Source organism: Porphyromonas sp. CAG:1061, from assembly GCF_000435035.1.
GTDB classification, from domain to species: domain Bacteria; phylum Bacteroidota; class Bacteroidia; order Bacteroidales; family Porphyromonadaceae; genus Porphyromonas_A; species Porphyromonas_A somerae.
On the sequence record NZ_HF988918.1, the window covers coordinates 43404 to 97074 of the forward strand.

At 42.2% G+C, this 53671-nt stretch carries 48 protein-coding genes and 1 tRNA gene; 22 read left to right on the forward strand and 27 right to left on the reverse strand.

Features of this window, described 5'->3' with window-relative positions:
* The 9 genes from QVO39_RS05405 to QVO39_RS05445 all read left to right on the forward strand — a co-directional run.
* The coding region (locus tag QVO39_RS05405) for an S-adenosylmethionine:tRNA ribosyltransferase-isomerase (protein ID WP_288171809.1) at positions 1 to 662 on the forward strand (662 nt) is incomplete at its 5' end.
* Positions 655 to 2358 carry an MATE family efflux transporter gene (locus tag QVO39_RS05410; protein WP_021903335.1) on the forward strand — a complete coding sequence of 568 codons (1704 nt, stop codon included), beginning with the start codon at positions 655 to 657 and terminating at the stop codon, positions 2356 to 2358. The genes QVO39_RS05405 and QVO39_RS05410, both read left to right, overlap by 8 nt.
* Positions 2339 to 2605, forward strand: coding sequence for a hypothetical protein (locus QVO39_RS05415; protein WP_021903336.1), 267 nt, complete (start codon positions 2339 to 2341; stop codon positions 2603 to 2605). The genes QVO39_RS05410 and QVO39_RS05415 overlap by 20 nt, the downstream gene beginning before the upstream one ends.
* A 43-nt stretch (positions 2606 to 2648) precedes the next feature.
* Entirely contained in the window at positions 2649 to 4010 is a 1362-nt protein-coding gene (mtaB, locus tag QVO39_RS05420) for a tRNA (N(6)-L-threonylcarbamoyladenosine(37)-C(2))-methylthiotransferase MtaB (protein ID WP_021903337.1), read from the forward strand.
* Entirely contained in the window at positions 3994 to 4926 is a 933-nt protein-coding gene (locus QVO39_RS05425) for a lysophospholipid acyltransferase family protein (RefSeq protein WP_021903338.1), read from the forward strand. The genes mtaB and QVO39_RS05425 overlap by 17 nt, the downstream gene beginning before the upstream one ends.
* Positions 4923 to 5927: a glycosyltransferase family 2 protein gene (locus QVO39_RS05430; RefSeq protein WP_021903339.1), complete on the forward strand. Its 1005-nt coding sequence runs from the start codon at positions 4923 to 4925 to the stop codon at positions 5925 to 5927. Before QVO39_RS05425 ends, QVO39_RS05430 begins: the two co-directional genes overlap by 4 nt.
* Positions 5924 to 6790, forward strand: a complete 867-nt coding sequence (locus QVO39_RS05435; RefSeq protein ID WP_021903340.1) for a hypothetical protein — start codon at positions 5924 to 5926, stop codon at positions 6788 to 6790. Before QVO39_RS05430 ends, QVO39_RS05435 begins: the two co-directional genes overlap by 4 nt.
* Before the next feature lie 35 nt (positions 6791 to 6825).
* Positions 6826 to 9456, forward strand: a complete 2631-nt coding sequence (locus QVO39_RS05440; protein ID WP_021903341.1) for a valine--tRNA ligase — start codon at positions 6826 to 6828, stop codon at positions 9454 to 9456.
* Between the two features lie 79 nt (positions 9457 to 9535).
* Positions 9536 to 10876 (forward strand): MATE family efflux transporter, encoded by a 1341-nt coding sequence (locus QVO39_RS05445; RefSeq protein ID WP_021903342.1) that lies wholly within the window; start codon positions 9536 to 9538, stop codon positions 10874 to 10876.
* A 732-nt stretch (positions 10877 to 11608) separates the two neighbouring features.
* On the opposite strand, the gene QVO39_RS05450 is transcribed toward QVO39_RS05445, so the two are convergent.
* A complete protein-coding gene (locus QVO39_RS05450; protein ID WP_018028043.1) occupies positions 11609 to 12127 on the reverse strand; it encodes a helix-turn-helix domain-containing protein in 519 nt (172 codons plus the stop codon).
* 622 nt (positions 12128 to 12749) lie between these two features.
* Here QVO39_RS05450 and pepE point away from each other — a divergent pair.
* Genes pepE through tpiA form a run of 4 tightly spaced genes read left to right on the forward strand, consistent with a single transcriptional unit; the run spans position 12750 to position 16029 of the window.
* Positions 12750 to 13460 carry a dipeptidase PepE gene (gene pepE / locus QVO39_RS05455; RefSeq protein ID WP_018028042.1) on the forward strand — a complete coding sequence of 237 codons (711 nt, stop codon included), beginning with the start codon at positions 12750 to 12752 and terminating at the stop codon, positions 13458 to 13460.
* A 1-nt stretch (position 13461) separates the two neighbouring features.
* A complete protein-coding gene (locus QVO39_RS05460) occupies positions 13462 to 14025 on the forward strand; it encodes a DUF1599 domain-containing protein (RefSeq protein WP_018028041.1) in 564 nt (187 codons plus the stop codon).
* Positions 14012 to 15271, forward strand: a complete 1260-nt coding sequence (locus tag QVO39_RS05465) for a BT_3928 family protein (protein ID WP_021903343.1) — start codon at positions 14012 to 14014, stop codon at positions 15269 to 15271. The genes QVO39_RS05460 and QVO39_RS05465 overlap by 14 nt, the downstream gene beginning before the upstream one ends.
* 2 nt (positions 15272 to 15273) lie before the next feature.
* Positions 15274 to 16029 (forward strand): triose-phosphate isomerase, encoded by a 756-nt coding sequence (gene tpiA, locus QVO39_RS05470; protein WP_021903344.1) that lies wholly within the window; start codon positions 15274 to 15276, stop codon positions 16027 to 16029.
* Positions 16030 to 16100: 71 nt separating this feature from the next.
* Here tpiA and purB read toward each other — a convergent pair whose 3' ends face one another.
* The 3 genes from purB to QVO39_RS05485 all read right to left on the reverse strand — a co-directional run bounded on the left by purB (position 16101) and on the right by QVO39_RS05485 (position 19201).
* Positions 16101 to 17447 carry an adenylosuccinate lyase gene (gene purB / locus QVO39_RS05475; protein WP_021903345.1) on the reverse strand — a complete coding sequence of 449 codons (1347 nt, stop codon included), beginning with the start codon at positions 17445 to 17447 and terminating at the stop codon, positions 16101 to 16103.
* Between the two features lie 15 nt (positions 17448 to 17462).
* Positions 17463 to 18647 carry a MalY/PatB family protein gene (locus QVO39_RS05480; RefSeq protein WP_021903346.1) on the reverse strand — a complete coding sequence of 395 codons (1185 nt, stop codon included), beginning with the start codon at positions 18645 to 18647 and terminating at the stop codon, positions 17463 to 17465.
* A gap of 341 nt (positions 18648 to 18988) precedes the next feature.
* Positions 18989 to 19201: a hypothetical protein gene (locus QVO39_RS05485; RefSeq protein WP_288171812.1), complete on the reverse strand. Its 213-nt coding sequence runs from the start codon at positions 19199 to 19201 to the stop codon at positions 18989 to 18991.
* A gap of 299 nt (positions 19202 to 19500) precedes the next feature.
* Between QVO39_RS05485 and QVO39_RS05490 the strand changes: the two genes are divergently transcribed.
* From QVO39_RS05490 to QVO39_RS05510, 5 genes are read left to right on the forward strand one after another with little or no spacing between them, the layout of a single operon-like run.
* Positions 19501 to 20502: a glycosyltransferase family 2 protein gene (locus QVO39_RS05490; RefSeq protein ID WP_021903348.1), complete on the forward strand. Its 1002-nt coding sequence runs from the start codon at positions 19501 to 19503 to the stop codon at positions 20500 to 20502.
* 14 nt (positions 20503 to 20516) lie between these two features.
* A complete protein-coding gene (locus tag QVO39_RS05495; RefSeq protein WP_021903349.1) occupies positions 20517 to 21791 on the forward strand; it encodes a hypothetical protein in 1275 nt (424 codons plus the stop codon).
* Between the two features lie 6 nt (positions 21792 to 21797).
* Positions 21798 to 22946: a glycosyltransferase family 4 protein gene (locus QVO39_RS05500; RefSeq protein ID WP_021903350.1), complete on the forward strand. Its 1149-nt coding sequence runs from the start codon at positions 21798 to 21800 to the stop codon at positions 22944 to 22946.
* Positions 22939 to 24048, forward strand: coding sequence for a glycosyltransferase family 4 protein (locus tag QVO39_RS05505; protein WP_021903351.1), 1110 nt, complete (start codon positions 22939 to 22941; stop codon positions 24046 to 24048). The genes QVO39_RS05500 and QVO39_RS05505 overlap by 8 nt, the downstream gene beginning before the upstream one ends.
* Entirely contained in the window at positions 24042 to 25004 is a 963-nt protein-coding gene (locus tag QVO39_RS05510; RefSeq protein WP_021903352.1) for a glycosyltransferase family 8 protein, read from the forward strand. Before QVO39_RS05505 ends, QVO39_RS05510 begins: the two co-directional genes overlap by 7 nt.
* Before the next feature lie 30 nt (positions 25005 to 25034).
* On the opposite strand, the gene QVO39_RS05515 is transcribed toward QVO39_RS05510, so the two are convergent.
* From QVO39_RS05515 to QVO39_RS05575, 13 genes are all read right to left on the reverse strand, one after another.
* Positions 25035 to 26054 carry a glycosyltransferase family 2 protein gene (locus tag QVO39_RS05515; protein ID WP_021903353.1) on the reverse strand — a complete coding sequence of 340 codons (1020 nt, stop codon included), beginning with the start codon at positions 26052 to 26054 and terminating at the stop codon, positions 25035 to 25037.
* Positions 26041 to 27708, reverse strand: a complete 1668-nt coding sequence (locus QVO39_RS05520) for an ABC transporter ATP-binding protein (protein ID WP_021903354.1) — start codon at positions 27706 to 27708, stop codon at positions 26041 to 26043. Before QVO39_RS05520 ends, QVO39_RS05515 begins: the two co-directional genes overlap by 14 nt.
* Positions 27705 to 28829, reverse strand: coding sequence for a nucleotidyltransferase family protein (locus QVO39_RS05525; RefSeq protein ID WP_021903355.1), 1125 nt, complete (start codon positions 28827 to 28829; stop codon positions 27705 to 27707). Before QVO39_RS05525 ends, QVO39_RS05520 begins: the two co-directional genes overlap by 4 nt.
* Positions 28830 to 28832: 3 nt before the next feature.
* Positions 28833 to 29261 carry a S24/S26 family peptidase gene (locus QVO39_RS05530; RefSeq protein ID WP_288171813.1) on the reverse strand — a complete coding sequence of 143 codons (429 nt, stop codon included), beginning with the start codon at positions 29259 to 29261 and terminating at the stop codon, positions 28833 to 28835.
* Positions 29262 to 29283: 22 nt separating this feature from the next.
* Positions 29284 to 29562 carry a PqqD family protein gene (locus tag QVO39_RS05535; protein WP_021903357.1) on the reverse strand — a complete coding sequence of 93 codons (279 nt, stop codon included), beginning with the start codon at positions 29560 to 29562 and terminating at the stop codon, positions 29284 to 29286.
* 7 nt (positions 29563 to 29569) lie between these two features.
* Entirely contained in the window at positions 29570 to 30457 is an 888-nt protein-coding gene (locus QVO39_RS05540; protein ID WP_021903358.1) for a hypothetical protein, read from the reverse strand.
* Between the two features lie 43 nt (positions 30458 to 30500).
* On the reverse strand, positions 30501 to 31451 hold the full coding sequence (locus QVO39_RS05545) for a glycosyltransferase family 2 protein (protein WP_021903359.1): 951 nt from the start codon (positions 31449 to 31451) through the stop codon (positions 30501 to 30503).
* A 4-nt stretch (positions 31452 to 31455) separates the two neighbouring features.
* Positions 31456 to 33117, reverse strand: coding sequence for a glycosyltransferase (locus tag QVO39_RS05550; protein ID WP_021903360.1), 1662 nt, complete (start codon positions 33115 to 33117; stop codon positions 31456 to 31458).
* Positions 33118 to 33199: 82 nt separating this feature from the next.
* A tRNA-Gln gene (locus QVO39_RS05555) sits at positions 33200 to 33270 on the reverse strand.
* A 192-nt stretch (positions 33271 to 33462) separates the two neighbouring features.
* Entirely contained in the window at positions 33463 to 35019 is a 1557-nt protein-coding gene (locus QVO39_RS05560; protein WP_021903361.1) for an L-lactate permease, read from the reverse strand.
* Between the two features lie 34 nt (positions 35020 to 35053).
* Positions 35054 to 35638 carry a LutC/YkgG family protein gene (locus QVO39_RS05565; RefSeq protein WP_021903362.1) on the reverse strand — a complete coding sequence of 195 codons (585 nt, stop codon included), beginning with the start codon at positions 35636 to 35638 and terminating at the stop codon, positions 35054 to 35056.
* A gap of 9 nt (positions 35639 to 35647) precedes the next feature.
* Positions 35648 to 37015, reverse strand: coding sequence for a lactate utilization protein B (locus tag QVO39_RS05570; RefSeq protein ID WP_021903363.1), 1368 nt, complete (start codon positions 37013 to 37015; stop codon positions 35648 to 35650).
* 14 nt (positions 37016 to 37029) lie between these two features.
* Positions 37030 to 37791: a (Fe-S)-binding protein gene (locus tag QVO39_RS05575; protein ID WP_018028570.1), complete on the reverse strand. Its 762-nt coding sequence runs from the start codon at positions 37789 to 37791 to the stop codon at positions 37030 to 37032.
* 740 nt (positions 37792 to 38531) lie between these two features.
* Here QVO39_RS05575 and QVO39_RS05580 point away from each other — a divergent pair.
* The 4 genes from QVO39_RS05580 (at position 38532) to QVO39_RS05595 (ending at position 42988) form a co-directional block, all read left to right on the forward strand.
* Complete coding sequence (locus QVO39_RS05580) at positions 38532 to 38888, forward strand: hypothetical protein (RefSeq protein ID WP_288171815.1); 357 nt, start codon at positions 38532 to 38534, stop codon at positions 38886 to 38888.
* Between the two features lie 109 nt (positions 38889 to 38997).
* Positions 38998 to 41334, forward strand: coding sequence for a TonB-dependent receptor (locus QVO39_RS05585; protein ID WP_021903364.1), 2337 nt, complete (start codon positions 38998 to 39000; stop codon positions 41332 to 41334).
* Positions 41335 to 41347: 13 nt separating this feature from the next.
* On the forward strand, positions 41348 to 42022 hold the full coding sequence (locus QVO39_RS05590) for a hypothetical protein (RefSeq protein WP_021903365.1): 675 nt from the start codon (positions 41348 to 41350) through the stop codon (positions 42020 to 42022).
* A gap of 9 nt (positions 42023 to 42031) precedes the next feature.
* Positions 42032 to 42988, forward strand: coding sequence for a hypothetical protein (locus QVO39_RS05595; protein ID WP_021903366.1), 957 nt, complete (start codon positions 42032 to 42034; stop codon positions 42986 to 42988).
* Between the two features lie 129 nt (positions 42989 to 43117).
* Here QVO39_RS05595 and QVO39_RS05600 read toward each other — a convergent pair whose 3' ends face one another.
* The 10 genes from QVO39_RS05600 to serB all read right to left on the reverse strand — a co-directional run bounded on the left by QVO39_RS05600 (position 43118) and on the right by serB (position 53450).
* Positions 43118 to 43966: an FKBP-type peptidyl-prolyl cis-trans isomerase gene (locus QVO39_RS05600; protein ID WP_021903367.1), complete on the reverse strand. Its 849-nt coding sequence runs from the start codon at positions 43964 to 43966 to the stop codon at positions 43118 to 43120.
* Positions 43967 to 43995: 29 nt separating this feature from the next.
* On the reverse strand, positions 43996 to 44586 hold the full coding sequence (bamJ, locus tag QVO39_RS05605) for a BamJ family beta-barrel-assembly machinery protein (RefSeq protein WP_021903368.1): 591 nt from the start codon (positions 44584 to 44586) through the stop codon (positions 43996 to 43998).
* A gap of 128 nt (positions 44587 to 44714) precedes the next feature.
* Positions 44715 to 46193: an NADPH-dependent glutamate synthase gene (gene gltA / locus QVO39_RS05610; protein WP_021903369.1), complete on the reverse strand. Its 1479-nt coding sequence runs from the start codon at positions 46191 to 46193 to the stop codon at positions 44715 to 44717.
* Between the two features lie 6 nt (positions 46194 to 46199).
* A complete protein-coding gene (locus QVO39_RS05615; protein WP_018028561.1) occupies positions 46200 to 47003 on the reverse strand; it encodes a sulfide/dihydroorotate dehydrogenase-like FAD/NAD-binding protein in 804 nt (267 codons plus the stop codon).
* Between the two features lie 54 nt (positions 47004 to 47057).
* Positions 47058 to 48788, reverse strand: a complete 1731-nt coding sequence (locus tag QVO39_RS05620) for a membrane dipeptidase (RefSeq protein ID WP_021903370.1) — start codon at positions 48786 to 48788, stop codon at positions 47058 to 47060.
* Positions 48789 to 48880: 92 nt separating this feature from the next.
* Positions 48881 to 50857 carry a DNA topoisomerase (ATP-hydrolyzing) subunit B gene (gene gyrB, locus QVO39_RS05625; RefSeq protein ID WP_021903371.1) on the reverse strand — a complete coding sequence of 659 codons (1977 nt, stop codon included), beginning with the start codon at positions 50855 to 50857 and terminating at the stop codon, positions 48881 to 48883.
* A 181-nt stretch (positions 50858 to 51038) separates the two neighbouring features.
* Positions 51039 to 51428, reverse strand: coding sequence for a YraN family protein (locus QVO39_RS05630; protein ID WP_021903372.1), 390 nt, complete (start codon positions 51426 to 51428; stop codon positions 51039 to 51041).
* Positions 51403 to 51876, reverse strand: a complete 474-nt coding sequence (locus QVO39_RS09150; RefSeq protein ID WP_162138138.1) for a methylated-DNA--[protein]-cysteine S-methyltransferase — start codon at positions 51874 to 51876, stop codon at positions 51403 to 51405. The genes QVO39_RS05630 and QVO39_RS09150 overlap by 26 nt, the downstream gene beginning before the upstream one ends.
* Entirely contained in the window at positions 51876 to 52178 is a 303-nt protein-coding gene (locus tag QVO39_RS05635) for a Dabb family protein (protein ID WP_018028557.1), read from the reverse strand. The genes QVO39_RS09150 and QVO39_RS05635 overlap by 1 nt, the downstream gene beginning before the upstream one ends.
* Positions 52179 to 52199: 21 nt before the next feature.
* Positions 52200 to 53450 carry a phosphoserine phosphatase SerB gene (gene serB / locus QVO39_RS05640; protein ID WP_018028556.1) on the reverse strand — a complete coding sequence of 417 codons (1251 nt, stop codon included), beginning with the start codon at positions 53448 to 53450 and terminating at the stop codon, positions 52200 to 52202.
* Between the last annotated feature and the right edge of the window lie 221 nt (positions 53451 to 53671).

The following is a 53671-nucleotide window of genomic DNA, read 5'->3' on the forward strand; positions in this document are numbered from 1 at the left end:
CTCGTGAAGAGGGTAGTGTGGCAGCACCTACGGCTGGCCTTCATTTTTCAGAAGACCTGCTTTCAAGACTCAAGGAGAAGGGGGTAGACCAGATCCCAATAACTCTGCACGTAGGTGCAGGTACTTTTTTGCCCGTGAAGAGTGCTACAATGGGAGGGCACGAGATGCATACTGAGGTGATTGAAGTACGGCTCTCATCTCTCCAGTCTATTTATAATGCACTCCTCGAAAAAAGGCCTATAGTGTCGGTAGGCACGACCAGCACCCGCACTTTAGAGAGTTTGTACTATATGGGTATTCAGGTTATAGAGTCGGCAAATGACCCCCTCAGTGTACCTCAATGGATACCCTACGAAACAACAACCTCTACTACAACTGAGGAGGCGATAAAAGCCTTGATAGACTACCTGGAGGCCAACGGTGTTGATCGATTGTTTGGGCAGACCCAATTAATCATTGTTCCTGGATACGCCTATAAGCTGGTTGATTATTTGATTACCAATTTTCACCAGCCCAATAGCACTCTGCTATTATTGGTAGCTGCATTCATAGGGAGCGATTGGCACAAGATATATGACTTTGCTTTGCGTAATGATTATCGCTTTCTAAGCTATGGAGATGGCTCATTGCTCAAGAAAAGACAGGTAAGCTCAAATGTCTGAAACCAGTGCGATAAATAGGCGAATACTTAAACTCGCTCTGCCTAATATACTGAGCAATCTCACAGTACCTCTTCTAGGGATTGTAGACCTCACGCTCTCAGGACACTTGGAAGATGCCTATGCCATAGGTGCCATAGCCATAGCTACCACTATGTTCAATCTCATTTATTGGAATTTTTCGTTCCTTAGAATGGGTACTACAGGCTTGACTGCACAGTCTCATGGAGCTGGCAATCACCTCGCTATGGGTAGGAACCTCACCCAATCGCTGTTGATTGCTTTGATGGGTGGGGTATTTATCTTACTATTGCAGCAGCCGATATTAAATCTCACTTTATTGATTCTTAAGCCAGAGGGTGGGCTTATTTCATACGCCACGATCTATTATGATATAGTTGTATGGGGAGCACCAGCCGTATTATGCACATTAGCCCTCAATGGTTGGCTTATTGGCATGCAGAACACCTGGTATCCGATGGCGGTTAGTATTATGACCAATGTCACTAATATCGCCATTAGTGCCTGCTTGGTGATATTGGGGGGAAAAGGCATCACCGGCATTGCTACTGGTACCCTTGTGGCACAATGGCTTGGTGCTACATCACTGCTGATCGGAGCCTATCTGCTCTATTTTAAGAAAAATCGTGTCTCGCTACCGAGAAAGCTAGAAGAGCTAAAGGTGGGGCTACGCAGATACTTTGGCACCAATCTCCACATATTTCTGCGTACTATACTCATCTCATTGATTTCGGCCTTTTTCACCTATGCGGGGTCTACCCAAGGGGCTTTGATACTGGCTGCAAATGCGCTTCTATACCAGGCCTTTACCTTCTTCAATAACTTTGTTGATGGCTTTGCATTTGCAGGTGAAGCAATTGTAGGACACTATTATGGGATGAAAAATAGGCACTTGCTTACAAAGTCGGTTAAATTGCTGATAGTATGGGGCGCTGCATTTGCATTAATAACTAGCTTGCTGTATTTCATTATTTCGGAGCCTTTTCTTGCCTTTTTAACTGATAAGGAAGAGGTGATCAATATTGCTCACAACTATTTGATTTGGGTCTACCTATTGCCTGTTATGGGTTTCCTCGCCTTCTTATACGATGGTGTATTTGTAGGGATTACTGCGACTCGCGAAATGCTCCTAAGTATGTTGTTTGCTGTTGCGGTATTTTTTGCTCTCTATTTTACGCTACCATTAACAGATGTCAATCATAATCTTTGGGCAGCCTTTGTTATGTACTTATTGGCGAGAGGTGGGTGCCAAATCCTTATGTCTCGGAAGATGGTTGGGCTAGGCAAGCCCTTTGAGTATGTCTACACGCTCTCGGTAGGGACCACCTATTTGGATTCGGAAGAAAAGATAAAGAATTATCTCGCAACTGAATTTCCAAGCAGTCAGTTCTCTAGATTTTACATCACCGATGATATATCAGAGTACTCGTCAAGAAAGTACCTAAATAGCGTGCTACGAGTGGAAAGCTCCCTTACACTAGATGAGATGATTGCAAAGACAAAGCAAATTGAATCTCAATTTGGGAGGAAGAAAGAGCCCTCTGGTGATGTAGCTCTGGATATTGATGTGGTGCTTATGGATAGCCAAATACTTCGAAACAAAGACTTTAATAGAGATTACTTTCAGATCGGATATAACGAGATAAAAACAATACAATATGGACAAGAAAACTACTAGGCGAGTTTATGGCTACACCTGTAGCTACTTGCTTTTAACACTTTCGCTACACATTGCCAATCATTTCTTCTTTGAGAGTCATTTCGTACAGTACCTTGCACTATATATACCTCTTATGATGCCTCAACACATGATGTTGTTAAGGCAGAAAAGCAAAATGGTTTTTGATGACACTACCTATCTACTGATGTTTATATTTATGATGGTTGTCTCCATGGTCCTTTACACTCTTTTCTTCTTCCTCTGAACGTCCTATTCTATAGCCAAAAAGTGTTATCTTTGCATTACGTATGATGATAGATAATGTAGGAGATAAAGGAAACCTCATAGGCAAGCGTTTTGTATTTGAAACGTTGGGGTGTAAACTTAACTTTTCTGAGTCGAGTCACTTGTCTCGTGCTTTGATTGAAAAAGGCATGAAGGTTGCTGACTCAGGAGAGGTGGCAGATATATGCTTGGTAAATACTTGCAGTGTTACAGAGGTTGCCGAAAAGAAAGGGCGTCAACTAGTTAGGCGCCTTCATAGAGAGCATCCAGATGCACGCATAGTAGTTACTGGTTGCTACGCTCAGCTTAACCCAGAGGCATTTTTAAGTCTGGAGGGAGTCGATTTGATTATAGGTGCTCGAGATAAAGGGCGTTTACTAGAATATATTGAAGGGCTTGAGAGTAGGGGAGTAGATGGTCACTTAGTACATACCCCTATTGAGGAGGTCGATTCATTTGAGGCCTCTATATCAAGTGAAGGCCGCACCCGTCACTTCTTAAAGGTACAGGATGGTTGCGACTATAGATGTAGCTATTGTACTATTCCTAAAGCTCGTGGGAAAAGTCGGAATGGGACGATAGAGGAACTAGTAGAATTGGCTCGAGGAGTAGCACGCAGTGGAGGCCGTGAAATAGTTCTTGTAGGTGTAAATGTCGGGGACTTTGGACGTAGCACTGGGGAGCAGTTTATTGACCTTTTACGCGCTTTAGACGAAGTAGAAGGGATTGATCGCTATAGAATATCCAGCATTGAACCTAACCTTATTACGGATGAAATCATTCGCTTTGTGGCACACTCTAAGAGGTTTGCTCCTCACTTTCACATTCCGCTCCAAAGTGGTAGCGATGAGGTGTTGAAGCTCATGCGTCGCCGGTACAATAGATCGCTTTTCAAGCACAAGGTGATGCTTATTAAGGAGATAATGCCTGATGCTTTCATAGGGGTAGATGTGATTGTAGGAATGCGTGGCGAGTTGGATGAGTATTTTGAGGATGGACTCAATTTTATCAGTGAATTACCAGTCAGCAAGTTACATGTCTTTTCGTATAGTGAGCGCCCTGATACTGATGCGTTAAAGATCCAGCCGATAGTTCCTCCCGAAGTCAAGCACCAAAGAAGCCAAAGATTGTTGGAGCTGAGCGATAAAAAACATGTTGCCTTCGTTCAATCACAACTTGGTACTCAGGGAAGGGTATTGGTGGAGCATCACGCATCTGGTGCTGATGGTCAGTGGCTCTATGGATATACTGGTAACTATGTTCGCGTGCGTCTTCCTTTCCGATCAAATATAGAAGGGCGCCTTGTGGAGGTGAAGTTACACGATATAATTGAGGGCGACTGTGTAGTTAGTGGCTCATTTATAGACGATGAAAGAACTGAGTAAAGGGGAAATTTGGCGAGGGAAGCTATTGTATTCCCTATTACGACTAATCGGATATTTACCTAGTTGGTGGCACTATGGTATGAGTTGGTGCATCTCATATCTACTTCAATATGTGATTGGCTATCGGAGGAAAGTTGTACAAGCGAATTTAGCAAATTCCTTCCCCGAAAAAAGCAAGGCTGAGCTCCGAAAACTTGAGCGGGCTTTCTATCATCACCTATGCAATGTGGGAGTAGAGACGGTGATGCTAGCTGCATTTGGAGAGCGTCGGTTTAGGCGTCACGTGTGTATTGAGAATCCTGAGCTGATTGAGGAACTGCACAAAGAGAATAAGCGCATCTTTTTCTTACTCGGCCATTACGGTAATTGGGAGTGGTATACTGGATGCCAGTTGCTGCTACCTGTGACTGAATTCAACGTTGCTTTTGTGCGACAGAAAGGTGCTTGGCACTATGTTCTATCAAAGCTTAGAAGCAAATTTGGCGCTCAATTGATGGATAAGTGGGATGCAGCAAAGATTATTCTGCACCAACGAAACGATAATAGCAATAAGACCTATATAATGGTGGCTGATCAAGCTCCAGGCATTGAAGGAGCAGAGCTTTTCGTTGACTTTCTAAACCAATACACAGCAGTAGTCACTGGTATGGATCGTCTTGCGAAGATGCTAGGAGCAGCGGTAGTGTATGTAGATGTGGAGCGTCCGAAACTTGGAAAATACCGACTTAAGCTTGTAGAAATGACAAGAGATGCTAGTCAGCTCCCCAAACACCAACTATCAAAAGACTTTATGCAGCTACTGGAAAAGACCATCAGAAGAAAGCCTGAGTTATGGCTTTGGTCTCACAAACGGTGGAAGGTGACTCCAGAGCTAGTTAAAGAGCGCTTTCCACATAAAGATATAGAAATGGCATGAAAGAGATAGCCATAGTAGTACTTTCATGGAATGCACAACCATTATTGGAGCGGTATTTGCCTGATTTAGTACAGCATACCCCTCTAGATCTTGCTGATATTATACTAGCAGATAATGGTAGTAGCGACGCCTCTGTAGCTTATGCTAAAAGTCTTGGCGTAAAGGTAATTGAGCTAGGAGAAAACTATGGTTTTGCTAGAGGTTACAACGAAGCAATAGCTCGCTTGGAGCATAATTATGTACTACTACTCAATAATGATGTGCGAGTATCTCCAGGCTGGCTCGAACCCCTCTACCACTTCATGGAAACCCACAGGGATGTGGTGTCAGTACAGCCAAAGATAAGATGGGATAGAGCTCCTCAAAGCTATGAATATGCTGGGGCTGAAGGTGGATATTTGGACTACCTCGGATATCCTTTTTGTAGAGGACGTATTTTTGAGACACTTGAGAAGGATCACGGGCAATACGGCTTAGAGCCTAAAGAGGTCTTTTGGACGAGTGGGGCAGCAATGTTAGTTCGCAGGAGTGCCTATATTGATGCCGGAGGTTTTGATGCTTCGTTTTTTGCTCATCAAGAAGAAATAGACTTATGCTGGCGATGGCGTATTGCGGGGCATCGACTATATGTAGTACCTGAAAGTACTGTGTATCATTATGGTGGTGCTTCGCTAAGTAGCACAGATCCTCGTAAAACATTTCTCAACTTTCGCAATAACCGAAAGATGCTCTATAAGAACCTACCAGATAGTAAACGCTTTTGGATACTATCAGTGAGGTGGTTGTTGGATCTAGTTGCCATGGCCACTTTTATGGTACAAGGTAAATGGGGGGATGCTAAAGCAGTTGTGAAAGCACTTCGAGCCTATCGTAGTATGGAGAAAACCGTCTCTAGAGATAGTGAGGGCCGAGACGTAGCCTTTCAAAAGCTCTATAAAAGATCACTGCTAATACGATATCACATACATCGCGAGAAAACTTTTGACCAACTGAAAGTATGAAAAGAATATCAATACTCATCTGTAGCACACTACTTTCCTCAATCCTCATAGTGGGCTGCCAAAGTAAGGCTAAAAAGGGAGCTGAGCAGATGATTGCGACAGCGGATAGTTTGATAAATATTGATGCACTAGACAATGCTTTGGAATGGCTGGATAGTGTGAAAGTGGTATACCCGAATGAGGTTGAGAGCCGACGTAAAGCCCTAGAAAAGTCCAGGAATATTAGACTCGAACTGAGTCGCAGAGACTCTCTAGCTTCTGTAGAACGTCTTAGTCTTCTTGAAGCCTTTACCGATAGTCTATATCAACAGTTTAGACTCATTCCGGCTAAAGATATGCCTGATGAAAACATACTTCGCTTTAGAGGATACGACCCAGCCTCCAAGGCACCAGAGTCGCCTTTTATCGACGCTTATATAGCCAGTAATGGTACTCTTGAGCTAATTGCATCAGCTTCAAGTACTACCCAGTTAAATATAGTCTTCATTCGCATCTCTGACCGTGCCAATGACACTTATATACTTAGCGACACGCTGCAGTACGATGGGGGGCTGAATTATAGGTATAGCAATCTCGGTCGCCATTACGAACGACTTACTTTTGCGGGGAAAAGGGGAATGCCTTTAGGACAATTTGTAGCCCTAGCTCCAAGTAACTCTAAACTAGGTGTAGAGTTTTGCAATGAAAAAGGAAAAGCAGTGGTACGCTTTGGTCTAAATCAAGAGGCTAGGGTGGCCATTACCAATAGCTACAAGTATGTAGCTGCATTAGAAGAGATGAAAGATATATATATATCACTGAACAAGCATGAAAAACGGCTTCAAAATAGTCTGAATCTAAATAGTGAGGAAAAAATAAGGTAACTTTGTCCAACTGAACATCAAATAGCTATAAACATATGAATAAGGAATTAAGCGCAAAATATGACCCATCAGAGGTAGAATCGAAGTGGTACGACTATTGGATGAGATACAAGCTGTTCTCCTCTAAGCCAGATAACCGACCACCCTACACAATCGTAATGCCACCACCAAATGTCACAGGTGTGTTGCACATGGGTCATATGCTTAATAATACGATTCAAGATATATTGATTCGCCGAGCAAGAATGACTGGCTACAATGCTTGCTGGGTACCTGGTACGGACCACGCTTCTATTGCAACGGAAGCAAAAGTTGTGGAGCGACTAGCTAGCAAAGGGATCAAAAAGAGTGACCTCTCTCGTGAGGAGTTCTTAAAGCATGTATGGGAGTGGACCCATGAGCATGGCGGAATTATCATTGAGCAACTCAAAAAAGTCGGTACCTCATGCGATTGGGATCGTTTGGCCTTTACCATGGATGAGACACGTAGCAAAGCGGTAATAAACGTTTTCTGCGACCTTTATCGCAAGGGACTTATCTACCGTGGTGTCCGAATGATTAATTGGGATCCAAAGGCTAAAACAGCTATTTCAGATGAGGAGATTATTTATCACGAGACGGAGAGCAAGCTATACTATGTTCGCTACTTTGTTGAGGGTGAGGCAGATAGGTATATTGTAGTAGCCACGACACGTCCTGAGACTATTTTCGGAGATACTGCCGTTTGTGTTCACCCTGATGACGAGCGTTATAAGTGGCTTGAAGGCAAAAAGGTAATAGTGCCAGGGGTAGGGCGTGCCATCCCCATTATTCACGATGAATATGTAGATAGAGAGTTCGGTACAGGATGTCTTAAAGTGACTCCTAGTCACGATGTCAATGACTATATGCTAGGTCAGAAGTACAACCTTCCTGAGCTAGATATATTTAATGACGATGGTACTCTCAACCACTTAGGTGGCAAGTACGAAGGCGAAGATCGCATGGACGTGCGCAATAGCTTCATAGAGGAGTTGCAGGGCCTTGGATTAGTAGAAAAAATAGAGAACTACACCAATAAGGTGGGACTTTCTGAGCGTACTCATGTGCCTATAGAGCCAAAGCTCTCTATGCAATGGTTCCTCAAGATGAAGGAATTGGCTGCACCTGCATATCGAGCTGTAATGGAGGACGATGTGCAGTTGGTACCAGACCGCTTCAAGGGAGTGTATGCCTCTTGGATGGAAAATGTAAGGGACTGGAACATCTCTCGTCAGCTTTATTGGGGGCATAGGATCCCCGCTTACTTCCTTCCTGACGGCACTATAGTGGTAGGAGAAACTCCCGAAATAGCTTTGGAAGAAGCAAGAAAACAGACTGGAGATCGAAGCCTTGAAATGAAGGATTTGACTCAAGACCCCGATACACTAGATACTTGGTTCTCATCTTGGCTGTGGCCTATTTCCCTCTTTGGTGACCCTCTGGAGAAGCATAATGCAGAGTTGGATTATTACTACCCAACTTCTGACCTCGTAACAGGTCCTGATATCCTATTCTTCTGGGTAGCTAGGATGATTATTGCTGGCTATGAGTATAGGGGAGAAAAGCCATTTAAGAATGTCTTCCTTACTGGGATAGTGCGGGATAACTTGAGGCGTAAAATGAGTAAGTCTCTTGGTAATAGTCCTGACCCACTAGAGCTAATTGATAAGTATGGGGCCGATGGAGTACGTATGGGACTTATGACGGCGGCTTCGGCTGGTAACGATATTTTATTTGATGAGGGATTGGTGGAGCAAGGACGTAACTTCAGTAATAAGCTATGGAACTCCTTCCGTCTAATCCAAGGCTGGGAAATAAGTGATACTATCACTCAAGAGGAGGCTCAGAAAGCTGCGATTGATTGGTTCGAACAACTTCTTAGGAAAGAAGAGACTATTCTTGCCGATCACTTTAAGAAGTATCGTATCAATGATGCTGCATTATTGATGTACAAGCTAATTCGTGACGACTTCTCCGGGACTTATCTTGAGCTGATTAAGCCCCCTTATGGTGCTCCAATAGATAGAGCTACCATCATGGCAACGAATCGTTTTTTCGAAGAACTTCTGAAGCTGCTACATCCATTCATGCCATTTATCACTGAGGAGCTATGGCAAGCGATAGCAGAGCGACAGGAGGGAGAGAGCATTATGGTAAGCCAGGTAAGAGAGCTACAGTCCTTCGATGAGAAGGTTATAGCACAGATGGAGAGAGATCGCTCTATAATTACACAAATACGTAACTTGAGAGCTAAGAAAAATCTATCTCCAAAGGAAGAGTTAGAGCTACATACAGAGGCTAATCTTTCCGACGTTTCAAAGGCAGTTATTACCAAACTTGCTAACATTACTAGCTACCAACACCAACAGCCACGTGAAGATGCAGAAATGGTTACATTCCAGATTGAAACATCTCTCTTTGGGATACCTGTAGCAGGACTTGTCGATGTGGTAGCAGAAATCGAAAAGCTGAAGGCAGACCAGGAGCACCTGCAAAAGTTCCTCAAAGGTGTACAGAGCAAGCTTAATAACCCTAAGTTTGTCGATAAGGCTCCAGAGGCTGTTGTTGCCATGGAACGTAAAAAAGAGCAAGATGCAATTACAAAGCTTCAGACTATTCAAACGAGACTTGATAGCTTGGAATAAGTTTGTAGCTTTATAAATGAGAAGAGTAGGGCAGAATACCATATAATTGGTATTTAGCCCCTCTTTTTGCTAAAGTAATATGATAGAAGGGAAAATAGACCTATCAACGAAGGAGATTCTTAGGCTATCTTGGCCAGTCTTTATTTCACTAATTGCCCAAAATCTGATTGGAGTGATTGACACTGCATTCGTATCTAGGGTTGGTGAAGTAGAGCTTGGTGGAACTGCTATGGGAAGCCTTGTTTACTTTAGCATATATACTGTAGGGTGGGGGCTAGCAAGCGGCACTCAGATAATGATTAGCCACCGATACGGTGCCAAGAAGTTTAACCAGATAGGAAGGGTTTTAGGGCAGAGTATCAGACTATTGTTACTTGCCGCATTACTTGTCATGGCACTAGGCTTCTCACTCGGCCCAAAGCTCTTCAACTCTCTGCTAAGTAGCGAGAATGTGGCTAATAGTGCTGTAGACTATTGGACTTATCGTAGCTTCGGCTTTCCATTTGCCTTTCTTGCCTCTACCTTTCGTTCTTTTTTCGTTGGCATATCACGTACTAAGGTATTGACCCTTAATTCAGTGGTAATGTCCATAGTCAATATTACCCTTGATTACGGACTTATTTTTGGCAATTTTGGCCTCCCAGAAATGGGGGTTAAAGGTGCTGCTCTAGCAAGTGTGATAGCGGAATTTTCTTCGCTTGTCTTCTATTTCTTGTATACATTGTGGAGACTAGATGGAAACTTCTTTGGCCTTAATAAGGCAAATCTGATGGTATGGGACAAAGGCCTCTCAAAGCAACTATTTGGGCTTAGCTATTACCTTATGCTACAGGCCTTTGTGAGCCAAGCCGCATGGGCAATATTCTTCTTTATGATTGAAAGTTTGGGAGAGCGTCAGCTGGCAGTGGCATCTATCACAAGACAGCTGTACGTGCTTTTCTTTATACCACTCAATTCGTATGGTACAGCAGTTCGCACTACAGTCGGTCATATTGTTGGTGCTGGTATGATAGATGAGCTATGGAGCTATTTATTGAGAGCTATAAAGCTTTCATTCGGCACCATGCTGATCTTCTTTACATTCGTACAGCTTTTCCCTGAGATACCATTGCGTATTTTTACAGACAATACGGACTTAATCCAATCCTCTGTACCAACCCTTAGGGTGCTTGCCACAGCTGCATTAATAGCATCAGCTGGTAATATGTTTTTCAATGCGGTTAGCTCAAGTGGTAATACGCGTAGGGTATTCCAGATAGAGATGCTCAATGCATCTTTCTATCTGATTTATGGTGCTACAGTTGTCTACTTACTTAATGGCACAGTGGCAATGTGTTTTACTATCGAGATCATCTACTTCCTTTCAATCGCACTAATGAGCTATAAGTCTATGAAGCGACTTATAGAGAAAAACTCATAACAACACACATCTAAGAGCATTCCTTTTATTTCTCTTGGGTTACTCACTAAGAATGTGTGGTCGTTCATCTCCTTTTTATTGCCTGGAATTGTAGGCTCCACAAATAATTGACACTATGCTACTTAACATAACACCTATTATAATAATAGTAGGAAGGAGATGGAATGTTCCATATAATTGCCCTATTTAAGCACTATCTATATTTTTATTAGCAAGAATAACAGAGGCATAATATCTCATTTAGTGCAGAAGACCTATTTCTGTAATAGACTTTTATTTCTCAGTAGAGAATGCTCAATGGAACGTTAATATGTCTGGTGTTACTTATAAGAGATACAACCATGGAGGCTCCTATTTTCTGGAGCGATACCAGCGCCAAATCTATTTTCCCAAACAAAGAACACTGTAACTTTCCTGAACTTTTCCAACTGAAAATAAGTGAAAAAAGTAGCTAAAAGAGGGCTTCTGAAACTCTCTTCCTAACCTACTGTAACCCAATACTTTATATAAGCGTCAATTGAGATGCAACTAAGTAATCGGCGAGTTGCATAGCTAAAAGAGGGCTTCTGAAACTCTCTTCCTAACCTACTGTAACCCAATACTTTATATAAGCGTCAATTGAGATGCAACTTTTACCCTACTTGCATAAGTAATTATATACCCCCAATTAATTTCAATTCTTAATTGCATATTAATATAGGAAGAAGAAATATGATTAGTAGGATATATAGCTTACTCAGTGGAATGAGTAAAGGTTTCGAATGTATTATCATCGTAATAAACGATTATTTTGGTGATACTTCTTTTCACCTCAGACATTACTGTCTGTTTATCAATAGTAGTAGAAGTTGAATTATCCTGATTAGGCTCCGCAGTATTATTTCTTAATGGCTCAGAATTAGCACTAAATAGAGTTCGCTGAGAATTCGACCCGACGAAAGAGGGCTGGGAAAGGTTATCATGCGAAAGAGCTTCTCCTGAAGCAACATTAGTATTACTCGTTGAATTAATATCTTTAGTTCGTTCTCCTTGACCACTACGAATCCACTCCTCATTATAAATGGGAAATGCAGAGAGAATTTGATACATCACCATTGGACTAATATTATTTCGCCCCTTAATGACGTGATTTAACGTAGAAGTTTTTATCCCAGTTAATTCTGAAAATTCAGCTTGAGTAAGTCCTTCATCATTGATAATGGACTCTACTCTTCTCCCCTGCTCTACTAATTTTTCCTCTCTCTCATCCATAGAGTATTGTGAATTGAGATTTACAATATAAATATACTTGAAATGTATACAATGTGAATGTGAATTCACTGCAAAGTTAAACTAAATATATCAAATAAACAACCCAGATAAATATGAAATCGACCACTTCAGCTTAATGCAACTGCTAAAGCCTATAATGAATATATGTTATATTTATAATAGATTAGCAATTAAGTGCTTGTGGGATTTAGGCGGCCCCGTCATTGATGCGTTCGCATTACATTGGTTTTTGTATTCATATACGTCTTAGAATAGTTGTATATAATATTGAAAATAGATTGGAAATCATATAGTTATACATTTGTTCTTAATCGGTTAGAAGTGAAATAACGCGTGTTTTCGCATTGGCTTAAATTGCTTAATTTCTAGCTCGGGTAAAGAAATGGTTATCTATACGATAAATTAACAATGGGACTTTCATTCATAATTATATACTCAATAGATTTCAAATGTGAATGAAAAATGGATTTATTCACACATATATTTATTTACAATGTGAATTTATCTTGTTTATTTGCGGCAAGTGACTTAGGCATTTGAAGAGGGCAAAGAAATTGTTATCTTTGTAGAAGAATGTTTAATCCATAAATATGCTTTAATTATGAGACTCTTATTAATCAGCAATTCTGCTTCCCCTGGTGAACAGTATCTAGAGAAGCCAGCACAAGATATCGCAACATTTCTTGGCAATCAGAAGAAGAATGTGGTTTTCATCCCTTTCGCAGGAGTGACCTTTAGCTTTGATGCCTATGTTGATAAGGTCAATAAAGCTTTGTCGGGCGTAGGTGTTGAGGTCAAAGGCGTTCATACCTTTGATGACCCTATTAAAGCTGTAGAAGAAGCTGGTGCCATAATGGTAGGCGGAGGTAATACTTTTCAGCTTGCAAAGATGATGCAAGAGCAAGGTCTTATAGAAGCGATTAGAAAAAAGGTAATAGATGGTGGTGCTCCCTATGTAGGTTGGAGTGCTGGTAGCAATGTCGCGTGCCCTACTATCTGTACTACGAATGATATGCCGATTGTAGAGCCATTGAGCTTTAATGTCCTCAATTTAGTTCCATTCCAGATTAATCCTCACTACCTTGATACCCACCCTTCTGATCACGGAGGTGAGACACGAGAGGTCCGTATTCTTGAATATATTGAAGCCAATCCCACAATGTATGTAGCAGGGTTGAGGGAAGGCTGTCGTTTTTTAGTGGAAAATGGCAAGATAAAGCTTATTGGCGTTAGGACACTTCGTGTATTCAAAAAGGGCAAACAGATTACTGAGTATAGCACAGCGGATGACATTCAATTTTTAATGGAATAAAATGGCAGATTACAAAAAGACGGAGGAACAATTTGAAGGGGTGCTTTCAAATTGCAAGACGCTTTTTATCCACAAATTCAAGGATTATGGTGCTTCTTGGCGTGTAATGCGCCCTACTGCTATCACAGATCAAATCTATATTAAAGCTCAAAGGATAAGATCTGTGCAGGAAAAGAGGGAAAACAAGGTCGGAGAGGCTCTTAAATATGAGTTTATAGGGATCGTTAACTATGCGATTATGGGATTGGTTCAGCTAGAAAAGGGATATACTGACCAACCTACTGAAGATAAGGATCTACTCCTTCAGTGGTATGGTGAGTATGCTGCTAAGGCTAAAGAACTGATGTTTTCCAAAAACCATGACTATGGTGAGGCGTGGCGTAGTATGCGTATCTCCAGCATTACCGATATCATCCTTCAAAAGATATTTAGGACTAAGCAGATAGAAAATAATCAAGGAGCTACAAAAGTGAGCGAAGGTATTGATGCCAACTACCTTGACATGATCAATTACGCCATTTTCGCTCTAATAAAAATTAGTGAAGGATGTGATGCAATGGATTAAGTCAAAAAAAATATTGACTACCACTCTTCAGATTATAGTGGGCTTGGTCTTTGTCTTTTCTGGACTTATGAAAGGTATAGACCCAGTGGGTACCGCAATAAAAATTGGAGAGTACTTTAGCAGCTTCGGCATCCATTCCAATCCTAGTGTAGACCTTGTCTTTTCTGTAGCGCTTAATCTTTTTGAGAGTACGCTTGGCATAGCTCTTCTCTTAGGATTTAGACCATCAAAGACGAGAGTCGTGACACTTGCATTGATGGGGGCAATGACTCTGCTGACTCTCTATATCTATATTTTCAATCCTGTCACAGACTGTGGTTGTTTTGGTGATGCCATCACCATTAGTAACAAAGCTACGTTCTGGAAAAATGTTGTACTCCTTTCATTCGTTATCTACCTATATTTTAATGGAGACCATTGGTATCATTGGTTAAATGTGAAAGGCAATAATTATGCTCTACTTGCAGGAGTGATCGTTTTTCTAGGCTTTAACCTTGCGAATATCAAACATCTTCCTATTATAGACTTCCGTCCATATAAGGTTGGAAGCGACCTTATGGAACTGACCACTACTGGTGGATCGGAAGGAGAATACATCTACAACTTTGTCTACCAAAAAGATGGCGTTGAAAAGGTATTCGGAATTGATGAGCTCAATGACTTAGACTCCACTTGGATATTTGTGAGGGACGAGATTGAAGTTATCAAAGAGGCAACTAGGCCTCTAGGTGCTGACTTTGTACTCACTAGAGAAGATGGCAGTAATGCGATGGAGGACTTGGCTTATCAAGAGAGTGAAGCTATTTTAGTTATTTCCCCTGATATAACAGCGGTTCAACCCAAAATGCTTGAAGAGATGGTTGAAAAGTCTCCATACCCCCTACTCCTTGCTATGGGCAATACAGCTGATATCTGGAGCGATCCAAGGTATACAAAGCTTGAGAAGAGGTTTGCTGAAATCTTTTTTCTGGATAAAACTACAGCAATAACTATCGTACGTAGCAATCCAGGGGTTTTGCTGATTAAAGCAGGAAAAATTGTGGACAAACTATCAGGTAGTGACTTTGACTCTGCGTTAAATAGAGGAGTTATTAAAAGTAATTCACCTAGCTTAGGCCATCCGATATATAGCAGATTTGATAAGTTTGGTTTTATTGGGATACTATCAGCTTTATATATACTTATCACCCTCTGTGGTGGCATTATTAGAAGGATAAATATTGTAAAACGTAAGAAAGAGAAATGATTATGAGAAAAAACATTGTTGCCGGCAACTGGAAAATGAACACCTCACTCCCTGAGGGCATTCAGCTAGCCAAAGATGTACGTAGCTCTATTGAAGGTAAAAACCTTAACTGCGAGGTGATTCTAGGCGTACCATTTACCCACCTTAGCGAGGTAGCAAAGGCTGTAGCTGGTAGCCCTATCAAGGTAGCTGCTGAGAACTGTGCTAACGAGTCAAAAGGCGCATTTACTGGTGAGGTATCTGCTGAAATGGTTGCCTCTACTGGTGCCACTTATGTAATCCTTGGGCATAGCGAGCGCAGGCAATACTACCATGAGACTTCTGCTATTCTTAAGAAGAAGGTAGAGCTTGCTCTAGCTAATCAGCTAAAGCCAATATTTTGTATTGGAGAGGTACTCGAAGAGCGTGAGGCGGGTAAACACTTTGAGGTGGTAGAGCGTCAGGTAAAAGAGGCTTTATTTGATCTATCTGAAAGTGATTTCAAGAATATTGTATTGGCATACGAACCTGTTTGGGCCATTGGCACTGGCAAAACTGCCACGAGTGATCAAGCCCAAGAGATCCATGCACACATTCGCAAGGTAATAGCAGATAAGTATGGCAAGTCTATTGCTGATAATACTACCATTCTGTATGGCGGAAGTGCCAATGGTGGCAATGCTAAGGAGTTATTTAGTAAACCTGATGTAGATGGTGGACTTATTGGTGGAGCCTCACTCTCATCAGAGAAGTTCCTACCAGTAATTGAAGGGTTTTAATCACCCCATCTTATAACTAACAAAAAGAGGGTTTGGAGAGACATCTCCAAACCCTCTTTTAATATGATTAATTAGCAATATACTCCAGTATAACTTCGTGGCGTAATTTGCTTCATTTCCTTCTTGAGCTCTTCAGAGATATCAAGATTATCTATGAAACGATCCAGCTTTTCACGTGTCAGCACCTCATTATTCCTTGTAAGCCCCTTAAGAGCTTCGTAAGGATTAGGATACCCCTCTCTACGCAAAATGGTCTGAAGCGCTTCTGCCACTACAGGGAGTGCATTATCTAGATCCTCAAGTATAGTCTCCTCGTGTAATAATAGCTTATTTATTCCTTTCTTAAGGCTATTAAAAGCGATCAAACTGTGAGCAATAGGCATTCCGATATTTCGCATCACGGTGCTATCTGTGAGGTCTCTCTGAAGGCGTGATATTGGTAGCTTATGAGCCAAATGCTCACAATAGGCAATGGCTATTCCTAGATTACCCTCAGCATTCTCAAAGTCTATAGGGTTCACCTTGTGAGGCATTGCAGAAGAGCCTACTTCACCCTCTTTTATCTTTTGCTTGAAATACTCCTCAGAGATATAGGTCCACATATCCCTTGCAAAATCAATAAGTATCACACAAATCCTCTTGATGCTATCCAGCAATGCTGCGAGATTGTCGTAATTTGAGATTTGTGTGGTATACTCCTCTAGCTCCATGCCCAGGTACTCTTCTGCAAAGGTATGGGCAAACTGCCGCCAATCAATCTCAGGATAAGCAATGTGATGGGCATTCATATTTCCTGTAGCTCCACCAAACTTGACACTTTGTGGTACAGACTGAAGTAGTTTTAATTGCTCAGAAAGACGATAAACATATACGTAAATCTCTTTGCCAAGTGTTGTGGGAGAAGCAGGTTGCCCATGAGTACGAGCCAGCATTGGTATCTCTCTCCATTCATTTGCCTTCTCAGTAAGTTCGGCAATAATCTCCTCCAACATTGGACACCAAACATCTTCAAGAGCATCTCGAAGCATCATTGGCTGTGAAGTATTATTGATATCTTGTGAGGTAAGACCAAAGTGTACAAACTCTAGTACTGGAGCATACTTTTCATCACTAAGTCGTTCCTTAATGAAATACTCAATTGCTTTTACGTCGTGGTTTGTGACAGACTCAATTTCCTTTACACGCTGCCCATCCTCAGTAGAAAAGCCTTCGTATAGCTTTCGCAATTCATCTCTAATCTCATCTTGTTGTAGTAAAGATAGTCTTTCAGGTAGCTCATTTGATAAAGCTATTAAGTACTCCACCTCTACCTTAACACGATACTTCATTAAGGCATACTCTGAGAAGTAATTCTCTAGCTCATTAACCTGCTTTCTATATCGTCCATCAATTGGCGATATTGCTTTTAGTGAATTCATAATTCCCTTATATTATTATACATTTAATTTCTCCACAGCACTTTTAAGTCGTTCCATCACTTGCGTAAGCAATTGGCGAGGACAACCAATATTCAATCTCATAAAATAGTCTCCTCCTGTACCAAACATAGCTCCATCATTTAGGAAAAGCCCAGCCCGCTGAATAAAAAACTCATTGAGTTCTTCAGTGCTAGATAATCCTAATCCCCTACAGTCCAAGAAAATAAGGAAAGAGGCCTCAGGTACTATCATTTTAATCTTCGGTATATGCCTGGCTAAGTAGTCTTGTACATATGCTACGTTACCTTGAATATACTCAGTACATTCATCAAGCCACTCAGCTCCTTGCTTATAAGCCGCAGCTATTGCATCATAAGTAAAGCAATCACCAATACCAAGTCCATTATTATCAATATATGAGTAGACTGCATCTCTTAAGGATTTATCCTTAATGTATAGATGAGACCCGACAACTCCAGGCATATTAAAAGCCTTAGAAGGAGCCATAAGTGAAATACCTATTTTGCTTGCCACTTCAGAGACAGATGGAAAAGGGATATGCACAAATTCTTTATACGTAAGATCGGCATGAATCTCATCACTTAGGACTATCGTATTGTATTTAATAGCCAAATCTGCAATCCGTTCCAGCTCTTCGCGACGCCAAACCCTACCACCAGGATTATGGGGATGACAGAGTAGGAATACTTTTGCCTCTTGCATGCCCCACTCCAGCTTATCCCAATCCAATTCATATCTCTCATTGTGTAACTGCAAAGGTGCCTCTACCACTTTCCGTCCACTATTGATGATTACCTGTGCAAAAGGATAGTAAACTGGTGGGGTGATGAGTATTTGATCACCTTTATCCGTTAAGCATTCAAGCAACTTATAAATCCCAGAGACAATGCCTGGGATATACTTAATCTCATTATCGGCGGGTTTGAATCCATATTTTAGTTGAAACCAATTGCATATAGATTCATAATAGTAATTGGGAATAGTACCATAGCCAAGAATCGGATGCTCCAGACGCTTCCTGATCGCCTCGGCAACAAAAGGTGGTGTTGCAAAATCCATATCAGCGATCCATAGCGGAATGACTGAATCATAGTCGCTTTGAAAGGTACCAAAGCCGTCATACTTCACGCTATTGGTGCCCTTTCGCTCAATCGGTTGATCAAAACTAAACTGTGGCATCTCTAATATCTATAAGTCATAACTAGTTGCTTCAAAATTACCAATAATTATTGACCCACAATAGATTTAAGGTTGCATAAGCTGTTAGACGACCAATTATTTTCAGATAACACCTATTCACCCACCTTTTTTGGTTCAAATCTCTATTTTTCTCACACATCAGCTCGACAGTCTCTTTATCTCTAAATTCTACCTGTACATCTCCTACATTCATTATCACTACCTTTGCTTTCAGAAGAACTGATTTGTGGAGCATTCCCTTTAATGGCATTACTACCCTTTGATTGTGTGTCAGACTCAGCAGTGTCGGTAGTTACACTGTTGCCAGTGGCGGGTTCGGTTCAAATCAGTTCTTTGTTTTTTGCGTATTCTGGTCTAAATACATCAGCACTGTTAACCTCATAATATCCACTATTGTCAGATAACTCAACAAACAAGGTCTTGCTTTTACCATCTGACATCTCTAAAAGATATGTAGGCTTGCCATTTGCTCTAATCTTGCCCCTTCTTATAGCAGTAAACCCTTTTGCTACTGCTTCAAAATAATCAATCACACTTTTAAATCAGCAAGATGCAATGTGTTTTAGACTACAGCCCCAATTGTTGAATAATCGTCATTCTTTCTTTCTCTTAATCTAATAGAACCAACTTTAAGCCCCATATCACTGCAAATCTCCCCAAGCTCACATCTCCACGACTGTTCGATTACACATTAATACTCGACTTCACCTCACCAATATCCACACCATCCGATCTTTCAACTATCCATTAGTGATTGTGCCTAAGATGACTTTCACCACCCACCTCAAAATTATTCCTTATCTTTGCAAGTAGAAGATAAAATCTGCGTCTTATGCAAAATTGTGACAATATACAAAAAGTACGTTCTTTCCCATTAATTTCTGTGCTGATGCCAGTTTATAATGGTGAAAATACGATTCAAAGAAGTTTGGACTCGCTCCTAGATCAGGGGGCAATTCCTTTTGAACTCGTAGTAGTTAACGACTGCTCTACTGATAACACCCTGGAGGTTCTTGAGCAATTTTCGATTAATGCCCCTAAACATATTAGCGTAAAGATTATACAGCATGAAGAGAATGGAGGTGTTGCTAAGGCTAGAAACACAGCCCTATCTCATGCAATTGGAGAGTATATTTTATGGCTAGATGCAGATGATTATTATGCTCCGAATTCCTTTGAACAGCTACTTTCTATCCCGCAAACCGATGTTGTCGGATATAGCTATTATCTGCAGAATGAGACAAAATCAAGGCTTATTGACTGTCCCAAACCTAATACACCCGAAGCAGCTCTGAAATTGATCTGTGAAGGGAAAATGAAATGGAACTTATGGGCCTTTATGATAAGGCGGGAGCTGATCGTGAGAGAGGATATACACTTCCTTTCAGGGTATAATATGGGTGAAGACCTCTACTTTATGGGGCAGGTATTGCTCTATGCTAAAGACTTTCAAATGCTAAACGCCCCCCTTTATCACTATATGACATCTAACGAAGCCTCTCTCACTAAAAACTATAATAATAAGCACTACGATGATATCGCCACAAATATTAAAGCTCTAGAGGAAATAATGGCAAAAGTCAGTAGTCACGATTACACTGATGATATAAACTTTTTGAAGCTCACCCTTAAGCTTCCTTTTCTATATTCTAGAGATGCTAACCAATATAAAAAATGGCAGGAATTGTTTCCAGAGGCTAATCTCTTTATAGATGAATACCCGTCAGATCATAAATATAATCAATGGCTTCAGAAGTGGGCTATGAAGGGACAATTTTGGTTGGTAGATCTATTTAATTATGTTTATAAGATAGCTTATAGATTGAGATATTAAGAGAGATAGAGATCATGAATAACATCCTTTCGCTTAATAACATTGCCAAAGCTATAGGCACTATTATATGTGCTCTAGCAGTTGATTTTTACCTTTTCCCAATTAACTCTCTAGGTGTATACGGTGGACCTAATACTAAAGTGGTGCTAGCAATAGTTGGTACAGTCTTATTCCTGATTGGCATTTTTAATGAAAAGAAAAATACCATTCCACTGCAACTCATATTCGCAACCCTTATAGCTTTTTTATTTTCGACTATTAATTATCTCTCTACTGAGATTAATGCCACTTCAGACTATGGCTATAGCAATTATTTTGTCTCATTTTTTACTTGGACTTTTTCGGCCTATACTGTAGCTGAATTAATTCGTGTAGTGCATAGAGAGGTAAATCTTAGGCTAATTACTAGCTATTTTCTTGCAGTCTGTCTCTTTCAGTGTGTGATTGCCTTGTTAATTGATAATATTCCAATGGTGGCATATATCGTTGATAACTATCTTACCACTGGCAACCAATTTGTGAAGGAAGGGGGGAGGCTATATGGGATAGGTGCATCACTAGACCCGGCTGGAGTTCGTTTTGCAATAACACTTACGATGGCCGCATTTGTAATGACACAGGATGAGCTAGTATATGGCTCTTCTAGTAGTATGAGGTGGTTTATCTGCTCCTTCTTAATCATATCAATCATTGGTAATATGATTTCACGTACTACACTTATAGGAGTAGTGATCGGTCTGATTGTTATAATCGGTTCTTATTTCGCGAATTATAGAAATGGCAAGATATCTCTCCAGCCTATGATTAATAGCTTCCTTGCTATTTTAGCCATTTCAATTTTGGCAAGTATACTGATCTATAATGTGAGTGCAGAGGCTAGAAGCCTATTCCGCTTTGGGTTTGAGGGATTTTTCAGTTTCTTTGAAACTGGAGTGTGGCAAACAGGAAGTACAGATGTGCTCCAAACGATGTGGATATGGCCTACAGATTTACAGGGGTGGATCATTGGTTATGGGATATTTGAAGATTGGTATTTTGGTACAGATATCGGATATTGCCGATTTGTATTGTATTCTGGATTATGTGGTCTGACTATCTTTGCGATATTCTTTATCTATCAGCTTCTCTCTTTTTGCAAAGCCATTCCAAACTATAGGTTGCTTTTTATTTTACTATTAATCATTGTCTTTGTAGTTTGGATAAAAGTATCGACCGACATTTATTATGTTGTTGCCCTATTCTACTGGCTAGATGAATTTCAGTCTAAATATAAAATTGCAGCTGTTTAACAAAGTATGGAAAAACGTAATATCAAGCTTGTCTACTGCATAGGAGGGACCTATAACTCTGGAGGTATGGAACGCGTGCTTTCGAACAAGGCAAACTGGCTGTCGTCTCACGGATATGAAATTACGATTATCACCACAGAGCAGAGAGGACGCAATGCTTTTTTCCCTCTCAATCCAAATATTCAGCAAATTGACTTGGGCATTAATTACGAAGAAAGCAAGGGGATAGCAGCTAAGCTTTTTTCATACCCATTTAAACTCTTAAAGCATAAAAGCATTCTCTCCAAACATCTGCGATCAATTAGGCCCGACATAGTTGTCTCACTCTTTGACAATGGGTCATCTATCATTCCAAAAATTAATGATGGAAGCAAGAAAATCCTTGAAGTCCATTTTTCAAGATTCAAAAGGAAGCAATATGAAAGAAAAGGATTATTGGGCATCATTGATCGCATATTAAGCAAACAAGATCTTAAAACAGCTAAGTCATACGACCATTTTGTAGTTCTTACAAACGAGGACAAAGGCTACTGGGGTATGGATAAAAATATAAGCGTTATACCTAATGCTCTAAACAATACATTCAGAAATATTGATTTAAAGGAAACAGAGAGAACCAATAAGATTATAGCTGTTGGACGACTGGCACACCAAAAACACTTTTCTGAATTAATACATATTTTCAGTGCTATACACGATAAGGCACCTGATTGGGGCCTTGAAATCATAGGTAATGGTCCAGATAAAGATAGGCTCCAGAAATTAATTGATGGTCTTGGTCTCAAGAGTAAAGTGACGCTATCACCTGTTACTTCCACTATTCAGGAGAAGTACCTCACAGCGGGTATATACGCAATGACTTCTCGTTACGAAGGACTTCCGATGGTGCTTTTAGAAGCCCAAGCTTGTGGGTTGCCAATAATCTCTTACGATTGTAAGTGTGGTCCAAAAGACATTATCAATGACGGAATTGATGGCTATATCATTCCAATGGGCGACCGGCAGTTATTTGCTGATAAACTACTTGAGCTTATTAAAGATCAAGAGTTAAGACTACGCATGGGAAATGCAGCAGTAGTTTCTTCAAAGAGATTTGATGAAGAAAGAATAATGAGGCTGTGGACATCACTTTTTAATAAGATTCTATATGAATAAGCAGTTAATCGTAATTTCAGCTGTAAATATTAATACAGGGGGTACGCTTGAGATATTAAATAATTGTCTCGAGTACCTATCCACTCAGGTTGATCACCTCAGAGTCATCGCTATTGTACACGATAAAAAACTAGCCCTATATGAAGGTATTGAATACATTGAAATTCCATGGGCTAAAAAGACTTGGATGCACCGTCTTTGGTGTGAACATATTACCCTAAAAAAACTCTCTAAAAGGCTCTCTTCAATCGATCTTTGGCTTTCTCTACATGATACAACACCAAATGTTGTTGCTAATAAAAGGGCCGTATATTGCCATAATCCATTCCCCTTCTATAAGGGAAGTATTAGAGACCTTTGCCTTAATTACAAGATATTCTTCTTTGCATGGCTATCAAAGAATTTTATCTATCGACCCAATATAAAGAAGAACGACTTTGTGGTTGTACAAACTCAGTGGTTTAAGGATGCATTTGAGAAGTTATTCGGTTTGTCATCTGAGAGAATTATCGTATTCCCTCCAATGATGCCAATAAGAAATGACAAAATTAGGCCAGCAAACAATTCCAGGACTACTACATTCTTCTACCCTGCGGCTCCAAATGTACACAAGAATTTTGAACTACTCTGTCAAGCTTCAAAACTGCTAGAAGAGCAGATCGGCAAAGGAAGGTTTCAAACCATTTTGACCCTCAAAGGAGATGAAAACAGGTATGCAAAGTATCTATACAGCCGATGGGGCGAAGTCAGCTCTATCTCTTTTGCTGGCTATCAAAATCAGACTCAGATGAGGGAGTTATATGACAAGGCTGATGCACTTGTCTTTCCCTCTAAAGTGGAGACCTGGGGACTTCCTATTACAGAATTTGGAAGATATGGTCGCCCAATTTTACTAGCAGATTTACCCTATGCTCACGAAACTGCTGGTGGACTTTTACAGACAGCCTATTTTTCTCCTCATGATGCTAATGAGCTAGCTAACTTAATGAAGAAGGTTATTGAAGAAGCATATGGAAGTTTTATGCCCACACCTATAACCAACCCTACCCCACCCATTGCAAATACCTGGGATCAATTATTTAATCAATTGCTTCAATGCTGAATACGACTATGCCACTTCCTATTGTTGTTTGCTACACGACCAATTTTGTAGTCCCTGCAGCTACTACCCTACTATCAATCATTGAGAGTGCAGACCCTAATACAACGTACCATATCATCTCACTTGTTGAAGCTCCGCTATCCCCTTCTATTGAGCAGGGCATAAAAGGATTAGACAGGAGAGGTATCGTGTCTGAGTGGACCTTTATATATATGTCAGGTCGCGTGCCAAGTGCCTATTTTGGATCGTTCTCCATCGGGTCACTATATAGGATTTTGATTCCTGAGCTTCTTCCAGAGTATGATACTGCTCTTTACCTAGACTGTGATATTATTGTGCAAAACGACCTCTCCAAGCTCTTCTCTATAGACCTGGGTGAAAACTTATTAGGAGGAGTACGGGAGACATTAATAGGGGCTAATATAGATCACTTTAAGTCTCTTGAACTTAATGACCCCACATGGTACATCAATAGCGGGTTCCTTTTGATGAACCTCAAGGAGATGAGGAGAGTGAATTTCAGCAAGCAGATGATGGATCTGCTACAGACGGAGAGGGCAAAGAGCTTTGTTTTTCCAGATCAAGATGCCTACAACATCTTAGGACACGGCAAAATCATATCCCTACCCCCCTACTACAATAGTATACGGACATTCTATCCAAGTATATACAAAGATGCTTTTTTGAAGCTATATACAAATGATGACTGGAAAGCAGTACACCGTCATGGCAATGTGCATTACACCTCTGCTAAACCTTGGAAAGGATATGCCATCCAATTTGATAAGTGGTGGGACTACTACATCCACCTTCCAGAGTCGCTAAAACAACAAATGGAGGTGTCAAAAAAAGCACATAAGTTGTACAACATTTGGAAAACTCCAATAGTTGGGCAAATATTCCAAGGACTACTCAAAGCTAAAGACACTCTGACCACACTACTGAAAAAGAAGTAATAGCTGTTTAGATTATGATTTAATCATGTCCTAAAATCTAGTGTGGTTTATTAAGGCTCTAAAGGATTGGAATGTGCGTTGGAGTCTTGTTGTGAGAGCTAGAGAGTAGCGAAAAGGAGACATAATATCCACCTTTGAAAGCCCTTTTTTCGGTTTCAGATATTCAAATTGATACTCCTTGGCATACTCGCGATATAACTGATCCTTATTTGGCAAATCGCAGGTCTCAAAAATAGGAATCAGAGCGGTGAGAAACAGACTATTATGTGTAGTGGCTAATAACGATTTGTAGGCACCTTCTTGTGCTTGAGTATAAGTATTACGCATTGATTTTAAGACAATAAATAGACTTAAAATGTGTTTTCGCAAGGATGGCTCAGATCGATTATTCATTGTAGAACCTTCACGAGTATATCTGTAGTAATACAGTCCTTCACTACTTTTATAATGCCCGATACGAGTTGCTTCCATGATAAGCCGGGTATTAAACTCTATATCCTCATGATATATTCCCGATAAAAAACAGATGTTATTTGAGCTACTAAGCACGCGTAAAAACAAATAGTTGCAAGGAGAATAGGTCATCTTTCCCATTTCAGCAAACTCATCTAAAGAGTATGCAATTTCATTAAAATGAGCGAAATCATCCTTTATGTTTTTCCTTTCTCCATCTACCTTGGCCACAGGGAACAAGCAGATATCTAGCTGGAGTTTTCTTACATAATCAAGCAATGAATTGATACAATTTTCTCTTATCCAGTCGTCTGAGTCAACAAACCATATATATTCACCTGTCGCATAGCTAAGGCCAACATTTCTAGCAACGCCTTGCCCCGCATTCTCTTGATAGTGATACGAGATATTAGGGTATTCATTACAATATTGCTTTACAACTAGTGCTGTGTCATCTTTCGACCCATCATCCACCACTATAATTTCATAATGCTCGTGTGGAATGTCTTGGTTTAAGCAACTATCTAAGCACTTGCCTATATATGGAGCTACATTGTAGGCTGGAATAATGATTGATAGGAGTTTAGTTGTATTCATACGATTCGTTGATTTTACCATGTGCTAAGTTGAGGGTGCGGTTACAATGATCTGCCACCTTCGGATTGTGAGTAATAAATAGTGTCGTTAGACCTCTTTCAATAGTCAATCGTTGGAGATTAGCTAGCAATTGAGACTCCGTCTCAGGATCCAAGGCAGAAGTTGCTTCATCAAGTAGCAATATGGGTCTATTTGATAATAAGGCTCGTGCAATAGAAATACGCTGTGCCTGCCCTTCCGATAGCCCTACACCACCCTCTGTAAGAACTGTATCCAAGCCCTCACTAAGTTCTAATACATAATCTGCAACAGCCAAGTGCAGTGCATCTATCATTTGCTCCTCAGAAGACTCAGGAGCACCGAGTAATAAATTATCTCTGATCGTCCCAGAGAAAAGTGCTGTCTCTTGTGGCACATAAGCAAATGCATCACGAGTTTGTTCGTCTATCTCCACCTTTTTTCCTTCCAAGAGAGCTAAATGCAGTGAGCCATTCATAGGAGTCTCTAGTCCCATCAAGAGCTTGAAAATCGTAGTTTTTCCCGTACCAGTAACTCCAGTTAATGCCACCAATTCACCACGATTGATTTCAAAGTCAACCTGATTCAATACCTCTTCTCTTCCTTTATAGCTAAAGCTTAGCTTCTTTGCCTGGATACTATCAATGGAATTGAAGGCTACATTTTTAGATGCTCTTGATTCCGAAGGGAGCAAAAGCAATTCCTCTAATCTGTCAATGGCTGTTAGTGAAGATGCAATACCTGGCAATAGCTTTACGGTATTGTAGGTAGGTGATTGAATGTAAGAGACCAATTGCAAAAAAGCTACTACCGATCCAAAAGTAATCAACCCTAAGTGCAGGCGGTAGATGGCCCATACCATAGCTATTCCATACCCCCCAGTGAATACTATTTTCAAAGCTAAACCACTATATACACTGAAGCGTAGTTGCTCTTTAATCATGTCCACCAAATGTTTCTCCCCCTTACCCAGCTGAGAGAGTGTCTTAGATTGTTGACCAAAAATCCGTATGATTAGTTGATGCTGAACTACCTCATTAAAGTAGGAAAAAAGATCGCTTTCCCGTCCTTTCACTCTGTGAGTGATCACTCGCATCTTCCTAAAGTATATTCGACTAAAGAAAAAGACGAAGGGGATAAAAAAGACGACACACCACGTCACTCGAGGATCAATGAAGGACATGAATACTAATGCTCCAATCAACTGAATCACCCCAATTGCCAAGGAAGGTAACTGCCAAACCAGTAATCCAGTTACCTCCTTTGCATCCTGAAGTAACCTTGAAGTAAGATCCCCACTTCTAAGGTGTGATAGCTCATTCCACTTAGTATACAGTAGCTCGTCATAGAGCCTAGCACGAAGCGTTTTAGTGATTTTTGCCGACGTGGTAGTTGAAAACCATCTATTCCAAGTGGTCAGTAGTATTCGTCCAAAGATAAGTGATAAATACCATATCACTACAAACCAAAAGTCATACTTCAATGAATCCCCTGTAGCCACATCAATTAATAGCTTACTAAGCCATACAAAGAGGAAGCTAAGACCCACTGATACCAGCCCTAGAAGAAAGATTAAGAGCAATCTAACCCAATAATCTTTTAATAAAAAGGAAATAATCCTTGTCTTCTTTTTCATCTTCTTTTCACAGTTTCTTGGGCTCTAAAAAGAAGCATATCCATCGGAGCTTTATAGGCATAATGACCTATTATATGCCTATAGTGGAAATTATGATCCACTACACTCCACCACTTCCAAAAGCGTTGTTGCCAGACACTTCCTTGAGAGGATCTACTCTTTAACTGCTCCATCCTATTTTCAAAATAGCAATGCTCTAGTGATTTTAAATCGCGATGGAAATTAGGTGTTTTCTCTGGCCTTTTCCATGGAATTGACTCTTCTGGAAGCTCAAACCACCTATGCAAGAGCTCTCCAAAGAGACCTACTTGATACTCTAGCTTCATTTCTTTAAGCAAGCGTGACAATCTGTCTTGATCAATAGTATGACCATACTTACTCACCACAAAGTACCAATCCAATAATCGCTTAAAGTTAGCACCACCGTATAAAAAGTCTCCAAAAAAGTGGAGAAAGGTGTGAATTAACTGTAGCTCAGCGGGTAATACTTGTACAGGAACATTATCAATTAAGATAGCCTTTTTCTCAGTGTGATTGAGTAATTGACTGTAGTACTCTTCAAATACCTTATTCTTAGCAGTCATAGGTAAGTAGAGCAATTGACCGTGGCACTCTAGTAAGAAGGTATCCATTTGCACCGCCTTATGGAGTAACTTATTATTTTTAGTCTCACTATGAATTTTGTATCCCCTCCTACTCATCATCTCTATAACCTTTTCAAAATCAGACTTATCTTGAAAGTATAGGTCAATATCTCCAATGGTTCTCAGTAATGGATTGGGATATAGAGCAGCATTAGCATGGCCTTTTACGAGGATGGAATGAAAATTAAGTGCCTCCAACTCATTATAGAGCTTTGCTAAGACAGCCGACATATCATTAGATAGCCTCTCCAAGCCCTGCAGATAGCTCATCAGTTGAACTGAAATATTCATAGGCAAGTCGGGGAGTGTCAGCAATTGATCGGCAATCATTCCCTCCACCTGATGCTGCTTAGCAAGTCGCCATAAATGTGGTGCCTGCTGAATTGTGGACTCCGAATCGGAGCCATTATTTTCAAATGGAATGCCCCTAATAGAAGCTCTCAATAGTTCAATAAAAAGTAGCGATGCTCTATCCATAATCTAAATCAAATCTAGTCGTCGTAAGACCCCCAAAGACTTTTTCCTAAGCCAGCTACCTTTTGGCCAAAGATACTGAAAGCCTCGCCATAGTAACGACCCTTTATGAATCACTCTACCATTACTCCATACTATCGCTATTGCTTCTCCTAATATTGAGTCAATCTTAATATGCTCTATGCCAGCAGGATTGCCATCACCGCGTAATAATACGCTGTCAGAGTATATTTTCACAATTCGATGTAAAATGAAGTCGCCATCATTAATAGCCAACACTATCTCTCCCACCTTAAGACGGGCACAAATAGGTGCTAGAACTATTTTATCAGTCTTATCATGAATCAAAGGATACATACTATTACCTCTGGCTCTTACTATCACTCGGTATCCTTGTGATAAATCTTTCGCTGCCAAACCGAGCAGATCTTCCATTTCCCTCCCTACTAGAAAAAAATTAATGATTTTCTAAGCTTATCAAGCCTGAACTTTCTATAAGCTTCACAAGAGCAACTGCATCTTCGTGGGCTTTCTCAGTATCAACATCATAATTATTCAGCAAAAAAGTGGCTACTAAATCTGCACTAAATTCAAGTCCAGTAAAAGTCTTGACAACCTCAGCAGCACTCTCATTAAGCGTTACTACAGAACTATATCCTACGCCCTGTGGGCTTGGTACAACTGTAATGTACTCGCTGCCTACTTTACGAATTACGATGTCGTCTCTAAGTTTCATAAGATTACTATTTATCATTAGACAATAATGGGTACGTTAGCTCCACAGCCCCTCTATCAGGTCTACACTCCAACGTATAAAATGGGATCTGCTGGGCAATATCTGTCAATAGCTCAAACGACTGATTGCGATGGTCATTGTCTGTTCTAAGCACACTTGTAGACATCACCAATGCACTTAAAGCTTCACTAAACTTCCCTCTATAGATCTTGTTTTCAGGAGCTTGCTTCAAAAGCACCATTCCTGCCACCTTTGCCGATTCATTAATATAGCAAGGAGTCTTTCCACTCCACGGAGCTCCATACACCCTTACTTCTCCATTTGGAAGAAGACGAATGATAGGTTCATCATCATTCAGTAAGCGTGCACCAGGTACATACCTCCTCCATAACATTGAATGAGTACTCTTTCCTGTGCCACTAGTTCCCATAAAGAGCAAAGCTTTTCCATCAACCATCGTTACAGAAGCATGCATCTTTAAGCCCTTCAACTTGATGAGTTGCATCCCATAAGCTGGTATCAAAAAAGAGTTTAATACATAGATAGCATCCTTCTGCAATAGATCCACATCGCATTCGACATTAGACCAATCCTTTGTAGCACGCATATAGTAGAGATGGTCAAAGAGCTCCATCTCTGTATAGTAGTAGTGGTCATCACAATATATTTTGGACCAACCTCCCTCAAACTCTCCAGTATCGATTGGAGTTAAATCACTAGGAATGGAAATCCCTACCCCTGCCGTAAAGCAGACCTTTGCCTCAACACCTTTACTACATTTCAAAAGGAAAGGAGCATAGGGGATCAATAGCTGCGACACACGATCGGCATTCGGTGTCTCCAGAACTACTGGCATTCCAGCAATCTCATAATATAGATGTCCAATATCACTCATACTCTACAAAGATACTATTTTGTCTCCATCTAAAAATAGGAGGCTAATTTGTCTTGGGAAATAGCCACTCTTCAAGGAACCCTAACCCATAGGCAAAGTGCTGCACATAGACAGCAGCTACCGCGTAGCCTGCGAGCTCTAAACTTCCCCCTTTGGTGTATACATCTACCACAATTGCAAGTGGGTAAAGGAGCAAAATGGAATAAAGCACAGGCGAGAGGGTCAGTAATACAGCCACATTGAATATCACAAATAGACTAGGCAATGTATGAGCCAACTTGAGCGTACCAGGGTGATAGCGATTAAGTACTATTCTAGCCTTTCCACTCTGACGAATCTGTCGGAAAAAAGCTTTGAAATCAACCCTGCGCTTATGGTATACCCAGGCCTCTTCAAATAAAGCAGAAACCCCACCATTCTCCAAAGCTCGCATACTTAGGTCTAAGTCCTCTCCGTACCGCATACCATCTCTAAAGCCGCCCAACTGATTAAATAACTCCCGACGTATCCCCATATTAAAGGTACGTGGATAGAAATGGTCAACACTCTTTTTCTTGCCACGAATTCCACCTGTAGTGAGTAACGAGGTCATAGAGTAGTCAATCGCCTTCTGTATTATTGTAAAGTCTTCTCTAGACCTATCTGGACCTCCCCACAAGTCGCAAACTGTATTATCTACGTATTCATTTACCCTCTGAATGTAGTTATTGGGAAGTACCGCATCACTATCCAAAAAGACTACCCACTCACCATTTGCCTCTTTTACCCCTCGATTCCTAGCACCACTTGGGCCGGTATTTTCCTGCACAATATACTTCACAGGCAATCCCGAGACACTTACCACATCTTCAGAGTCGTTGGTAGAGCCATCTTCTACCACGATCACCTCATAGTCAATACCTTCTACCTGCTCTTGTGAAACAAAAGAAGCTAATAACTCCCGTAGCTCATCTGGCCTATTGTATATCGGGATAATGAATGAAAACTTACACATCTGCTCAATTCTCTTTAGATGGTTTTCGATTGATTGCCTCACTATAGGCCTCTAAATATTGGGCATAGAAGCAGTGCCAACTCGCTTTCTGAGCTAATTTCTTAGCACGTTGCTTGCTTTGTGCGACCATCTCCTTAGGAAAAGAAGAGAATCGTGCAATCTTTTGAGCAATGCTCTCCGCCAAACTCTCAAATCCATCATCCTCTCTTTCTAGAGCCTTTGCACCATACCTCAGGCAGTTCTTGGTATTGGTCTCCATGGCCCACATACCAAAGCCAGCTTTGTCCGTTGTAAGTGTAGGCACCCCAAAAGCGATGCTTTCTAATGGTGTATACCCCCATGGCTCATAGTAGCTAGCAAATACCGTTAAGTCCACAGCCGGCAAAAGGTCATAATAGGTAATATTAAGCACCTCATCAGCACCATCCAAGTAATCTGGAATAAATATTGGATAGATATTTTGCCCCCAATTCTCAGCTAAAGAATGGAGGTGTGCCAAAATTTGATTGCCCAATCCATCATTAAGCTCATGAGTAACGTACGGCATCTGCATTGCAAGCGTAGTAGCTTTGTCACTAGCTAAAGCTACTTGGAGCTCAGGCCTAGGAGCTTTAACCCAACTAGGCACCAATATTAATGCCACAATATCTCGAGTTAAGTCCATATTATGTAGTCGCCTCAAAGCATCAATAAACACATCCAGCCCTTTATTACGATATTCACAACGACCAGAAGTGGCTACTATAAATGGATCGTCGCTTAGCTTAGTTCCGTAAAGTGTCTCCGTAAGATGATAAATAGCTTTTCTTCCTCCCTCGCGTAGTTTGCGCAATTGGTATCCAGAAGGTATCACCCCCTCCTCCCAACCATTTGGAAGCACCATTGGCTCACGACCTATTAACTGTGCAGCTTCAAGTGCTGTTACCTCACTGACCGTAGCAAAGACATCTGCCACATGAGCAGCTGAACGCTCCACCTGATGCTTGCACATCACGCCAAGTTCTTCGGCCATTTGATTACCGTTATAATTAGGTAGCTGGCTATATAATGGCTTCCCATTACTAGCTATAGAACGTCCTACAGAGGTAGCATGAGTAATAAATAGTGTGTAAATCTGAGGAGCCCACTTCCGAAGTGCTAAGAGCCCCATACCAGTTGTCCACTCATTGAATATGGCCAAAGGATACTCAGAAGGAAAAAGCATAATATATGCTTTCATCACTTTTGCAACGGCAAGGCTAAAGAGGCAAGAATCATCATAATCGCCATATCCTATCTCTCCACGAATACCATACTCCTGCCACATCTCATAATATAGCCCATCTTTCTGACTAGCTAGCGATTGATAAGCCACAAGTGCCACACGAGGCTTGCCGACAACATCCCAACTCCCCAAATGTACCTTAATCCCTGTTTCAGCGAAGAGCTTATCAGCCAGCTCATGATCACTCTTTTTTCTAGAAGGGATAAAGTCCTGCTGTGGAGTCTCAAGTTTTGGCCCTATAAATAACAGGGATTCTCTCCCATGCTTCTCTATCATTGTTGCCACACGGGTGCTAAGTACAGTATAGATGCCCCCCACCATATTGCAGACCTCCCACGAAGTCTCCATGATAATAGTGGGGAGGGTTGGGGTAGCAGAAAGTTTATGCTCGTTGATACTCATATAATCTTAACCTTTGAAATAAAATAAACGCCTTCTCGGTAATTCCCTAGAAGGCGTTTTAATATATAGGCTATCTAAAAAGTTGACCTACGAGGATTCGAACCTCGACAAACAGAACCAAAACCTGTTGTGCTACCATTACACCATAGGTCACTCACGCCCTAAGCAACTTCCCTAAGGCTCCGCAAAGATAACTACAAAAATCTATATGACAAAATACTAAAGCTATGATTTCTGCATTAAGAGAGCTATTTTAGCATAAACTCCTTGATAATATCACATTAAACCATTTGCTTTCAAGTAATTAATCTATTGCAAAGTACCTTTCAAAAGTCAGAGAAAGATCTAGATAACTCCGACTGAGAAGTACACCATAAGGCCAGCCAATACAATATAGCCCACGGCATAGGGAAGTGCAGAGGCAAGAATCTTACCATCCTCACCCTCCATACCACACGATGCAGTTGCTATAGCAATACTCTGTGGGGAGATGATCTTACCTCCAGTAGCTCCTGCAGTATTCGCTGCTGCCAACCAATTAGGGTCAGGATAACCAATCTGAGTGGCCACATTTGCCTGAAGCTTACCAAATAGGATATTAGAGGAGGTATCACTACCTGTCACAAAGGTACCGATAGCACCTATCAGTGGTGCAAAGAGAGGGTAGTAAGCACCTGTAGCTGCCGCAAGCGCTGACGCAATCACCAATATCATACCCGAGTATCCCATCACAGAAGCAATAGCCACTAGGCTTAGAATGGTCACCACTGTTTTTCGGAGATTGACCACCGTTTCAGCTAATACAGTGAGCAAGGTCTTTACACTCAGTCCTTGAATAAGTCCACCAATTACGCTACCCAGAAAGAGCATAAGCCCAGCATTGGAGATCCATCCAAAGGTAAAGAACTTCCCTTCAGGATATATGGGCAAGTGAACTTTACTTACAAGGGTACTCTTAAGGAATCCATTGATACTAGGAACTAGTGGACCGCTGAGCACAATAAATAGGAGGATGAAAAAGTACACACTCCAAGCCCTAAGGTTTGCCTTGGTGGATACCTTTTCTTCCTCTACCTTCTTGCCACTCTTAGTAAATAGCTTAGCATATAGTATGATTACAAAGATAGAAACAATGCTTCCAAAGATAGCTGGAGTCTCGGCTCCTAAATATCTAGCTGATGTAAATTGCACAACGAGTGATACAATACCTACAAGTAGTGCCAGTACAATATTCTTGCCCAGCGCCTTCTTACTACTATCAGTTAAAAACAGAATAATAAAGGGCAAAATAATCATCAGTGGGGAGAGTTGCACAACCACCTTAGAAGAGATATCCAAGATCTCCTCTTGTGTTGCAACACCACTCGCAGAGACTTCATTCGCAAGAGTTGTCACAGGCACGCCCACAGCACCAAATCCTGTGGGCACACTATTAGCTATCAATGAAACCAAAGCACTAAACCCAGGCTTGAATCCCAAAGAGATTAGGATAGCAGCTGGAATCGCAACGGCAGTTCCAAACCCTGCCATCCCCTCTAGCAAACCACCAAATCCCCATACTAGGAGAAGCACGGTGACCCCTTTGTCATCAGAAAGTGATGTGAACTGACGCTTAATAATCTCTATATCACCACTCTTAAGCAGTACATTATAGCTATAAATAGCCATCAGTATGATAATCAAGATCGGGAAGGTTGCCTTAAGGAATCCCTCTAGCACTGCCCACCATACCCCACTCTGCTCATACCCTTCTGGTGCAAAATCAAATTGATTAGGAAGGAAAAGGGCTATAAGAATGGTAACGATCAAGGTGATAAGGGCACTTTTGTGTCCTGCCATCTTAAAGCCGAGCATCAAGACGAAAAGGAGGACAATCGGAAGAATAGAAAATAATACGCTCATATTTATCTATTGTTGGATGATGATAGATACTCAATCACACGAGTAGCACCACGGTCTCTCTAGCACCGTGTGCTCCTTTCACCAGAGCTTGCTCAATATCAGCCGTCTTTGAAGGCCCAGAGATAAACCCACGGAACTCATTGGAGAGCTCTCTTGGCACCTTTTGATAGGCCTCATGCATCGTATCCACGAGTGCATTACGATCTAGTATGATCACCATTGCCTCTGCAATGAAGTAGATAGCACGATGCTTATATGATTGCTCAATATAAACAGCTCCGTTCTCACACACCCCGAACTCACCGCGAATAACTACAAGGTCCGTCCCATTAAGCTCTCGTGGGGTTTCAATCTCATCAGGATTATAAGTAGCTACATGGACCTCTGGAAGATTGGAAGCCACTCTTTTGGCATCGGGATAAAGTCGTTGAATAGCTTGGTCTACAGTCTCACCTTCATCCAGCAATTCTGCACGCCCACCTACTCCAGCCGAAATATTCAGGAAAGTTTGAAGCCTATCATCGTAGGTGATATGTTGAAAGCTAAGGTCTGGCATCTCATACTTCTCATGGGTGTGACGCCTTATATTGTCTAATATCTTTTGTTTGCTTTGATCCATAATAGTGCTTTATTTTTTATGATGCTCCTTCCACCAGCTATTGAATGACTGCTTAGTAAACTTTGGCAACTCACGACCCTCACCCCAAGCATTCAAGCCATTATAGATAAGAGGTCGAGGGAGATGATTGACAACTGGCGCCATCTTGATGGCAGTATTAAACATAAACGGGCTATTGAATACAGGGGTCATTGCGTTAACCATCAGCTTCTTCTCCTTATTGGCTTGGCCCAACTTATCCAACTTTTGTCGCCATACATATATCTGCTCTCCTAGATCAATCATCACTGGGCATACATTGGAGCAAGAAAGGCAGAGCGAACATGCCGACACATTGCCTGAGTGCTTATTAGGATCCTTTAGCATACCAAGATTGATACCAATAGGCCCTGGAATAAAGTAACTATAAGAGTAGCCACCACTTCTACGATACACGGGGCAAGTATTCATACAGGCACCACAACGTATACAATTGAGTACTTTACGGTGCTCCTTTTGCTCTAGAATGTCCGTACGCCCATTATCTACTAGTATAAAGTGTTGCTCCCCACCCTGATGTGGCTTTCCGAAGTGCGAGGTATAGGTAGTGCTTGGCTGGCCGGTAGCAGATCGAGCTAAGAGCCTTGTAAATACCGCAAGGCTATCTAAGTTGGGAATCAATTTATCAATGCCAAACGCGGTAATATTAAGGTTTTGACAAGACATACCCATATCAGCATTTCCCTCATTAGTGCAGACCACTACCTCACCAGTTTCAGCTACAGCAAAGTTGCCTCCCGTCATAGCTGCATCGGCACTGAGGAAGTCCTCACGTAGTGATTTCCTAGCTTGGTGAGTCAGGTAGGTAGGGTCGAAGTTTCCCTTCTCACTTCCTAGCTTCTCCTCAAATAGTTTGCCTACAGCTTCACGCTTAATGTGTATTGCAGGGAGTACAATATGGCTAGGATGGGCATGCATCAATTGTAGGATACGCTCCCCTAGATCACTCTCTACCACATCTATGCCTTTGGAAAATAGATAGTTATTCAGCTCACACTCCTCAGAGAGCATCGACTTACTCTTCACCATCTTCTTCACCCCATGGCTTGAGAGGATATCATAGATCACCTTACGATACTCCTCGGCATCCTTTGCGTAGTGGACGATACAACCATTGGCCGTGGCATTTTTTTCAAACTCCTCAATCAGCTCCTCCATGTGAGAGGTGCTATACATCTTTATATCACGGGCTGTCTCTCTTAGCTTCTCCCACTCAGGAATATGCTTGCTCAGATTATCACGCTTTTGACGAACGAGCCAAAGGGTCTCATCGTGCCACTTGGCATTTTTCTTATCGGCTAAAAAGGTTTTAGTGGCTTTGGCATGCTGTGTACTCATAACTCAGTAGATCTTTATAGATTAGCGGTTAGGATTTCTAGAAAATGTATCGTGCGAATTGGAAGCTTTTCTCGATCGATCACGCCCTGCATATGCATCAGACATGAGCTATCAGCCCCAGTAATGTATTCAGCACCAGTAGCAATATGGTCATTAACTTTGTCACGTCCCATACAAGCTGAGACTTCGGGTTCTTCTACAGAAAATAGCCCTCCAAAACCACAGCACTCATCAAGCCGACTTGGCTCCTTTACAGTTATCCCCTCCACCTTTTCAAGTAGTGCCCTGATTTTATTGAAGTAGGGCACAGTACGTTCCGATGGAGCTGATAGTCCCAATTCTCTTACACCGTGACAGCTATTGTGTATGCTGACAACGTGTGGAAACTTTGAAGCAAATTTTTCTGGCTTCACCACATCGTGTAAAAACTCAGTAATGTCGTAGATATGCTCTGAGGAATGGCACTCGTGAACTGGTCGACCTAGAATCTGAGGGTGAAACTCTTTCACAAACGCAACGCAACTAGCAGAAGGCCCTACAATATAATCGTACTCCTTAAATAGTTTGTCAAATCTCTCAGCTAAGTGCTTGGACTTGGATTGGTAGCCACCATTGGCCATAGGTTGTCCACAACAAGTTTGGTCAATTGGATAGTCTACATCAAGCCCTAAAGAGCATAGTAGCTTATAACAAGCTATCCCTACATCGGGGTAGACCGCATTAATATAACAAGGGATAAAAAGCCCTATTTTCTTTTCTTTTAATACTTCATCCATACAACTTCCGTCACATCAAGTAGGTTATGTCGTTAATAAAATCAATGAAGAGGAGGTTACATCCTTCTCCTTCGTAATGACTGCGAACGAAGAAAATGGCTGTAGAGGGTGTACAGCAAAAAGTAAGTCCGCAATCACTTAAGTTCTCCAAATGTAGCTATATTTTTAGAAACTCAAAAATATATTAACTATAAATCCAGGGGTTACGCATTAGAAAGGTTTTCCCCATAGTTTTTAGTGGAATGCCTAAGGAAAAGGACCTCCTTGGAGGTCCGACGGATCTTAGCCCCCACGTCGGAGGGGCGTTAGCCCCGAACGACTGGGGGATTAACAGTCATCCCCCCCTATCCTACGACCCCTTGCGGGTCGGACAACCTAATCTAGGACTCATCATTTGCTCTCAATGTGTGTAGTCATTCAGGAATAGAGAAGACGAAGTGCCTACACGTTCAGAAATGCGATGGTATAGCAAACGTATATTCCGCATACTTGCGGAACGTATTCCGTATGCGTGCGGAATCTATTCCGTAGCCCTGCGGAATTCATTCCGCACGCATACGGAATAAGAGGTTGATGCAGTATCCTTGAAAAGAGCATGTGGTATTCCTGAAAATAGTACACACCAGTCACCCGTTATTCCTGAAAGTGTTGACACTTCTTGTATTCTATTCCTGAATAGGCACACAAATGATAGCGATAAAAGACTTCAAAATTAGAAGATATATTCTTATCTTTGTGGCGTGAAAAGGAGAGATAGTATATTCGGATATTTAGGTCATCAGAGAGAATGGATTGCTGCCACCCTCTTTGTAGTGCTACTCTGGCTCGGAGGGGCTATGGGTATGCATGCCTTGTCTCCAGAGCACCTATTACATCATACTACCTCTACCGACAACACAAATACAGGAGGTGAGGAGGAGTGTATCCTGCTAGTCTTTGGCAACTCCCCTTTTGATTGTTGTGATCAATCCGAAGCACAAATAGTACATTTCGGTAGCACTGAGTATCAGTACCCCGATGATATTTCACTAATCACCTCCTATCCATTTTCGCACCCCTTACTTCGTGCACCTCCTATCCTTGCTATTGATTGCTAGAGATTAGTAGTTAGTAGTTGTAGCAAGTAACGTAAGTCCTTGTGCCTCATCAATTATTGTGGTGTAAAGACTTGGTCTACTGCTACGGAATTAGGAAATCACATATCATATGAACTTAATAATTAGGAGGATTATCCCTTTCCTCCTCATTGCTCTTGCCATGGTGAATGGTGGAGCTAACATCTCTGCACAAGAGAGATCAAAAGGGCTACTCATTAGGGTAATTGATGATGAGACGCTACAGCCTCTTCCAGGAGTGTTAGTCCATTACGGTAGGGAAGGAAATGTCACAAATGAAGAGGGCAATATTGATTTGCCTCAAGGATTGGCAGCAAATACGACGGTGAGTTTTAGCTACATCGGATATCAAAAGATAAGCCTATCAATAGACAAACTGAGGAGAAGCAAAGGTGGAGTAATCCACATGACACCTATTGCTGAAGCTTTGGGAGAAGTGGTGGTAACTACTGAAGGAAATACCACAAGACGTACGGCAGTGGGTCAGAGTATTGGTGCCCTCACTCTAGGCATGCAAATGGGCAAAAACCTAGGGGAGGCAGTACAAGGGGTAAGAGGTGTGAGCCTTATCTCCAATGGGGTTTCATCATCTCAACCAGTAATCCATGGAATGTATGGGGAGCGTATTCTCATCCTCAACAATGGAGTGAGGCACAAAAGCCAGCAGTGGGGGCAGGGGCACGCACCAGAAATAGCCCTTGCCCAAGCTGGTCGTGTGACCATATTAAAAGGTGCTGAGAGTGTTCGTTATGGTGCGGATGCCCTTGGGGGTGTTATCATTGTAGAGCAAGCATCTCTCCCTTATACTCAAGAGGGTATTAAAGGGTCAACGACTCTGTATGGAGCCACTAATGGGCTTGCTTATGGGCTATCTGGAAAGCTTGAAAAAGGGATGGGACCTCACCTCGCATGGAGAGTTCTCGGTGACTACAGCAATAGCGGTGACAAGAGAACAGCTCAATATCTGCTCAATAATACAGGACAACGTCAGTGGAGTATGCTGGGGCAACTAGGTTGGCGAAGCACTGCATTAGAAGCTGAGCTACTTATCAGCTCTCTACAAGAGAAAGAGGGCACCTACTTTGGTGCACAGATGGGGAATGTAGACTTATTAAAGGAACGTATTGAAATGGGAAGGCCTCCCCAAGATGTCATTACCCCATTTACCCGTAAAATAGATTATGGGTACCATACTACTTCCCATAGTCTTGCAAAGCTAAAAATGGGTTATACCCCTAATAATCGACATCGTTTTGAGGGAATGATCGCCTATCAACTCAACCTTCGAAACGAATATCATCTGAGAAGGAATAAACTGAGTCACGTACCAGAATCTGCACTTGTATTACAAAATGTGGAAGGTGAATTTCTTTGGCACTATACTGCTAATAAGCACCTTGAGGTAGAGAGTGGCATACTTGGCACTTTCACTGATAATTACAACAAACCAGGGACTGGCGTGGTCCCCATGATCCCCAACTATGTACAAGGAGGATGGGGAGTCTATACAATTACAAAGTACCACACAGATATGTGGGGTGTAGAGATCGGGATTAGAGGAGATGGACAACGCACTGAGGCAGTAGGAATAGACTATGATGGACAAAACTATGGAGGCATTGAGCACCAAAATAACCTCACCTACTCTATCGGAGGATATGCCGAAATTGCCAACGGACTAACGCTTAGAAGTCAGATTGGAAGTGCTTGGAGAGCCCCTCATGTTTCGGAGTTGTATAGCAATGGTCTAGATATGGAGCGGGGTATTTATATGATCGGCAACAAGGACCTAAAGAGCGAAAGAGTATTTAAGTGGGTAGCCTCATTGAGTTACCGCAATAGTTGGTTGCACGCTGATATAGAGGGGTACCTACAGTGGGTCAATAATTATATTTACCAAGAGCCTACGAAAGCTTATCGCACGCTGGTATCGGGCACCTATCCACTATTCGCTATCAAACAAACATCAGCGGCACTTCATGGGGTAGATGCAGAAGTTACAGTATACCCCTTTTCATGGCTAAGCTATACTATTTCGAGTGGCATGATATGGGCTAATGAGCAATCTACAGGGCGCTATCTACCCTATATGCCTCCGCTACACATTCGTGAGGAGATCAAGGGAGAGTGGGCAGTTTTGGGAGGAAGGCACAAAGCTTCCATCTCACTACATCACAAATTCGTTGCTAAGCAAAAGCGATTTGACCCTGATACCGACCTTATTAAGTTTGCCCCACCTGCCTACCATTTGGTAGGTCTCAATGTGGGTTTTACTCAAGGTGGAATAGCAAAGAATAGTGATATCATCTACCGACTTAGCATCGAGAACCTATTCAATAAGGAGTACAAGGAGTACACCAACTTGGCACGCTACTACGCTCATGACTTAGGAAGGAACATACAATTTTCAATATCATACAACTTTTAACTGATTAAAGATTATGCAAACAAGACAATTACTTTTCGTAGCCCTATCCGCTATTCTAATAATGGCAACAAGCTGCAAACCAAAAGAGGCGGTGGATGAAACAAAGCAAAAGAATCATCAGGACACACATAAAATAGAGATAACTTTCACTCCTGGAGCTATGAAAGGGGATAAATTCATCCCTTCGGGTGAGCCATCGGCCTCTATCATAGCCTCGCAAGCGAGCGAATGGCGACAGAGCAAAGTGATTACTCTCCAGACTGATACCCCCTATTTCGTCCAAGTCACCCACTATAGCAAGTCGGGGCAATCAATCAACCGTGAGTATGTAACTAATGGGGAAGATCGGATACATCAACACTTTTTCATGCCAAAGATTGAAGAAAGCAATCTAAGTGCAACGTCAATAATTGACTATCTGTACTTGGATACAGACCCTTGGGATGCCCCTATCTCAACTGATGCCAAGGTGATCGGCAAAGAGAATCCGATTGGTCTCAAGGGAGTTATGACTTTTAAGGTGCCTACGGAGCAATTAAAAATACGGCTCAGACTACTTCACGCAAGAGGTAGCAAGTTTAGCAGTGAAGGGAAAGTATCGCCATTTTACCAACCAAGTGTATGGACAGCTAACGGACAGTATGACCTCGACTTTACCTTTGAACTCAATGTGAAATCTAAGAAATAACCACAAAATATGAAGCTTAATGTATTACTATTCATTGCTACAGCTCTTATGGCTGTAGCTTGCAAATATGTGGAGTATCCCAATATTCAAACTCCAATAGAGCTACCAGAAGTAGCCAAGGTGGAGGTGGTGGTCATTGAGGGACATTTACACGGCACCTATGGTTTTCACCAAACTGCAGACGCAAAGGGACAAAAATATATGCGACGCTTTCATAGGTTTATATTTGAAAAAGGGCCGGATGGCTCAATGATCTTATCTCCCACCTCTGAGCAACGTCTTTGTGCAGTAGGCGGCATCGGAGAGCACGATCCAAAAATCAATAATGATAGCGAGCTAAGCAAAAAGATAGCGATTGCTTACGGTTTCTGGGTAGAGTACTATGATGCTCAAGGTAATCAGATAACTGATAAAGTTCTCGGTGGAGATCATTCAAAACGACTTCAGCACTTTTTTACTGTTTCAGATACCCACCCTACTTTTGATGGAGATAAAAATGAAGTGGACAAATATAAAGAGTCTGCTGACTTCATTACCTATATATACTGCGACACCGATCCATTATCGGCACGGATTAAAGATGGAGCTAAGGTAGTAGGTTCAACCAACCCTATCGGATACAAAGGCTACCTAGGCTTCTCTGTACCCCGCTCTGAATGCTCTCTACATATCACCCTCTGCGACCTCACTTCTATAGGGAAGTTATCAAGCGGTAGCCCATACCGCTACTACCAAATACCCACACAAGGTGAAAAGCTAGTGGAACTAACATTACCAGTGACCATTTTTGCTCATGGATACGAGGCGGTAGAGCACTACGAACTAGAGAATATGACTGAAAGCGATATGAAATACCTTAATTCAATTGCTCATGCGTATGGAATTACCCAGAAAGAGGCATTGGATGAGATCCTCATTCGCCTTCATGACGATTCCGAACACACCGACTCAGGATACTGGTTCTAGTATCCAGTTTGTGTGATAGTGACTTTTTACTACGAGAGTTGATCCGGCCAATTGGATAACCTATATACATTAAAAGCGGTCTATCTAGCTTAGATAGACCGCTTTTAATGTAGTGCAATAGGGACTTCTTTACTTCTTGGCAGGAGTCACCTTGATCAATTCGCACTCAAACTTTAGAAGTCCTGTAGGACCATAAGTTTGTTCACCAATCTCACCGTAAGCTAGGTTACCTGGAATCCAAAGAGTAAACTTTGAGCCTTCTGGCATAAGTTGGAAGCCCTCAGTCCAGCCTTTGATCACACCATTAAGTGGAAACTCTGCTGGCTCTTTACGATCGTAAGAAGAGTCAAATACCTCACCTAGTACATCAGTACCCTTGTAGTGAACAGTAACAGTATCATCAGCACTTGGCTTAATACCAGTACCCATAGTTTCAACCTTATACATCAGACCACTCTCAGTCTTTTGAACATCAGCATCAGCTGCGAGTTCTCCGAGTATTTTCTTCTCAGCATTTACCTTCTTTTCGTTAGCAAGACGTGCTTCCTCAGCTTGCTTCTGCTGCATCTTCACTTGAAAATCCTGAAGAATTTTATTGGCTGCATCTTGGTCAATAACGCTTTTATCGCGAAGCTCAGCTACAACACCTGCAATGAAATTGTCAAGGTTAATAGTGGTATCTTGCTCAATTCCTTGACGGAAGTTATCACCCATTCCGTAGCCCTGCATGTAAGAAGATGACTTTCCACCTTTTTCGTAAGCTCCATCAATGATTCCCTGAATCAAATCATCAAGCTTTATGGTAGAATCTTGCTGGAAGTAAGTTTTCATCTGTGAAGCATTAAGCACTCCAATAGCATAAGATACGCTATCGGTGTCATTGGTAAACTTTGCAGGCTTAACCTTACCACCACAAGAAGAAAGAAGCATTCCTACTGAAAATAGGATAGTTGCTCCACCTAATAAAATCTTTTTCATCACTTAAAATATTAATTTGTTTGTATTTATTATTTTACTATATCAAGTAACTCAATATCAAAGATAAGAGTACTATATGGCTCAATCATCTGGCCTGCACCATGCTCGCCGTATGCGTGCTGGTATGGGATGGTCACCCTCCACTTCGAGCCCACAGGCATCAATTGAAGAATCTCTTGCCACCCTTGTATCACTCCATTCACTGGGAATGTAGCTGGCTCGCCACGTTGAACCGAGCTATCGAATACCACGCCATTAATAAGGGTACCATGGTAGTGGCACTTCACGCTATCTGTAAGCTTAGGCTTTTCGCCATCGCCCTTCACTAGGATCTCATATTGTACCCCAGATGGCAATGTTGTTACCCCCGCCTTGTGGCTATTTACGAGCTGATACTCAGCTCCGGCACTCTTATTTAGCTCTATACGCTCCTCATGGACTTTAGTTAGATAGGCATTTAATACCTCTCTAGCTTCATCCATCGTCATTGCCTTTTCCTTCTCCTCTAAAACGTCTAGTAGGCCCTTGGTAAAGTCCTCAGCGCTCTTAACCTCAAAGCCCTCTGCCTTGAAATTGTGGCCCATACTTAAGCCTAGGGCATAACTAACTTTATCTTTCATTATAAACTCTATTCAATTAAACTTTGTAATAACTCGGTTGCAAAGATAGCAAAAAATGAGGGGATATTAAAACGTGTGAGTTTCAATACCCCCTCTGTCATATTAGTACTTAGTGAATGGCGACGGTACTACTGAAGGCTTTGTAGATATTTGTGCATTCCTGCAGCCGCCTTACGACCATCACCCATAGCAAGAATCACAGTTGCCCCTCCTCGTACAATGTCACCACCAGCGAAAACATCACTCAAGTCACTCTGACTACTCTCTTCGTTTACGATAATAGTGCCCCGCTTAGAGATATTAAGTCCTTCAAAGTTATTTGGGATGATAGGGTTTGGAGATACCCCCACACTAACAACTACTTGGTCCACTGGAATCTCTTCAATAGCCCCTTCAATTGGAATAGGACTGCGACGACCAGAGGCATCCGGCTCGCCAAGCTCCATCTTCTGAACCTTCATCGCACAAACCTTACCAGTACCATCATCTACGTACTCTACAGGATTGTGGAGCGTCATAAATTCCACCCCTTCCTCCTTAGCGTGATGTACCTCCTCCAGACGAGCTGGCATCTCCTCTTCGCTACGACGATAGACAATCATGGCACGCTCTGCGCCAAGACGGAGAGCGGTACGAACAGAGTCCATAGCGGTATTACCACCACCTATTACCGCCACTCTCTTGCCGTGAGATACAGGGGTATCAGCACCAGGCTGCCCTGCATGCATTAGATTGACACGCGTCAGGTACTCATTACTCGACATCACACCCACCAGGTTCTCTCCAGGAATATGCATAAACCTTGGCAGGCCAGCTCCACTACCTACGAATATTGCTTTGAATCCCTCGTCATGTAAGTCTTGATAAGAAACAGTCTTGCCAACAATCACATTGGTTTCAAACTTGATGCCAAGGGCTTTGAGCTTATCAATCTCAAAGTCTACAATATCATTAGGGAGCCTAAACTCTGGAATACCATATCTAAGTACGCCACCTAATTCATGAAGCGCCTCAAAGACTGTGACATCATATCCCCACTTAGCCAAGTCACCAGCGCAAGATAGACCAGCAGGACCAGACCCCGCTACAGCCACCTTAATGCCATTGGGGACAATATTCCCGTGCTCTTCACCAGCTTTACCAGATAGGATCGCCTCTCTTTCGTAATCAGATACATAGCGCTCCAAGAAGCCAATGGCCACTGCTGGCTTCTTCAGTTTCTGAGTATAAATACACTTACTCTCACACTGCCTCTCTTGCGGACATACTCGACCACAAACACCAGGAAGAGAGCTCGTTTCGCGAATAATTTTAGCTGCCTCAAGAGGCTTTCCGGCTTCTACATACTTCAAAAAGCTTGGAATATGAATGCTTACAGGACATCCCTCCATACAGGTAGGACTAGCACAGTCAAGGCATCGCTTAGACTCTTGAAGAGCCATCTCATCAGTAAGTCCGAGGCTCACCTCCTCATGATTAGTCGCTCTATATTTTCCATCGAGTGAAGGCATCTCCACCCTCTTAAGGGCCATTCTATCCTTGGCACTCATGCTTTTTCTAAGTTGCTCACGCCACTCTTGTGCCCTTCTTTCTTTTACAAGTTCCATATACGATTATCTATTGATCAATTCCTGGTCTCTAAATGCATTCATACGCTTTAGCATCTCATCAAAGTCCACCTTGTGTGCATCAAATTCCGGACCATCCACACATACAAACTTTGTCTGCCCGTCCACGGTAATTCGGCACGCGCCACACATGCCAGTCCCATCCACCATAATTGTATTGAGGCTAGCAAATGTTGGCACCTCATACTTCTTAGTTAGCTCCGCCACAAACTTCATCATTATGGCAGGGCCAATCGTGACGCACAGATCCACGTGCTCACGCTGAAGCACCTCCTCAATTCCGGCAGTGACGAGTCCCTTCTTTCCCGAGGAACCATCATCAGTCATAATCACCACTTCGTCCGAATTAGCCCTCATCTCCTTCTCCAGTATGATCAGGTCTTTATTCCTCGCAGCGAGAACTACAATCACCCGATTACCGGCCTTATGCATTGCTTGTACAATAGGGAACAATGGGGCTACCCCCACTCCTCCACCTGCACAAATCACCGTGCCATACTTCTTGATCTTTGTAGCTTGTCCAAGTGGCCCTACCACATCGGTAACATAGTCACCCTCGTGTAGCTCACAGAGCTTGCTGGAGCTCCGTCCTACATTTTGTACCACCAATGTGATCGTGCCGGCATCAACATCTGAATCAGCAATAGTAAGTGGGATCCTCTCCCCCTTTTCACCAACGCGAACAATTACAAAGTGCCCTGCTTTACGAGACTTTGCAATTCGAGGGGCTTCAATGACGAACTTTACCACTCTTTCGGATAGGTTTTCCCTAGATACGATTTTATTCATAATGAGTTATGTGTATTGGATAAATCAATAAACTTGTGTGCAAAGGTAATAAAATTAGAGTATAACTTTTAGTAAATTCTTTCCCCATATGCCTTCTAGTTGCTTTATAGCAAGTCCTCGAGACATCATCTCCATAGTAACCCTCAGTAATTGGGAGGTACTTCTGCATCCTATCACCTCACCACCGCCATCAAAGTCGGTACCAATTCCTACATGATCCGCTCCCACAATGTTGATGGCATGCTCAATGTGATCCACAAAGTCTGCTACAGTAGCTCCTTGCTCCTTGAGGAAGCCATGGTACATACATAGTTGGATGACGCCACCCTTTTCTGCAATAGCCTTGAGTAACTCATCTGGTAGATTCCTTGGGTGGTTATAGAGGGCTCTACAGGAACTATGACTAGCTATAATTGGTCGATTGCTTATCTCCAGTACCTGAGCCACCGTACTATCCGAGGCGTGAGAGACATCAACAGCAATACCTAGGCGATTCATCTCACGCACTACCTCCACCCCAAAGTCACTAAGACCTCCATGGGTTTGGCTACTCTTCATAGCCGAGTCACAAATCAAGTTATCTCCATTGTGGCAAAGCGTCATATACTTCACCCCTCTTCGAGCCAACTCTTCTAGTTTGTGCAAGTCATTCCCGATTGCGTACCCATTCTCCACCGCCTTACAGACCATCACTAGACCCATCCTCTTTGCATGAGGCACAGTAGTTGTGTCATAAATGAGCTTCATATCCTCCCGATGTGCTGTCACATAAGCATCCGTTGCCTCCAGCATCTCGAGGACTTGCTCAAAAGGCTTCTCCGAACCCTGAGGTACATAGGCAGCCATAAAGACGAGGTCCAGTCCACCAGTAATCATTCCACTATAATCCACTTTAGGCTGTAAGTTTTCGGCACAAGGATTTCCCACCAAAATAGAAGGGGTATCCACGTGCGAATCAAGCGTCAAATGGTGCTTATGGAAAGCGCGAGCGTGGTGATAAAGCTTCGCTTCATCAACTATGTGGGTAAAAAGATGGTGATGTGCCGTCTTTCCTTCCCAAGCCAACGCTTCAGGATGCCATTGTACTCCTAGAGCATTGTATTCAGGATAATAATCTACCGCCTCAATAACTCCATCGCTAGAGGTAGCACATACTGTACCACCTGGTGCCACAACACCTACTGCTTGGTGGTGAAAAGAGTTGACCAACAACTCCTCCTCCCTCAAAATTCGCTGGAGCCGACTATCAGACGAAAGATGCACCTTATGCCACACCTCATACCTCGAGGCGGTTTGATTATGGTTAATGAGGTTATCCTTACTGGCTAGGTCTTGAATTAAGGTACCTCCTAGTGCTACATTTAGGATCTGTAAGCCCCGACATATGCCAAGGATAGGTATATTCCACTTGATCGCACACTTCACAAGAGCCAAGTCGTAATAGTCCTTGAGATGATCAATGGTATTTACACCAGGAGCAGGCTCCTCACCCCACCACAAAGAGTGGATATCACAACCCCCCGATAACACCAATCCATCACATCGACCTAGCGTAGCCAATAGAAGCTCTAAATCAGTGGTCTGCGGGATCATCAAAGGGATTCCACCGGCATGACGAATACAATCACCATATGTATGAGTGAGCCTATTTTCATCCAGATGATTATGGTTAGCAGAAATGCCAATAACAGGCTTCTTCCCTGAGTTCGGATTGACCTTATCAATATCTCGCTGTAAGGTCTCTAAAGAGAAATCTATACTACTCAGCAATTGATCGTCTTTCATAGCTTAGTTCATTTATGAATTAGGGGGCACAAGAGAGATGCATCCCTTGTACCCCCTATGAAAAATTAATGCTTTATAAAGATGACGAGCAATTAGGCGTCGACATTAGCATACGTAGCATTTTGCTCTATAAACTCTCTTCTGGGTACCACATCCTCACCCATAAGGGTAGAGAATACCACATCGGCTTCAGCGGCACTTTCCATGGTTACCAGCTTCAAGTAGCGCTGTTCAGGATCCATCGTTGTATCCCAAAGTTGGTCGTGATTCATCTCTCCCAGACCTTTGTATCGCTGCACAATCACCTTGCTCTCCTCACCATCGGCAAAGTCATCGACAAAGTTTTTTCTGTCTTCGTCTGTCCAGCAGTATCTTACGATATCCCCTTTCTTGCATTGATATAGTGGAGGATTGGCAATAAAGACATACCCTCTTTCAATCAACACACGCATATGGCGGAAGAAGAAGGTCAATAGAAGCGTGGCGATATGGCTACCATCCACGTCGGCATCGGTCATAATGATAATCTTGTGATACCTTAGTTTATCTATATTGAGTGCTTTTGGATCCTCCTCCGTACCGATAGATACTCCCAAAGCAGTATACATCGCTTGAATCTCTTGATTCTCAAGTACACGGTGCATCATTGCCTTTTCCACATTGAGGATCTTACCTCTCAGTGGCAAAATAGCCTGAAACATAGAGTCCCTACCCTGCTTAGCCGTACCCCCTGCCGAGTCACCCTCCACTAGGAAAAGCTCACATATCTCAGGGTCACGGCTTCGACAATCGGCCAATTTTCCTGGTAGACCACCCGAAAACATTGGGCCCTTACGCTGTACCATCTCTCTGGCTCTCTTAGCAGCCATACGAGCTTTAGCGGCCAAGATCACCTTGTCCACGATCATCCGAGCTTCCTTAGGGTTTTCCTCCAAGAAGTTGGTCAGTGCCTCAGAGACAGCAGTATCCACCGCACTTACCGCCTCGCTATTACCTAGCTTAGTCTTCGTCTGTCCCTCAAACTGAGGCTCCTGTACTTTGATAGAGATCACTGCCGTAAGACCCTCACGGAAGTCATCGCCCAGTACCTCCACCTTCTCCTTCTCCAGAAGACCAGAGTCATCGGCATACTTCTTCAGCGTGCGCGTCAATGCTCGTCTAAATCCGGTGAGATGGGTACCGCCCTCAATAGTATTGATATTATTGACATAAGAGTAGACATTCTCATTGAAAGTGGTATTATAGGTCATTGCCACCTCCACTGGGATCTCCCCTTTATCATTGACAATATGGATCACCTCATCCATCAGATGCTCCTTATTACCATCAAGATAGCGGACAAACTCCTTCAACCCCTCCTCCGAATAAAAGCTCTGGCTCTTTGGATTACCATCCTCGTCTCTATCTCTAAAGTCAGTAATCGAAAGTCGCACTCCGGCGTTAAGGTATGCTAACTCTCTAAGTCTATCGGCAAGTATCTTGAATTCATATTTAGTCACCACAAAGATAGAATGATCAGGATGGAATGTGACGGAGGTTCCTGTCCTATCCGTTTCACCAATCACCTCTACTGCAGTTTGTGGAATACCCCTAGAATATTCTTGCCTATATATCTTGCCATCTCTGTAGACCTCTGCGATTAGCTTATCCGAAAGTGCATTAACACAAGAGACACCCACACCGTGGAGACCTCCAGAAACTTTATATGAGCCTTTATCAAACTTACCGCCAGCGTGAAGTACCGTCATTACCACCTCCAAAGCCGACTTTCCGAGCTTCTCGTGCCTATCCACTGGGATTCCGCGCCCATCATCATGCACTGATATAGAGTCATCCTCATTGATCTCCACTTCAATATGGCTAGCATAGCCAGCCATCGCCTCATCAATTGAGTTATCCACCACCTCGTTGACCAAGTGGTGTAATCCCTTAGAACTGATATCCCCTATATACATTGCGGGACGCTTACGTACCGCCTCAAGCCCCTCCAGAACTTGGATGTTAGATGAGTCGTAATGACCTTTCTCATTCGGCACGCAACTCACCCCTGCCATTAATTCTTCACTCATAATATACTATGTACTTATTCACTCAGACTCCCCCATATAGCCCACCCCTATTACATACAAAGGTACCAAAAAAATATTAGTTATTCTAGGCTTCAAAGGTCTTTTATTCCCTCCAACCTACTATTCCCTACTGCGCTCAATGACACCACTTCCATAACGCTTGTTCACTATGACAATTACCTCATACAGTTGGGACAAAAGCATTCCTTATATGCTTGACACTCTTTGGATGAACCTTATCTGGAGCATAGACTAGAATATAATCAAAGCGGACTGTCTTATACTTCACCTTTCTGAGATTTTGGCAATACCTATTGGAAGCCCAGATGAGATGATTCTGCTGTTCAGGTGTGACTAGTCGATCCAATTCCGACATAATGATAGGATTGGATCGGCTCTTTACTTCAATAAAACAAAGGACATCTCCCTCCAGTGCTATGATATCTATCTCTAGTCGCCCCACCCTGTAGTTCCGTTCCAAAATCACAAAGCCTCTCTTGCTAAGCTCTTCACAAATGATCAGCTCCATGAAATGTCCATCTACCCTATTCGTATCTATTAGCTTGGCCATTTTGTTCGTAGTCTAAGATCTTTCTCTTTAGTTGAGTACCCCATTTATACCCTCCCAGTGTATGGTCAGATTTTATCACCCTATGGCAAGGTAGTAGCAGAAAATGCTTGTTCCTTCCCAACTGAGAACCTATAACCCGTGCAAAACCGCTACTAAGTCCTAAACGAGATGCCAACTCCGAATAGGAGAGAGTGGCACCGTATGGTATTTGGCTCAAAGTCAACCAAAAGTGAGGTGCCCAGCTTGGTGCTAAAAGGTCTAAAGTATACTGAGGTGGCGCTGGCGAGATACATCTAAATGCATCGGCTAGCTTTGGGTGGCTTTCTATGGCATACTTAATAAGTGAATTGTCAGCAGTTTTGCAAGGATTACAAGATAGTATCTTCCCGCTCTCCTCTAGTAGGCACTCCACTATGCCTACAGGCGAACGAAAATAATACCGATCCACTACTCTTCTATATCCACGCAAGCTCGTTTTGACACAAAAGGCTTAATATACTGCTTCACTCTAGCCACATGCTCCGGATGCTTTGCATAAATCTCTATTTCATCTGCACTACTCAATACCCCTTCCAGCATTAGGTCGTACGACTCATTAGGATTGATATTGAAGCTCACTTTAAGACTTTTCAAGCAATCAATATGCTGTGGCAACTCCTCAAAAGCTGCCTTCGCCTCCTTCAAAAACTGTTCCTTACTCTGTCCACTAGGATAGGACTCGAAGCCAAAAAGCACTATATGGCGTATCATACAATATTATTCAATTCCTTATCAATACATTGAAAACTCTATCTCATCCAAGTGAGAGTCTTTATATCCCAAGAAGTAAAGGATTCCATCCAACCCCATTGTGGTAATCGATTGCTGTGCACTCTCCTTCACCTTTGGCTTTGCATGGAAAGCAATACCTAGCCCTGCGATACTGATCATAGGCAAGTCATTAGCTCCATCACCCACCGCTACCGTCTGGCGGATATCTACCTTCTCTACCTGAGCGATCAGCTTCAGCAACTCCGCCTTGCGCTTACCATCGATAATATCTCCTAGGTGACGGCCGGTCAGCTTACCATCCACCACTTCCAGCTCATTAGCATAGACATAATCGATGCCGAATTTACTTTGGAGATACTTACCAAAGTAGGTAAATCCACCACTCAGTATGGCAATCTTAAAGCCCACCCTCTTAAGGATCTTCATGGTTCGCTCCATACCCTCCATAAGCGGCAAGTTCTCTGCGATATCTCGCATCACCGATACATCTAGTCCTTTGAGTAAAGCTACACGCTCCACAAAGCTCTCGTTGAAGTCTATCTCACCTCTCATTGCCCGCTCAGTAATATGAGCAACTTCGTCATAAACTCCAGCACGCTTGGCAAGTTCATCAATCACCTCCGTCTTGATCAGCGTAGAGTCCATATCAAAGCAGATCAATCGACGCATACGCCTAAACATACTATCCTGCTGGAAAGAGATATCCACCTGATATTTATTCGCCACCTCCATAAACTTCCGCTGCAGCTCTTCCCTATCCCGAGGGGTACCTCTCAACGAAATCTCGATACTTGCTTTGGGAACACGCTCCGTCTCAATCAGCGGGATACGCCCTGTGAGACGGTCCAGAGCATCAATGTTCATTCCCTGCAGAGCCACTTCACGAGTAATTGCAGAGACCATCTTGGCTGTAAATTGCTTCGCCAGGAGGGTCACGATATATTTATTTTTACCTTGAGCCTGCACCCACTGCGTATACTCCTCAGGAGTAATTGGTTGAAATGAAACATGGACGTTTAGTTCATTAGCTTTGAATAGTAGCTCCTTAAGGATATTCCCATTCTCACTACTGAGAGCAGAAAAAAGGATTCCAAGCGTTAGATTATTATGAGTATCACTCTGGCCAATATCAAGGATAGTCACTTTATGCTTAGCAAGGGTCTCTGTGATCGCAGCAGAAATGCCAGGCCTATCCTGACCGCTAAATATAGCTAATATCAATTCATTGTCTTTATTAAACATACTATTCATCCTTTTTCATTTCTTATGATGTCCAAACTAAAGCAAAAGTACCCATTTATTGCCACATATCGTAATTTGTGACCGACACATTAGGAGGTGACGCATGGTTAGAAGCATAATGAAATAATAGGCTTAGCTCGTATTGGACACACGAGCAAGGTTCTCCGAGGAAGTTCTGACGTACCCCATTGCATAAACCCTATGCTAGCAGGGTGAAAAATGAGTTGCAA

What these genes read in the sequence shown, in the direction of transcription:
- QVO39_RS05410 (WP_021903335.1), top strand. Translation starts at nt 655, where the DNA reads ATGTCTGAAACCAGTGCGATAAATAGGCGAATACTTAAACTCGCTCTG.
- QVO39_RS05415 (WP_021903336.1), top strand. Translation starts at nt 2,339, where the DNA reads ATGGACAAGAAAACTACTAGGCGAGTTTATGGCTACACCTGTAGCTAC.
- mtaB (WP_021903337.1), top strand. Translation starts at nt 2,649, where the DNA reads ATGATGATAGATAATGTAGGAGATAAAGGAAACCTCATAGGCAAGCGT.
- QVO39_RS05425 (WP_021903338.1), top strand. Translation starts at nt 3,994, where the DNA reads ATGAAAGAACTGAGTAAAGGGGAAATTTGGCGAGGGAAGCTATTGTAT.
- QVO39_RS05430 (WP_021903339.1), top strand. Translation starts at nt 4,923, where the DNA reads ATGAAAGAGATAGCCATAGTAGTACTTTCATGGAATGCACAACCATTA.
- QVO39_RS05435 (WP_021903340.1), top strand. Translation starts at nt 5,924, where the DNA reads ATGAAAAGAATATCAATACTCATCTGTAGCACACTACTTTCCTCAATC.
- QVO39_RS05440 (WP_021903341.1), top strand. Translation starts at nt 6,826, where the DNA reads ATGAATAAGGAATTAAGCGCAAAATATGACCCATCAGAGGTAGAATCG.
- QVO39_RS05445 (WP_021903342.1), top strand. Translation starts at nt 9,536, where the DNA reads ATGATAGAAGGGAAAATAGACCTATCAACGAAGGAGATTCTTAGGCTA.
- QVO39_RS05450 (WP_018028043.1), bottom strand. Translation starts at nt 12,127, where the DNA reads ATGGATGAGAGAGAGGAAAAATTAGTAGAGCAGGGGAGAAGAGTAGAG.
- pepE (WP_018028042.1), top strand. Translation starts at nt 12,750, where the DNA reads ATGAGACTCTTATTAATCAGCAATTCTGCTTCCCCTGGTGAACAGTAT.
- QVO39_RS05460 (WP_018028041.1), top strand. Translation starts at nt 13,462, where the DNA reads ATGGCAGATTACAAAAAGACGGAGGAACAATTTGAAGGGGTGCTTTCA.
- QVO39_RS05465 (WP_021903343.1), top strand. Translation starts at nt 14,012, where the DNA reads ATGCAATGGATTAAGTCAAAAAAAATATTGACTACCACTCTTCAGATT.
- tpiA (WP_021903344.1), top strand. Translation starts at nt 15,274, where the DNA reads ATGAGAAAAAACATTGTTGCCGGCAACTGGAAAATGAACACCTCACTC.
- purB (WP_021903345.1), bottom strand. Translation starts at nt 17,447, where the DNA reads ATGAATTCACTAAAAGCAATATCGCCAATTGATGGACGATATAGAAAG.
- QVO39_RS05480 (WP_021903346.1), bottom strand. Translation starts at nt 18,647, where the DNA reads ATGCCACAGTTTAGTTTTGATCAACCGATTGAGCGAAAGGGCACCAAT.
- QVO39_RS05490 (WP_021903348.1), top strand. Translation starts at nt 19,501, where the DNA reads ATGCAAAATTGTGACAATATACAAAAAGTACGTTCTTTCCCATTAATT.
- QVO39_RS05495 (WP_021903349.1), top strand. Translation starts at nt 20,517, where the DNA reads ATGAATAACATCCTTTCGCTTAATAACATTGCCAAAGCTATAGGCACT.
- QVO39_RS05500 (WP_021903350.1), top strand. Translation starts at nt 21,798, where the DNA reads ATGGAAAAACGTAATATCAAGCTTGTCTACTGCATAGGAGGGACCTAT.
- QVO39_RS05505 (WP_021903351.1), top strand. Translation starts at nt 22,939, where the DNA reads ATGAATAAGCAGTTAATCGTAATTTCAGCTGTAAATATTAATACAGGG.
- QVO39_RS05510 (WP_021903352.1), top strand. Translation starts at nt 24,042, where the DNA reads ATGCTGAATACGACTATGCCACTTCCTATTGTTGTTTGCTACACGACC.
- QVO39_RS05515 (WP_021903353.1), bottom strand. Translation starts at nt 26,054, where the DNA reads ATGAATACAACTAAACTCCTATCAATCATTATTCCAGCCTACAATGTA.
- QVO39_RS05520 (WP_021903354.1), bottom strand. Translation starts at nt 27,708, where the DNA reads ATGAAAAAGAAGACAAGGATTATTTCCTTTTTATTAAAAGATTATTGG.
- QVO39_RS05525 (WP_021903355.1), bottom strand. Translation starts at nt 28,829, where the DNA reads ATGGATAGAGCATCGCTACTTTTTATTGAACTATTGAGAGCTTCTATT.
- QVO39_RS05530 (WP_288171813.1), bottom strand. Translation starts at nt 29,261, where the DNA reads ATGGAAGATCTGCTCGGTTTGGCAGCGAAAGATTTATCACAAGGATAC.
- QVO39_RS05535 (WP_021903357.1), bottom strand. Translation starts at nt 29,562, where the DNA reads ATGAAACTTAGAGACGACATCGTAATTCGTAAAGTAGGCAGCGAGTAC.
- QVO39_RS05540 (WP_021903358.1), bottom strand. Translation starts at nt 30,457, where the DNA reads ATGAGTGATATTGGACATCTATATTATGAGATTGCTGGAATGCCAGTA.
- QVO39_RS05545 (WP_021903359.1), bottom strand. Translation starts at nt 31,451, where the DNA reads ATGTGTAAGTTTTCATTCATTATCCCGATATACAATAGGCCAGATGAG.
- QVO39_RS05550 (WP_021903360.1), bottom strand. Translation starts at nt 33,117, where the DNA reads ATGAGTATCAACGAGCATAAACTTTCTGCTACCCCAACCCTCCCCACT.
- QVO39_RS05560 (WP_021903361.1), bottom strand. Translation starts at nt 35,019, where the DNA reads ATGAGCGTATTATTTTCTATTCTTCCGATTGTCCTCCTTTTCGTCTTG.
- QVO39_RS05565 (WP_021903362.1), bottom strand. Translation starts at nt 35,638, where the DNA reads ATGGATCAAAGCAAACAAAAGATATTAGACAATATAAGGCGTCACACC.
- QVO39_RS05570 (WP_021903363.1), bottom strand. Translation starts at nt 37,015, where the DNA reads ATGAGTACACAGCATGCCAAAGCCACTAAAACCTTTTTAGCCGATAAG.
- QVO39_RS05575 (WP_018028570.1), bottom strand. Translation starts at nt 37,791, where the DNA reads ATGGATGAAGTATTAAAAGAAAAGAAAATAGGGCTTTTTATCCCTTGT.
- QVO39_RS05585 (WP_021903364.1), top strand. Translation starts at nt 38,998, where the DNA reads ATGAACTTAATAATTAGGAGGATTATCCCTTTCCTCCTCATTGCTCTT.
- QVO39_RS05590 (WP_021903365.1), top strand. Translation starts at nt 41,348, where the DNA reads ATGCAAACAAGACAATTACTTTTCGTAGCCCTATCCGCTATTCTAATA.
- QVO39_RS05595 (WP_021903366.1), top strand. Translation starts at nt 42,032, where the DNA reads ATGAAGCTTAATGTATTACTATTCATTGCTACAGCTCTTATGGCTGTA.
- QVO39_RS05600 (WP_021903367.1), bottom strand. Translation starts at nt 43,966, where the DNA reads ATGAAAAAGATTTTATTAGGTGGAGCAACTATCCTATTTTCAGTAGGA.
- bamJ (WP_021903368.1), bottom strand. Translation starts at nt 44,586, where the DNA reads ATGAAAGATAAAGTTAGTTATGCCCTAGGCTTAAGTATGGGCCACAAT.
- gltA (WP_021903369.1), bottom strand. Translation starts at nt 46,193, where the DNA reads ATGGAACTTGTAAAAGAAAGAAGGGCACAAGAGTGGCGTGAGCAACTT.
- QVO39_RS05615 (WP_018028561.1), bottom strand. Translation starts at nt 47,003, where the DNA reads ATGAATAAAATCGTATCTAGGGAAAACCTATCCGAAAGAGTGGTAAAG.
- QVO39_RS05620 (WP_021903370.1), bottom strand. Translation starts at nt 48,788, where the DNA reads ATGAAAGACGATCAATTGCTGAGTAGTATAGATTTCTCTTTAGAGACC.
- gyrB (WP_021903371.1), bottom strand. Translation starts at nt 50,857, where the DNA reads ATGAGTGAAGAATTAATGGCAGGGGTGAGTTGCGTGCCGAATGAGAAA.
- QVO39_RS05630 (WP_021903372.1), bottom strand. Translation starts at nt 51,428, where the DNA reads ATGGCCAAGCTAATAGATACGAATAGGGTAGATGGACATTTCATGGAG.
- QVO39_RS05635 (WP_018028557.1), bottom strand. Translation starts at nt 52,178, where the DNA reads ATGATACGCCATATAGTGCTTTTTGGCTTCGAGTCCTATCCTAGTGGA.
- serB (WP_018028556.1), bottom strand. Translation starts at nt 53,450, where the DNA reads ATGAATAGTATGTTTAATAAAGACAATGAATTGATATTAGCTATATTT.